At 38.9% G+C, this 57,671-nt stretch carries 44 protein-coding genes (2 of these 44 only partly in view); 26 read left to right on the top strand and 18 right to left on the bottom strand.

The annotated features are described in order from the left end of the window. The 9 genes from AAC026_RS06110 to AAC026_RS06070 form a co-directional block, all read left to right on the top strand. On the top strand, window positions 1-414 hold the 3' portion of the coding sequence (locus AAC026_RS06110) for a GNAT family N-acetyltransferase (RefSeq protein ID WP_339695908.1). It extends 27 nt beyond the left edge of the window; the window shows 414 of its 441 coding nt (coding positions 28-441); the start codon falls outside the window, past its left edge; the stop codon is at window positions 412-414. Continuing rightward, a complete protein-coding gene (locus AAC026_RS06105) occupies window positions 411-689 on the top strand; it encodes a hypothetical protein (protein WP_339607809.1) in 279 nt (92 codons plus the stop codon). Before AAC026_RS06110 ends, AAC026_RS06105 begins: the two co-directional genes overlap by 4 nt. Before the next feature lie 9 nt (window positions 690-698). Further along, the gene (locus AAC026_RS06100; RefSeq protein ID WP_339607810.1) at window positions 699-1,112 is read left to right on the top strand and encodes a Rid family hydrolase; all 414 of its coding nucleotides are present in this window, start codon (window positions 699-701) and stop codon (window positions 1,110-1,112) included. 94 nt (window positions 1,113-1,206) lie between these two features. Then, the gene (locus tag AAC026_RS06095) at window positions 1,207-3,579 is read left to right on the top strand and encodes a hypothetical protein (RefSeq protein ID WP_339695905.1); all 2,373 of its coding nucleotides are present in this window, start codon (window positions 1,207-1,209) and stop codon (window positions 3,577-3,579) included. Between the two features lie 173 nt (window positions 3,580-3,752). Next, window positions 3,753-4,304, top strand: coding sequence for a mechanosensitive ion channel family protein (locus AAC026_RS06090; protein ID WP_339695902.1), 552 nt, complete (start codon window positions 3,753-3,755; stop codon window positions 4,302-4,304). Between the two features lie 465 nt (window positions 4,305-4,769). Beyond that, complete coding sequence (locus AAC026_RS06085; RefSeq protein WP_339695900.1) at window positions 4,770-13,628, top strand: collagen-binding domain-containing protein; 8,859 nt, start codon at window positions 4,770-4,772, stop codon at window positions 13,626-13,628. Between the two features lie 127 nt (window positions 13,629-13,755). Next, complete coding sequence (locus AAC026_RS06080) at window positions 13,756-14,130, top strand: co-chaperone GroES family protein (RefSeq protein WP_339607993.1); 375 nt, start codon at window positions 13,756-13,758, stop codon at window positions 14,128-14,130. A gap of 239 nt (window positions 14,131-14,369) precedes the next feature. Continuing rightward, window positions 14,370-15,467 (top strand): acyl-CoA desaturase, encoded by a 1,098-nt coding sequence (locus AAC026_RS06075; protein ID WP_339695897.1) that lies wholly within the window; start codon window positions 14,370-14,372, stop codon window positions 15,465-15,467. Between the two features lie 8 nt (window positions 15,468-15,475). Further along, entirely contained in the window at window positions 15,476-16,450 is a 975-nt protein-coding gene (locus AAC026_RS06070; protein ID WP_339695894.1) for an alpha/beta fold hydrolase, read from the top strand. Window positions 16,451-16,461: 11 nt separating this feature from the next. Here the strand turns inward: AAC026_RS06070 and hemB are convergent, their stop codons facing one another. The 4 genes from hemB to AAC026_RS06050 are packed head-to-tail and all read right to left on the bottom strand — an operon-like array spanning window position 16,462 to window position 18,676. Continuing rightward, window positions 16,462-17,436 (bottom strand): porphobilinogen synthase, encoded by a 975-nt coding sequence (hemB, locus tag AAC026_RS06065; RefSeq protein WP_339607996.1) that lies wholly within the window; start codon window positions 17,434-17,436, stop codon window positions 16,462-16,464. Between the two features lie 51 nt (window positions 17,437-17,487). Next, window positions 17,488-17,826 (bottom strand): DUF4870 domain-containing protein, encoded by a 339-nt coding sequence (locus tag AAC026_RS06060; protein ID WP_339607997.1) that lies wholly within the window; start codon window positions 17,824-17,826, stop codon window positions 17,488-17,490. Continuing rightward, entirely contained in the window at window positions 17,823-18,038 is a 216-nt protein-coding gene (locus AAC026_RS06055) for a helix-turn-helix transcriptional regulator (protein WP_339607998.1), read from the bottom strand. The genes AAC026_RS06060 and AAC026_RS06055 overlap by 4 nt, the downstream gene beginning before the upstream one ends. Next, the gene (locus AAC026_RS06050; RefSeq protein ID WP_339695891.1) at window positions 18,038-18,676 is read right to left on the bottom strand and encodes a DUF2975 domain-containing protein; all 639 of its coding nucleotides are present in this window, start codon (window positions 18,674-18,676) and stop codon (window positions 18,038-18,040) included. Before AAC026_RS06050 ends, AAC026_RS06055 begins: the two co-directional genes overlap by 1 nt. 267 nt (window positions 18,677-18,943) lie before the next feature. Between AAC026_RS06050 and AAC026_RS06045 the strand changes: the two genes are divergently transcribed. Both AAC026_RS06045 and AAC026_RS06040 read left to right on the top strand, forming a co-directional pair. After that, a complete protein-coding gene (locus tag AAC026_RS06045; RefSeq protein WP_339695888.1) occupies window positions 18,944-21,889 on the top strand; it encodes a TonB-dependent receptor in 2,946 nt (981 codons plus the stop codon). Window positions 21,890-21,992: 103 nt separating this feature from the next. Then, on the top strand, window positions 21,993-24,713 hold the full coding sequence (locus AAC026_RS06040) for a TonB-dependent receptor (protein WP_339695885.1): 2,721 nt from the start codon (window positions 21,993-21,995) through the stop codon (window positions 24,711-24,713). Window positions 24,714-24,722: 9 nt separating this feature from the next. Here AAC026_RS06040 and AAC026_RS06035 read toward each other — a convergent pair whose 3' ends face one another. The 14 genes from AAC026_RS06035 to rocD form a co-directional block, all read right to left on the bottom strand. Further along, the gene (locus tag AAC026_RS06035; RefSeq protein ID WP_339695882.1) at window positions 24,723-24,908 is read right to left on the bottom strand and encodes a hypothetical protein; all 186 of its coding nucleotides are present in this window, start codon (window positions 24,906-24,908) and stop codon (window positions 24,723-24,725) included. Window positions 24,909-24,979: 71 nt separating this feature from the next. Beyond that, complete coding sequence (locus AAC026_RS06030) at window positions 24,980-25,738, bottom strand: hypothetical protein (protein ID WP_339695880.1); 759 nt, start codon at window positions 25,736-25,738, stop codon at window positions 24,980-24,982. Then, complete coding sequence (locus AAC026_RS06025; protein ID WP_339608644.1) at window positions 25,735-26,130, bottom strand: hypothetical protein; 396 nt, start codon at window positions 26,128-26,130, stop codon at window positions 25,735-25,737. Before AAC026_RS06025 ends, AAC026_RS06030 begins: the two co-directional genes overlap by 4 nt. 32 nt (window positions 26,131-26,162) lie before the next feature. Then, window positions 26,163-26,684 (bottom strand): hypothetical protein, encoded by a 522-nt coding sequence (locus tag AAC026_RS06020; RefSeq protein ID WP_339695877.1) that lies wholly within the window; start codon window positions 26,682-26,684, stop codon window positions 26,163-26,165. A gap of 308 nt (window positions 26,685-26,992) precedes the next feature. Then, window positions 26,993-27,928, bottom strand: coding sequence for a hypothetical protein (locus tag AAC026_RS06015; protein ID WP_339608646.1), 936 nt, complete (start codon window positions 27,926-27,928; stop codon window positions 26,993-26,995). Between the two features lie 59 nt (window positions 27,929-27,987). Next, window positions 27,988-28,854, bottom strand: a complete 867-nt coding sequence (locus AAC026_RS06010; RefSeq protein ID WP_339695874.1) for a hypothetical protein — start codon at window positions 28,852-28,854, stop codon at window positions 27,988-27,990. A gap of 131 nt (window positions 28,855-28,985) precedes the next feature. Further along, window positions 28,986-29,438: a hypothetical protein gene (locus tag AAC026_RS06005; RefSeq protein ID WP_339695871.1), complete on the bottom strand. Its 453-nt coding sequence runs from the start codon at window positions 29,436-29,438 to the stop codon at window positions 28,986-28,988. Window positions 29,439-29,537: 99 nt separating this feature from the next. Continuing rightward, a complete protein-coding gene (locus AAC026_RS06000) occupies window positions 29,538-32,420 on the bottom strand; it encodes a CHAT domain-containing protein (protein ID WP_339695868.1) in 2,883 nt (960 codons plus the stop codon). 23 nt (window positions 32,421-32,443) lie between these two features. Next, window positions 32,444-34,018: a hypothetical protein gene (locus AAC026_RS05995; protein ID WP_339695865.1), complete on the bottom strand. Its 1,575-nt coding sequence runs from the start codon at window positions 34,016-34,018 to the stop codon at window positions 32,444-32,446. A gap of 192 nt (window positions 34,019-34,210) precedes the next feature. Then, window positions 34,211-37,162, bottom strand: coding sequence for a hypothetical protein (locus AAC026_RS05990; RefSeq protein WP_339695862.1), 2,952 nt, complete (start codon window positions 37,160-37,162; stop codon window positions 34,211-34,213). 168 nt (window positions 37,163-37,330) lie between these two features. Further along, window positions 37,331-37,948, bottom strand: a complete 618-nt coding sequence (locus tag AAC026_RS05985; RefSeq protein WP_339608652.1) for a response regulator transcription factor — start codon at window positions 37,946-37,948, stop codon at window positions 37,331-37,333. Between the two features lie 88 nt (window positions 37,949-38,036). Next, a complete protein-coding gene (locus AAC026_RS05980) occupies window positions 38,037-39,983 on the bottom strand; it encodes a sensor histidine kinase (protein ID WP_339695859.1) in 1,947 nt (648 codons plus the stop codon). A gap of 73 nt (window positions 39,984-40,056) precedes the next feature. Continuing rightward, window positions 40,057-42,060, bottom strand: coding sequence for a sensor histidine kinase (locus tag AAC026_RS05975; RefSeq protein ID WP_339695856.1), 2,004 nt, complete (start codon window positions 42,058-42,060; stop codon window positions 40,057-40,059). 196 nt (window positions 42,061-42,256) lie between these two features. Further along, entirely contained in the window at window positions 42,257-43,492 is a 1,236-nt protein-coding gene (gene rocD, locus AAC026_RS05970) for an ornithine--oxo-acid transaminase (protein WP_339610117.1), read from the bottom strand. A gap of 77 nt (window positions 43,493-43,569) precedes the next feature. Here rocD and AAC026_RS05965 point away from each other — a divergent pair, with 77 nt between their 5' ends. The 15 genes from AAC026_RS05965 to AAC026_RS05895 form a co-directional block, all read left to right on the top strand. Next, entirely contained in the window at window positions 43,570-43,731 is a 162-nt protein-coding gene (locus AAC026_RS05965) for a DUF5522 domain-containing protein (RefSeq protein ID WP_165899502.1), read from the top strand. Then, a complete protein-coding gene (locus AAC026_RS05960) occupies window positions 43,728-44,264 on the top strand; it encodes a PH domain-containing protein (RefSeq protein ID WP_339695853.1) in 537 nt (178 codons plus the stop codon). The genes AAC026_RS05965 and AAC026_RS05960 overlap by 4 nt, the downstream gene beginning before the upstream one ends. After that, window positions 44,245-45,753: a PH domain-containing protein gene (locus AAC026_RS05955; protein ID WP_339695850.1), complete on the top strand. Its 1,509-nt coding sequence runs from the start codon at window positions 44,245-44,247 to the stop codon at window positions 45,751-45,753. The genes AAC026_RS05960 and AAC026_RS05955 overlap by 20 nt, the downstream gene beginning before the upstream one ends. A gap of 42 nt (window positions 45,754-45,795) precedes the next feature. Then, window positions 45,796-47,154 (top strand): DNA recombination protein RmuC, encoded by a 1,359-nt coding sequence (rmuC, locus tag AAC026_RS05950; RefSeq protein ID WP_339695848.1) that lies wholly within the window; start codon window positions 45,796-45,798, stop codon window positions 47,152-47,154. 221 nt (window positions 47,155-47,375) lie between these two features. Further along, window positions 47,376-47,615, top strand: coding sequence for a 50S ribosomal protein L28 (rpmB, locus tag AAC026_RS05945; protein ID WP_053224772.1), 240 nt, complete (start codon window positions 47,376-47,378; stop codon window positions 47,613-47,615). 28 nt (window positions 47,616-47,643) lie between these two features. Next, complete coding sequence (locus AAC026_RS05940) at window positions 47,644-49,116, top strand: aminopeptidase P N-terminal domain-containing protein (RefSeq protein ID WP_339695846.1); 1,473 nt, start codon at window positions 47,644-47,646, stop codon at window positions 49,114-49,116. Window positions 49,117-49,213: 97 nt separating this feature from the next. After that, on the top strand, window positions 49,214-50,359 hold the full coding sequence (locus AAC026_RS05935) for a sialidase family protein (RefSeq protein WP_339695843.1): 1,146 nt from the start codon (window positions 49,214-49,216) through the stop codon (window positions 50,357-50,359). Between the two features lie 153 nt (window positions 50,360-50,512). After that, window positions 50,513-50,695 (top strand): 50S ribosomal protein L33, encoded by a 183-nt coding sequence (gene rpmG, locus AAC026_RS05930; protein WP_053224769.1) that lies wholly within the window; start codon window positions 50,513-50,515, stop codon window positions 50,693-50,695. A 2-nt stretch (window positions 50,696-50,697) separates the two neighbouring features. Then, on the top strand, window positions 50,698-50,853 hold the full coding sequence (locus AAC026_RS05925; RefSeq protein WP_082338205.1) for a DUF4295 domain-containing protein: 156 nt from the start codon (window positions 50,698-50,700) through the stop codon (window positions 50,851-50,853). 73 nt (window positions 50,854-50,926) lie between these two features. Further along, entirely contained in the window at window positions 50,927-51,880 is a 954-nt protein-coding gene (ftsY, locus tag AAC026_RS05920; RefSeq protein ID WP_339608911.1) for a signal recognition particle-docking protein FtsY, read from the top strand. A gap of 121 nt (window positions 51,881-52,001) precedes the next feature. Further along, window positions 52,002-52,529, top strand: a complete 528-nt coding sequence (locus tag AAC026_RS05915; protein WP_339695840.1) for a hypothetical protein — start codon at window positions 52,002-52,004, stop codon at window positions 52,527-52,529. Between the two features lie 158 nt (window positions 52,530-52,687). Continuing rightward, entirely contained in the window at window positions 52,688-55,057 is a 2,370-nt protein-coding gene (locus AAC026_RS05910; protein ID WP_339695837.1) for a TonB-dependent receptor, read from the top strand. 147 nt (window positions 55,058-55,204) lie between these two features. Beyond that, on the top strand, window positions 55,205-56,083 hold the full coding sequence (locus AAC026_RS05905) for an ABC transporter substrate-binding protein (protein WP_339695835.1): 879 nt from the start codon (window positions 55,205-55,207) through the stop codon (window positions 56,081-56,083). Then, a complete protein-coding gene (locus tag AAC026_RS05900; RefSeq protein ID WP_339695833.1) occupies window positions 56,067-57,098 on the top strand; it encodes an iron ABC transporter permease in 1,032 nt (343 codons plus the stop codon). Before AAC026_RS05905 ends, AAC026_RS05900 begins: the two co-directional genes overlap by 17 nt. Before the next feature lie 2 nt (window positions 57,099-57,100). Then, window positions 57,101-57,671, top strand: the 5' portion of a protein-coding gene (locus AAC026_RS05895; protein ID WP_339695830.1) for a heme ABC transporter ATP-binding protein. The gene runs 212 nt beyond the window's last position; 571 of the gene's 783 nt are visible here — the first part of the coding sequence; its start codon is at window positions 57,101-57,103; the stop codon falls past the right edge of the window.

The following is a 57,671-nucleotide window of genomic DNA, read 5'->3' as shown; positions in this document are numbered from 1 at the left end:
CTTTTAGAGGCATTAAAAGTCTTGGGAAGTGTTCCTGAATTTGACCCTTTATTGGAGTCAGATTACTACGAAGGTAAAGTAAAGAATAAAGTCCATATCATACTTCTGGCCAAAGTTGATGACAAGGTTGTAGGCTGTAAAATTGGTTATAACAAACACAAAGACGGTTCTTTGTATAGTTGGTTAGGTGGTGTTTTGCCAGAATATAGAAGACATGGCGTAGCAAAGGCATTGGCAGATGAAATGGAGACTTGGGCACTGAATAACGGTTATGCCAAAATACGTTTCAAAACCTTGAACAGGCACAAAGCCATGTTGGCATTTTCACTTAAAAATGGATTCGATATTTTTAATGTAAAGCCAAAAGACGAACTTGAGAATTATCGAATCGAACTTGTAAAGCATTTGAAATGAGTACAGAAGCAGCCGCAGCGCAAGCCGCCATTCAGCAAGCCATAAAAGCATCTGGCGCTGTCGTTAAGATTGAAGCCAATGAATTTAGCCGTATGCTATCAAAAATGGATGACGGCTTGGTGATTGAACAAGAGGGCAAGCTGTTTTTCAAAGATTATTACAAGTATAGTACTTCATATAAAGGCTTCGTTTTCTATTGTAAATCGAATGAAAAGATTTCAGTGCCTTCGAGATTAGAAAAGATAAACGCAAAACAAATTTGGGTTCCGCAATAACAACATACCATGAGTGACAAACTAAATTCGAATAGAGCTCCAGAACCAGTAGGCTTATATCCTCATGCAAGAAAAGTAGGTAACCTGTTATTCCTTTCTGGAGTTGGTCCAAGAGAACGAAACACAAAAAAAATACCTGGTGTTGAATTGAATGAAGACGGCAGCATTCAATCATATAATATAGAAGAGCAGTGCCACTCCGTTTTTAAAAATGTAAAACTTATACTGGAGGATGCCGGCAGTAGCTGGGATCAACTCATAGATGTAACTGTCTTCCTTACCAATATGAAAGCCGACTTTGCGATATACAATAAAATATACGCTCAGTATTTTAGCGAAAACCAACCATGTCGTACTACAGTAGAAATTAACTCACTCCCCACTCCTATTGCTATTGAGTTAAAGTGTATAGCTACTATTTAAGGGTTAAAATCGTACGCAGGAATCCTTTCTTTCTACAAATCAAAAATTTGATAATCAATCATTTATAAGTAGATTTTGGAAACCATATTCCGACATGCGCAATTTTTTCAAACGTGTTTCCCAAATAGTTAAATCCTTTATTTCGAAAATCACCCCAGGCAAAGTAGCTTGGAGAGGTGCAAACAAAGCCATTGCTACCTCTGCTATTATTATTTGGGTGTTGGGTGCACTTTATATGTTTGTAATTGAGGCTGGAACTCCTCTTGGATTCATCCCTCTAGTGCTTGGGCTTATTCTCGCCTTTTTGTGTAGTGCAGGATTAATTCTTATTTTACTCATTCTAAAAAAGTTACCCAAGAGCTTCCTTTGGGTTCTCCCAGGTGCATTCTTTTTAACCACCCTTATTTTTGGAGATAGCTTAGCTATAAAATTTCCTTTGCTTGTAATCAGTTTTTCAGGATTGGCTGGTGCAGGTTTGTTTTCACTAACCAAAAAGAACAGAGCTAAACTTTCCATTCACCAAACCATAGTATCTGGCCTAGGTAGCCTCATTGGTTTAGCGGGATTGGTCTGGGGGCTCATTTGGCTATTCGACACTGGAAGCAAACCTGAAATAGAGCACATTAATGCAGCTCTGACCTCTTCCTATAATGCTCAAACAATTAATGCGGCCAATCCTGCCGAAAAAGGAGATTACCAAGTCGATTACCTTACCTACGGAAGTGGAAACGACAAACAACGGAAAGAATTTGCCGAGGAGGTAACCATAGTTACTGATTCAGTTGATGGCTCTCGTTTATTAGATAATTGGAAAGGTATAGCAGGGAAATTACGAACTCGCTTTTGGGGTTTCGATGAAGAAGCACTGCCCATCAACGGCCGAGTTTGGTACCCAAAAGGTGATGGCCCTTTTCCTTTGGCACTCATTGTACATGGTAATCATGGTATGGAGGATTTTTCAGATCCTGGTTATCAATACTTAGGCGAACTTTTGGCCAGCCAAGGAATGATCATGGTGAGCGTAGATGAAAACTTTATCAATAGCTCATGGAAAGACATGTTTGGAGATGGTTTAGATGAAGAAAATGATGCCCGTGGCTGGTTACTTTTGGAGCACCTTAAATATTGGAGAAAGTGGAACAATGAAACAGATAATGTATTTCAGAATAAGGTTGATCTGGAAAACATTGCGGTAATGGGACATTCGCGCGGAGGGGAAGCGGCTGCAGTTGCAGGCTTCTTCAATAAGTTGAAATTCTACCCTGACGATGCCAAGCAAAAATTCAACTTCGATTTTAACATAAAATCAGTTGTAGCCATTGCTCCAGTTGATGGTCAATACAAACCAGGAGAAATTCAAACACCACTAGAAAACGTAAATTACTTGGTACTACATGGCGCAAATGATGGTGACGTTCAGTCATTTGCTGGTTTAAGGCAATACGAACGAGTCAAGTTTACCGACTCACTTTATCATTTTAAATCCGCTGTCTATATATATGGAGCAAACCATGGACAATTTAACACCACTTGGGGCAATTCAGACTCCGGACAACCATATGGATCACTCCTTAATAAAAAGGCATTAATGCCAATGGAAGATCAATTGCAAATTGGTAAAGTATACATAAGTGCATTTTTACAAGCCACTTTACAGGGCAAAAAAGAATACGAAGCTTTATTCAAAGATTACAGAAACGCAGGAAACTGGCTTCCTCCTACTATTTACCTTAACCAATATGAATCTTCCGACTGGAAAGTCATTGCTGATTTTGAAGAAGACTTAGACCTTACTACCAATTCATCTGGGGGAAGCATAACTTCTGAAAATCTAACTGTATGGCGAGAACAACTGGTGGGTATGAAATGGGGTAACAAAGCAACTCAGGCAGTTTATGTAGGTTGGGACAGCCTAGCCTATGAAGGCCAAACTGCTTGGATTGAGTTTTCCGTTAACGACACTTTTGACTCTACTAGTCCGAGGGCACTTACTTTCGAGTTGGCAGAATCAAAAGAGAATTCTTATCCCGATAAAGACAGGGACAAAAAGAAAGAAAACGAAAGCAAAAATGAAAATGAAAATGAAGAGCTGAAAGAAAGCAATGAAAACAACTCTGACCAAAACGAAGAAGACACATCCAAAGAAGAAAAAGAAGACGAGAATGAAAAAGCTCCAGATCCTATAGACTTTAGTATTCAGCTCACCGATGTTGCTGGCAATACCGTACAGCTTACTTTAAGTGAGTACAGCTACTTGCAAAGACAGCTCACCGTTGAGGTTCTAAAAAACCCAAGCCTTCAATCCACGAAAACCTCTGAAGCCGTGTATAATACCTTCTTTATATACAATGAAATGCTCACTAGTAAATCACCAAACTTTGCACTTAGCAAATTATCTAAAGTGCGCTTTCATTTCGATAAAAGTTCTAAGGGAGTTATTATCATAGATAAAATAGGTCTCCATTAGTCATATCAAGGGATTAACTCATTTCCCAATCCAATATTCACCTCCCATAATGGGACAGCCAACAACGCTCAGATAAATACCTAGTTTATTTACGAGTATCTGGTAGGGTATACATACACATATGTGTATTTGGTATAAGAATTGAAAAACAACTTTCATCAAAGTACCAATTTATGAGAACCATAGCCAACAAAATGAAAGCACCATTCTTATCCTCTTTACTTAATCTTTCAGGAGGCATCTTCTTAAAGACGGTAAAGCCGTTTAAAAAGGGAGACTTCATTGAGATAAATGGAGAAATAGGTTCCGTATCGTCTTGTAGCTGGTCAAGTAGTGAAATCAAAACCATTGATGGCGAATTAGTTAAAGTTGAAAATTCTCAATTCATTTTAGGCACTTTAAATAATTTAAGTGACAAAAATATAATCAGGTTAGAATTGAACCTTAATGTTTGTTACTCTGAAAACATGGCCGATGTAAAACAAGCCATTTACAGTTTTCTGAAAGAACATTCTGGAATTTTAAAATCTCCTAAATCTAAAATTACCGTAGCAAAACTTCATGAAAACCATGTTGAATTGAAGATTGCTCCATGGTGTTTGTTAGATCATTTTTTAGAGTTAGACTATAAGTTGGAGACTGCATTATATCAACATCTACTTAAGAAAGGTTTCAACATGCCAAACCGAGAAGAATTGTTTAGTACAATTAGAGAGATTGCTTAATCAGTGAGTCCTTTTTATACTTCTTTCTAAACCTACTCACAAAAGCAAAAGAAACCAGTAGATAAACTCAAGATCAAATAGCTTAATAAGTAATAAAAAAAGCTTAAAAATATAGTACCGACAAACTTGTAAGAAGAGTCGTAAAAATTGAAATCCGGGATTAAGAAAAGTAGGCGGCAAGGGCTAGAATTACAACTAGAGGCGAGAAGGACAATTTGGAAGTAAAAAAGCAAACTTCTAGAATAAACCATCGTCAAGAATTCTGACACTCAAGCCGTTGGATGTATTTTAATAACAAAAAACAGTATGTGTTATGCGTTTTTTTATATATTTGTATTCCTTTCGCTTAATCTCTTTCACCTCAAAACTAGTTAGCCACCAATGTGTGTATTGACTCATGGCTACTACAATTATTAACTGAGGCGAAAAAACAGAAATTGCTTTTAACCAAAACGTGTGTATAAAATGTTAAAACCTGTACTCCACCCTGTCATCAGGAGTGCTTTTAATTTGAAGAGGGGACTACTAACACTTGTGTGTTGGTTTTCTTTGTTTTTTTCTGTCAACGCCCAAGTTACGCCTGTTCTTAACTTAAATTCGACTGGGAAAGCTTCACTTAATCTAGAAGCCCTTAACTTAAATAATTGTTTCACATCTACGCGCTTCGCCCCTACGGCAGCTGCTGGTGATGGCCATGCAATGTGGCTGAGCAACAATCCCTACCCTTTAAGTACAACAGATTTTGTTTTCAGTGCTGGGGCTTCATTTCTTGAAAATGCTGACGGAACTGCTACTTTAAAAGGGGTTCTAACCAATACCGGTAACCCTCTAGATAAGTGGGAAGTTAATCTATACTTATCTAGTAAGTCTAATTGGACACAATGGAGTAGCCTAGGAAGAACATACAAAGATGAAAGTGGCTTAATCGGCAATAATTATATTGACTGGAGCTATTATATTGAAGACCCTAACTTAACAAGTAAGATTGTTGGGCTACTTGGAAATATTGGGAAAACGGTAGAAATCACACACATGCCTGCCAATTACAACTTCGGTTTTCAAGTTGGTACAGCCGCTAACAATAAAAACTCGGGTTTTGGTTTATCAGGTTGGTTTAGCTACTCATTAGATGGCCAAAATTATCATCAAGGAGATTTCAATTTAGACCTAGCTCAAGTTGAAAGAGTAATCAATCACACTGCAAGTCAAACTCTTTTTGATTGTTCAAACCTGGGTATCAATACTATAACTGTAACTTCTACAGACCAATTTGGAGACACTTGTACTCAACAAATTGACATCAACATTAAAGATGTTACCCCGCCTGTTGTAGTTACAAAGAATGTAGTACGTACTTTGATAAATGGCAAAACGACTATTTCAGCAAATGATGTATTAGATTTTAACTGTAGCTCTGGAGGTATTTCTAGTCTTTATGGCCCCAATACGCTTAATGCTGATGGTAAAATAGAGAGTATTGTTGCTCCTAACCAAGGAGATGAAGCCTTCTTCTTCGCAAAGCCTTGCACATCAGACAACTGCTCTATAGCTTCTTATGTTATAGACAAAAAGACATTTGACTGTTCTAATATTGGAGAAAATATTGTTACTGCTACTGTAACAGACCAAAGCGGAAATGTAACTACTGCTACTGCCGTAGTATATATTCGTGACAACACCATTCCTGTTGCAAGAGCTAAAAACATAACAGTTGCTTTAAATGAAAATGGCATTGCAACTATTACTCCTCAAATGGTAAATAATGGATCTAGCGATGCTTGTGGGACAATAACTCTATCTCTAAACAGAACTACATTTGATTGCTCAAACTTGGGAAACAATCAAGTGACACTTATTGTAACCGACAATAGTGGAAACACAAAAACTACTACGGCCAATGTTAATGTAATTGACAACATGGCTCCTGTAGTAGTAACTAAAAACATTACTCTAAATCTTAATCAATACGGCCAAGCGTCTATTGCTGATGCTTTAGACCTACTTGTGCTTTGTGACGATGCCGTTGTCGAAATTGACAATGGTGGCGGAGGCGGGGGAGGCTGGGAGCCTGGAACAGGTGAAACTGGTTTCTCTATTCCTAGCCCTTATTATGAGGCTACTTGCACTAAAGACAACTGCTCTATCACCAATGTCACTGTTGACATCACTGATTTCGATTGTACTAACATTGGACAAAATACCGTAACTGTAACTGTAACAGATGCCAGTGGAAACTCTACTTCTGAAACGGCTATTGTAACCATCAATGACATCACACCTCCAACGGTAATTACCAAAAACATTGCTGTTAACTTGGATGCTAATGGGAATGCAACCATTACCCCTGCTCAGGTAGACAATGGCTCTTCTGACATTTGTGGAGTAACGCTTTCTCTTGATAAAACTTCTTTCGGATGTTCTGAAACTGGTACTCATACGGTGACTTTGACGGCTACCGATGCAAGTGGAAATACTTCTTCTTCTACTGCTACAGTAACGGTTGCTGACAATACGGCTCCAACTATTATTACTAAGAACATTACTGTTCCACTTGATGCTAATGGAAATGTGAACATTACTGCGGCTCAGGTAGACAATGGTTCTTTTGACAATTGCGGTATTACTTTATCAATTGATAAACTATCGTTCGACTGTAATCAGGTTGGACCTCAAACGGTTACTTTAACTGGTACTGATCCTAGTGGAAATACCGCTTCAGCTACTGCTACAGTAACCGTTGTAGATAATATTGCCCCAACCATCGTAACTCAAAACATTACTGTAACACTCGATGCTAATGGAAACGCTTCTGTTAATAGCAGTCAAGTAGATAATGGTACAACTGATAACTGTGGAGTTTCAACCATTGAACTTAGCAAAGCAAGTTTCGATTGCTCTAATCTTGGTGACAATACTGTAACAGTAACTGCTACTGACGCAAGTGGAAACGTTAGTACTAAATCAGTAATTATTACTGTAATCGATAACATTGCTCCTACAGTAATTACTAAGAATATTTCTGTAACACTTGACGCAAACGGTAATGCCACTATTACTGCCTCTCAAGTTGATAACGGTTCTTTTGACAACTGTAACATTAGTCTTTCTGTAGATAAATTAAGTTTCGATTGTGCTGATGCTGGAGATCAAACAGTAACATTGACTGGAACAGATGCTAGTGGAAACACTGCCTCTGCTACGGCTATTGTGACGGTCATTGATAACAATGCCCCTGAAATTGTTACCAATGACATTACGGTAACCCTAGACGCCAATGGAAATGCTTCTATTTCTACTGCCGATCTAATTGACAATGCAGTTGAGGTTTGTACAGTAGTTCCATATGCTGGCAACAGTAATCATTCTGTTGCACTTCAGAATTACTACCCTAACAACAATTCATTCATTGACTTTAAATTTGACACTAACGGTGGTCAATTAACTCAGTATTCTGACGGTACAGCTACTGTAACAGGTACTATTGTCAATGGCTCTGACGCAAATGACATTTGGATCGTTCAACTTAACCTTGATCAAAAAAGAAATTGGTCTGAATGGTCTGCTCTAGGTAGAAGCTGGAAAGGAAATGCCAATACTGTTGGAAACAACTATAAAGATTGGTCTTACTACCAAATGAGTACTTCCGTATCTTCAACCTTAACAGGTGCTGGCAACAATGCTGGTCAAGTGAAGACCATTACTCATATGCCTGGAAATTACAACTATGGTTTCCAAATTGGACAAGCAGCTAATGATAAAAATGGTAACTACGGAATGTCTGGTTGGTTCTTCTATACCAACGGACAAGGACAGTCTGTTCAAGGAGACTTCAACATGGACATCTCTTCTTGTACCGTTTCTACAGGAACTGGACCGTGTGATCCTGAGTCAATTGAAATCAGTAAAACTGATTTTGACTGTAATGACCTAGGACAAAATACAGTTACTTTAACTGTAACTGATAGTCATGGCAACACAACTACAGAAACCTCATTAGTTACAATCGTTGACAATATTGCTCCTACTGTAATTGCAAAAAACATTACTATAGCGCTTGATGCTAATGGAAACGCAAACATAACTACCGCTCAAGTAGACAATGGTTCTTTTGATAATTGTAACCTTACATTATCTGTTGACAAAACATCGTTCAACTGTAGTGATCTAGGTGCTCAAACTGTAACATTAACTGGAACTGATGCAAGTGGAAACACTGCCTCCGCTACGGCTACAGTAACCGTGATTGACAATACTGCTCCAGTAATCACCGTCAATAACAGTATTACTGTTGAAGTTGATGAAAACGGAAATGCCACAATTACTCAAAGCCAAGTTGTGACTTCTGTAGGAGACGATAATTGTGGTAATGTCACTATTACCATTTCTAAAACAAGCTTTGACTGCGCTGACCTAGGTACAAACACCATTACTGTAACAGCTACAGACGCTAGTGGAAATGTAACTACCGAAACTGTTACTGTTACAGTTGTAGACTCTTCTGCGCCTGTATTTACTAACCCAACTTCAGGTTCAGTAATCAGCCAAAACCCAACAGCACCAGCAATGGACTTCAATGTCTTCGTTAGAAATAACGTGTCATTCAAAAATAATGAGACAGAAGGCGCTGTTGCACTTGGAGGTGACCTATCAATTGATGGCAGTTATCAGGTTTCTACCAATAGCAAAGGTAGCTTCAAAGTAGGCAATGTGCCTGTAACACTTGTTATAGGTGGAAAAGTAAACTACAACAGTGGAAACTCTCTTCAGGTAAACCAAAACGGATATGTTAAAATTGGTAATGCCAACGGATCTAAAGTGTGGTACCAAGATCAAAATGGTGCTAACTCTCCTATTCGTATTACTAAGGATAACAATTACAATAGTAGCCCAAGACTTCACTTGCAAGCAAATGCTCAGCAACTTGGAGTGAGCGCTTCTAACAACCCGATTTTCCAATCTGGATTAATTGATTTCGATGCTGCATTTGCTCAAATGGAAGCGAGTGCGCTATCAATGAGCCAGTTGGTTAACAATGCTAACTTGACTAACCCTAACGGACAGCCAATAAGCAATACCAACTTGCCAAACCAAGTAAAAATCAATTTACAAGATGGTTTAAACGTACTGAACGTAACTGGGGCAGATCTTAACAAGGTATCTGTATTCACTTTCAACAGTCAACCAAGCCAAAGCAAAATATTGATTGTTAATGTTAACAACCCTGGCACTTTCAACTGGAATGTATATAACACTGGAGGAATAGGAGAACATGTTTCACCATATATCCTTTACAACTTCTATAATAGCACAACAGTTAAAATTCAAGGAAACGGTTCTATTATAGGTACTGTATTCGCTCCTTTTGCTTTCATTAACAAGACAAGCCATAACAACATATCTGGTCAGGTGATTGGTAAATCATTTACCCAACTGTCTGGTGAAAACCATATGTTTGGATTCAGCGGAACAATCACTAGCGGAACAACTACAGAAATTGAAGAAGGTAGTACAGTAGTTAGAAACGCAGATGATTGTACTTATGAAGTACAAGGCTCTGAGTTTACTCCTGCCGTAACTGATAACGGTTGTGCAGATGTTACTTTAACTTATGCTTTGACTGGTGCTACTACTGGTTCGGGAACTGACTTATCTGGTGTAAGCTTCAATGTAGGCCAAACAGTAATTACATGGACAGCTACAGACGGAAGCAATACAACTACCTTTAGTATTACTGTTGATGTAGAAGACAATACTGCTCCTACCGTAGTTGCTAAAAACATTACTGTTGCACTTGATGCCAACGGAAATGCTAACATTACTGCCGCACAAGTAGATAATGGCTCTTTTGATAACTGTAACCTCACTTTATCTATCGACAAAACTTCATTCGATTGTACTAAGGTTGGTACGCAAACAGTAACATTAACTGGAACTGATGCGAGCGGAAATACTGCTTCGGCTACTGCTGCAGTAACTGTGGTTGACAATACTGCTCCTACTGTAATCACCCAGAACATCTCTGTATCGCTTAATGCTAGTGGAAACGCAATCATTACCGCAGCTCAAATCAACAACGGTTCGACTGACAATTGTGGAATTGCAAGTGTTACAGTAAGTAAAACTAATTTTAACTGTTCAAACCTTGGCGATAACACAGTTACATTAACTGTAACTGATAACAATGGAAACACAAGCACTAAGACTGCTACCGTTACTATTGTTGACAACATCGCCCCTACTGTAATTACAAAGAACATTACTGTAGCACTCGATGCTAACGGAAATGCAAACATCACTACTGGTCAAGTAAACAATGGTTCTTTTGACAACTGTAACCTTACATTGTCTGTTGACAAAACATCATTCAACTGTAATGACCTCGGTACTCAAACTGTAACATTAACTGGCACTGATGCAAGTGGAAACACTGCCTCGGCTACTGCTACAGTAACTGTAATTGATAACACTGCCCCTTCGGTAATTACTCAGAACATTTCTGTATCACTTAATGCCAGCGGAAACGCAATCATCACTGCTACTCAGATCAACAATGGTTCTTCTGATAACTGTGGAATTGCAAGTATGACGTTAAGCAAAACAAGCTTCGATTGCTCTAACATTGGTGTGAACACTGTTACTTTAACAGTAACTGATAATAATGGAAACACTAGCACTAAAACTGCTACAGTGACTATTGTAGACAACATTGTTCCTACAGTAATTACTAAAAATGTTACTGTTGCGCTTAATGCCAACGGAAACGCAAACATTACTATTGGTCAAATAAACAATGGTTCGTTTGATAACTGTAGTCTTACATTGAGTGTTGACAAAACTTCATTCAACTGTAATGACCTCGGTACTCAAACTGTAACATTGACTGGCACTGATGCTAGCGGAAACACTGCCTCGGCTACTGCTACAGTAACTGTAATTGATAATATTGCACCGGTATTCACTAGTGCACCTACTAACAAGACTTATCAAGCAGAAAACGGAAACTGTACGTTGAATGCATACTGGACAATTCCAGTTGCCACTGATAACTGTGTAGTGAACCTAACCAGTACTCATAACTCTGGCGATGCATTCCCTGTAGGAACTACAACAGTAACCTACACTGCTACTGATGCTAGCGGAAACTCTGTTTCTACTAGCTTTAACGTAACCGTTCAGGCCAGCCCAATGAATGTGGTGCTTCAAGCTGAAAACTATACTACAGTCTCTGGCATATACAACACTACATGTAGTGGTGCTGAAGATGGAAAAGTAATGCTTGCTGTAACTGGAGGCTGTGGGCCTTACACTTACCTATGGAGCAATGGTTCTACAAGCAAAAACCTAACGAATGTTGAAGCAGGTTCATATAGTGTAACAGTAACTGATAATAATGGTACTCAAATACAAAAGAACATTACCCTTACTTCGCCATCCCCTATTGTTGTCGAAAAAGCAGTAACAACTGAAAAGACACTATCGGGTTATGGAGATTCAAACACTATTTACTTAGGCTTTGGTGAACAAACTGCGGTATTACAAGCGAATGCTTCTGGAGGAAGTGGTGATTATACTTATTCTTGGTCTCCAACCGAAGAGATTGCATGCTCTTTCGAAAACACAGTAACAGTAGCTCCTCAAGTTACTACTACTTATACAGTGATCGTAACTGATTCAAACGGTTGTTCAACTACTGAAACCTTTACTATTAATGTTGTTGATGTTCGTTGTGATGATTACAATGCCCCAGGAGGAAACACTGGTGGTGGAAATGACGATGATGACGATGACAACAATGGTGGTGGAGATAATGGTGAAACATTTGATTGTCAATGTGAAGGTAAAATGAAGAACTTCACTGTTATCTATAATGGCTTCTCTGGTGTTACCATTAAAGCCTTGAAAAAGGACAAGAGTACAGTAATCAAAACTTTCAATAATGTTCAAAATGGTGACAAAATTGAAGTAACTGGCTTTGACCATAAAGGAAGATTGGATAGTAAAACTTACCTACAAATCGGTAACGTCCAATACGAAATCCACACTTCTTGCTCTATTAACATTATGGGAGAGACTTATGGACCATTTACGGTAACAAAATATACTGATGGCGATGGAGCAACTTGTTCTGGAAACAGCAGCCCATCAACTGCCAACTTCTCTGGAGGCGTAACTCCTATTCTTAGTCATGCAGGTGGATCAACTTATGGTCAAGACTCTAAGGATGACAAAAAGGGTAAAAAGGATAAGAAAAATGATGATGACGATGATGACAACAGTGGAGATGATGATGATGACGACAGTCATGTACATTCAGATAACTGTGGTCATAACAACAATGGCAGCAACGATGATGATGACGATGATAATCATGGAGATGATGACGATGACGACAATCATGTACACTCAGATAACTGTGGCCATAACGACAGCGGTAGTAACGATGATGATGACGATGACAATCATGGAGATGATGATGATGACGACAACGGAGGTACACCAATAACAGACTGTCAGTGTGAAGGCAGAATGGAAAACTTCACGGTTGTTTATCAAGGAGAGTCTGGAAAAACTATTAAAGCGTACAATAAGAAAATGGACTACCTCATTGAAACATATTACAATGTTCAATATGGTGACACCCTTGTTGTACTAGGTTTTGATAAGCACGACAGATTAGAGTCTAAAACCATGATGATGGTTGACTGGACAAGCTATGAAGTACATACTTCATGTTCTATCAATATTCTAGGAGCTGAAATTGGGCCATTCAAAGTAGTAGCCTATACAGATGGGGAAGGCTTCTCTTGTTCTCTTCCAAAAGAAGGTGGAGACAATGGTGGCGGTGGTGACAATGGCGGTTGCGATGTTGAAACCATCAACTGGACTGGAAATGTAACTATTTGTTATAATGGCCAAACCTATTGTGTCACTCAAGAAGAGGCAAAAACTTACTTAGCACTTGGTGCTAGTCTTGGATCGTGTAACTTTAACATTACAACATCTTCAAAAGGTATAGCAGCAAAAGCAACGGGTGAGAGTTCAGACATAAAAACTGAAATCAAGTTCGAGGTAAGCACCTACCCTAACCCAGCATCTGATTTGGCTAACATCACCTTTAATGTTAACCAAGACGGTCCTGTAACAGTAGCTATCTTCGATACAAGAGGTCTTCAGGTTGGTAATACCTTATTTGAAGAGAATGCAGAAACCGACAGAAAATACACCGTTGTGTTTGATGCTTCGGCTGTGAAGGAAGGTATCTACATTATCCGCTTAAGAACCGCAGGATACATAGAGAGTAAAAAACTAATGATTAAGAAATAAGCTTTTTCATTCTATCATACTAAAGAGGATCAACCCAAAAGTTGATCCTCTTTTTTGTTCACCCCTACTACATCAGTATAATTAAAACTGCTGCTTTGAACCTATATTTGTAATTCAAAGTTAGACTATGGAATTGACAGCAGACAATAAGCTTAGAAACCTCATCATTATTGGAGATCGTGTTTTGATAAGACCGAAGAAACAAGCCGAAAAAACAGCAAGTGGTTTGTACCTTCCTCCAGGAATTCAAGAAAAAGAAAAAGTGCAAAGTGGGTATATCATTAAAGTTGGGCCCGGATACCCTATTCCTATGCCAATTGAGGATGATGAACCGTGGAAAGACAATGATGAGAAAATCAAATATGTCCCATTGCAAGTAGAAGAAGGAGACTTGGCCATTTTTCTTCAAAGAGGAGCCATTGAAATAATGTATGGAAACGAGAAACTTTATATTGTTCCGCAATCATCTATTCTAATGTTAGAAAGAGATGAAGCTCTTTGAGTCGCTGATATTTGCTCATTCAAAAATAAGCATGACCTCTACAATAAACGATACATACCTCTGTTCTTTAACCAATTAAAAAAATGAGTTTTGCCATTACTGAATCAGTCAGTTATCTTTGTACATAAAAAAACTCAATATTTAGTCAGAGTCGTTTAAAACAATAGACCGTTCTGAGTGAACATTGCGAAACACAACAGGTTCAATTCAAAACTCAAAAACTTGTTCAAAAATATCTTATGAAATATAAAGCAATAAAATTTTCTCGGAGCAATCAGGCTGAATTCATCAGTGACCTCCGAAAAAGGGTCAAAGAGTATTTTGAGACCAACGAGATTTCCGTTTATGGAAATACTACAATGGTTACGAAAACAATAATAATGTTCTTACTCTACTTTGCACCTTATACATTAATGCTCACAGGTGTAATTACCAATACATGGATTCTACTTTTAATGTGGGCCATTATGGGTTTGGGAATGTCGGGTATTGGTCTTTCAGTAATGCATGATGCAAACCATGGTGCCTATTCAAAAAACAAGCATGTGAATAAATACATGGGTTACGTAATGAACGTAATCGGGGCAAGTGCTTTTAACTGGAAGGTTCAACATAATGTACTTCACCACTCTTTCACCAATATTGAAGGTATGGACGAAGACATTGACCCGGGTAAGTTAATGAGGCTTTCTCCTCACGCTCCCCTACTTAAAGTTCACAAGCTCCAACATATTTATGGTTGGTTCTTGTACGGCTTAATGACCTTCTTATGGTTAACCACAAAGGACTTTAAACAACTATACCGATATAAGAAGTTAGGTCTTCTTAAGGCTCAAAAAAGAACTTACACTAGTGTTTTGATCGAAACGATCATTTCAAAAATTGTTTATTATGGATATGCGTTGGTATTGCCATTGATCTTTATCCCTGCTCCTACTTGGGTAGTTTTATTAGGCTTCTTTATCATGCATTTCATTACAGGCCTTTCATTGGGGTTAATATTCCAACCTGCGCACGTTATGCCAACTGCAGAATACCCAATGCCAGACGATACAGGGAATCTAGAAACCAACTGGGCGGTTCACCAACTTTTCACCACTACCAATTTTGCCCCTAAAAGCAAATTATTCTCTTGGTATGTAGGTGGGTTAAACTTCCAAATCGAGCACCACTTGTTCCCTAACATCTGCCATGTTCATTATAAAAAAATATCACAGATTGTAATGGAAACCACCAAAGAATACGGCTTGCCTTACAATTCTGAAAAAAGTTTTCTTGACGCAATTGTAGCGCATGGTAAAATGCTAAAGAGTTTAGGACGTAACCAACTGGCATAAAACGCAGAATGAAAAACAAACGACCTACTGAAATCTTTAAAATTTACTTATTGATTTCAGTAGGTTTTTTATTGCTCAATTTTGGCTGTCAATCACCCAAAACAAACCCCTCTACTTCTTTAAAAGCCAAAAGTGAATTAATCAAAAACACCGTATTGGCAGATGGCCACCCTATAGCGGTTTGGAGTAAATCTAATTCGAATGCTACAGAAGCCATTTTACTTGTTCATGGCCGAACTTGGAGCGCTCTCCCCGACTTCGATCTACAGGTGGAAGGTGAAGACCTTTCTTTAATGGATGGTTTGGTAGCAAAGGGCTATACCGTTTATGCAATAGATGGTAGAGGTTATGGCGCCACCCCGCGGGACAGTACGGGTTGGTTTACCCCAGACCGGGCAGCCAAAGACTTAGCTATTGTTTTAGAATGGATTTCGAAGCAGAAAGAATGGAAAAGCCTTCCTCATCTTTTCGGTTGGTCAATGGGGTCGACTATTTCTCAGTTAACTGCTCAGCGCAACCCTGAGCTTGTTTCTTCACTCACGCTGTTTGGTTATTGGAAAGATAGCGATCAAGTGTTTCCGAGTGAATCTGAGGCTACTGAACCAGCTATGACTCCAACAACAGCAGAAGCAGCCGCAAGCGATTTCATTGTTCCTGGATCAATCAGTCAAAAGGCAATAGACGGCTATGTTAAAGCTGCCCTTAAAGCAGATCCAATTAGAGTCGATATGAACAGGTATGATCAGTTCAACGAACTAGATCCAGCTAAAATAATGGTACCTACATTAATTCTTCAAGGTGAGTTTGATCCGATTGGTCCAACAGCAACTCAAGCCAAACTTTTTACCAGATTAGGTACAGCTCATAAGCAATGGATCGTAATTCCAGGGGGAGATCATGCTGCTTTTATGGAAAGACCGAGAGCCTACTTTATCAATAGCCTTGTAAACTTTTTGGTAAGTATTTCTGATATAGAAAAATAGGTTTAGAGATATTATTTGTCTTTTGTCAAAAGAGCAAATTCTTTCGCATGATAAGTTAAAATCACGTCTGCACCTGCCCTTTTAATACTTAGAAGAGTTTCAGCCATAACGCGATCGTAATCTAACCAACCCTTCATTCCAGCGGCTTTAAGCATAGCATATTCACCACTTACATTATAGGCTGCAATAGGTTGCGCATAATTATCTTTCAATAACTTAATAACATCTAAATAAGCCAAAGCTGGCTTTACCATCAAAAAGTCTGCACCCTCTTCTACATCCAAGTCTGCTTCAATCAAGGCTTCTCTCTGATTGGCGGGATTCATCTGATAGGTTTTCTTATCTCCGCTTTTTGGAGCCGAATCTAGGGCGTCTCTAAAAGGACCATAAAAGGCACTGGCATATTTTGCGGTGTACGACATAATGGAAACATTCTTAAACCCATTATCATCCAATACCTCACGAATGTAGGCTACACGGCCATCCATCATATCGGAAGGGCCAATGATATCGATGCCTGTTTCGGCCTGAGCCAAAGCCATCTTTCCCAAAACCTCAAGGGTTTCATCGTTTAGAATTTCGCCATTTTTAACCAAGCCATCATGCCCATCAGAATTGTATGGATCCAAGGCCACGTCCGTCATAATAGCAGCTTCTGGAAATTCAGACTTGATTCTTTTTAGAGCCTTCTGATAGAAAAAGTTTGGGTCGAAACTCTTAGTAGCTGCCTTATCTTTATAGTGCTCTGGCACCACCGGAAACACATCGAAAGCATTAATTCCAAGCTTTAAGCAGGCTTCTATTTCCTTCAATATTTTATCCAAACCCAAGCGGTAAATACCCGGCATTGAATCTACCTCGATTTTATCGTTGGCTCCTTCGAGCAAAAACAAAGGGAAAATAAAATCATCAGTTCTTACTTTGGTTTCTTCCACCATTCGCCTAACGGCTTCTGACTTTCTGTTTCTTCTCGGACGAATATTCATGCGCTCTAATAAATGGGAGTATTAAGGTAAAACTCAAAACAATTGAGGTTCTTACTTCACAAAGTTAATGGTTAACGGGTATTTATACAGTCCGCCTTTATCTGCTTCGATAGTAGCGAGAATTACACAAATCAAATTCACAATTGGAATGATGATCAAAAACGGAATTCCAATAAGAATGAAAATACCAATACCCGCTATGAAAGTATAGAGCAACATAGACAGTTGAAAATTTAACGAGGCCTTTGCATGCATAGCTATTACTTCAGATTCTTCCTTTTTTGAAAGCCAAATAAAAAGCGGCACTAAAAAACTCCCCAATGCAACAGTATACCCTAATAATGTTCCGATATGTGCTCCTAAAACCCACGGTCTTTCTTTATATGTCATAGTTCTTCATCATTTTTATATTCCAAAATATCAGCTGGTTGGCAATCCAGCACCTTGCAAATGGCTTCGAGCGTACTGAACCTAATCGCACGAGCTTTTCCTGTTTTTAATACAGAAAGATTGGCCAAAGTGATCCCAATTTGCTCTGCAAGCTCTTTGCTCTGCATTTTTCGCTTGGCCAACATTACATCTAAGTTTACAATAATGGCCACTAGATTGTTAATTCTTTATCTTCTTTCAATTTCAAACCATGATCAAAAGCTTGAGCTACAACCAGTACTATTAATCCAACAAAAATTGTATTGTTGAAAATATCAGGAGAAAAACTCACTTCGGTTGTTTTAGAGCTCAGCTTGTCAAGCTCAAAATACCTGCTCGCAATATAACTAATCCATAGATTCATCAATAGATGTACTCCACCGAGTCCTACTAGAATAAAGCCCATTAATCGAACCCTCGATACATTTTCCAAACTAAAAAAATCTTCTCCCAATGCAGACTTAACAAATTGAAGGAGTAGATGGATAAAGTAGACGGAAAAAGCCATGGCTACTACCAAAACAGCTAAGATTAAAGTACGAGGACCTTTACTAAAGGAAATAACATAATTATCTACTGAGGATTTCAGCTTAGCTTCCTTAACAGAACCTTCATAAGCTGCTTTGACTTTAAGAGCTCTCCTCTGCTCCATTTGCTCAAAATTTTCTCGACTTATCTTAACGGTAAAATACTTATCTGTATTCTCAAAAATTCCAAAGTAGAGCACCATTGCCATTCCAATTACAGTTGCGAAACGGGCAATTGTTAAAAAGACAATACAGAATTTAATCAGTAAATTATTGGTCTTCATATTATTAGATTTTTGTTAGTCTCTGAGTTCATTCAACAGAAAAACATCCCCCTTAGTTAACTATCTCTTTAAGCACCCGCTATGGCTCAAGTAACAGCTGCTCCAATCAAAATATTGGTCAGCCATAAAGATGCTTTAGAAACATTCATATTTTCCAGTTTTGCCAAAAGTAGAAATTAATTATCGATAAACAATAATTAGTTACCGCAATACAACGATAAAAAAGTAAAATAAACCTTTTCATAAATCCTATGTCAAATTGCCAATATGAAAAAACAAGTCATCCGAACCGCAATCATTTTTATGTTCTTAGCTTTTGCAAGCAGCGCCCAAGCGCAGTTTTGGGTAGTGAAAGGAACCGTTCTCGATAGTGCCGATCGAGTGCCCATGGTGGCCGCAACAATCAGCATTGTCAACAAAGCAGACGCTAGTCTCAAAGCCAAAATAAGTGACTTGAATGGAGAGTTTAGAATTACCGGAATAGCCGATGGTAACTACGCTTTTAAAATTTCATTTGTAGGCTATTTCGATTTCAAAAAAGACATCACCGTAGCAGGAGGCACTCTTGATCTCGGTACAATTTTAATGTCGGAAGATATTAAACAGCTGGACGAAGTTACGGTGGAAGGGCTTGTAGACAGAGTTGAACAAAATGGAGACACCACAATTATGAATGCTGCGGCATATAAGGTAAATCCGGACGCTAATGCACAAGATCTTTTAGAAAAAATGCCTGGAATTATGGTAGTCAACGGCCAAGTTCAGGCCCAAGGAGAAAATGTTACCAGAGTTTTGGTAGATGGACGAGAGTTTTTTGGCAATGACCCTAGTGCAGCTTTGCAAAACTTACCTGCTGAAATTATTGAGAAAATTCAGGTCTATGATCAAGGCAGTGACCAATCTCAGTTTACAGGTTTTGTAGATGGTGAAACCTCTAAGGTTTTAAACATCATAACCAAAGCCAGTATGAGCAATGGTCAATTCGGAAAAGTGTATGCTGGAGCTGGAAGTGACGAAACCTACAATATGGGAGGTAGCATTAATCTTTTCAGACCAAAAAGCAGAACTACCATACTTGCCCAAACCAACAATATTAATATCCAGAATTTTTCTACAAGCGATTTACTAGGCATTACTTCTGGCGGTGGCAGAGGCGGTAGAGGTGGAGCTGGTGGCGGTAGAGGTGGCGCTGGCGGTGGTAGAGGCGGAGCTGGTGGTGGCGGTGGTGGTTTCTCTAACGGAGGAAACACTAGCGACTTCCTTGTAGGCCAACAAGGCGGGATTTCTAAAACCACAGCTTTTGGTATCAACTACTCTTATCAGCCAAACAAAAAACTTGATTTCTCTGGAAGCTACTTTTACAACGAAAGCAGTAATGCTTCTGATCAGTCAATTTTCAGACAATTTACCCTCCCTCAAAACGAAGGTCAGACTTATGAGGAAAACACGATTTCGCCAAGCACCAATGTTAACCATAGGTTCAGCGCAAAAATTGATTACACAATCAACGATAAAAACTCATTCACAATTAGACCACAACTTACACTTCAAGACAATGTTGGCTCTTCCTTTTTAAATGGAAGAACAATGTTAAATGATGATGTATTGAATTCGACCAACACCGAAAATTCAAGTGACTTAACGGCTTACAATTTTTCTAACAACCTTCTTTATAGACATTCATTTGAAAAAAGAGGCAGAACGTTTTCCATCAACGTAAACACAGCGTTCAATAAAAGCACAGGAGAAAGTCTTCTATTATCAGAGAACATTTTCTACGACAGACAGGGAAACCCTGAAAATCAAGATTTAAGACAAAGCGCATCACTGACACAGCCAGGAGTAACCTTGAGGGCAAATGCAACCTACACTGAGCCAATTACCGATAAAAGCCAATTGATGGTAACTTATCAGTATGGGTATCAGTACAATGATTCTAAGAAAGAAACTTATGATTACAATGAGGGCACAGGTGAGTACTCAGATCTAAATGTTCCCTTGAGCAATATTTTTCAGAACGATTATATTACCCAAGGGGCTACTTTAGGCTATAATCTAAGGGGCGAAAAATCAAACCTTTCGGTAAGTGGTAATTATCAGCGGGCTACGCTAGACAATGACCAAACTTTCCCTACACAAGACAATGTAGACAGGGTGTTTAATAATTTTCTTCCAAGCGTAAACTATCGTTACAGTGTTGGGCGTACGGAAAACATAAACATTTCATACAGAACTAGCACGCAGGCACCATCGGTTACGCAATTGCAAAATGTAATTGACAATTCAAACCCACTGTTTATTAGTGCAGGTAATCCAAACTTGGATCAAAACTACCAGCACAACGCCACTGTTAGGTACACCAAAACCAATATCGAAAAATCTACTACATTTTTCGCGATGTTGAACACTACATACTCTGACAACTACATTGGCAATAACACCATTATTGCTTCAAGAGAGAATACAACCGTTGGTGATATTACTTTAGAACCAGGTGCACAATACTCTCAGCCTATGAATTTAGGCGGCTATTATAGTGTTAGAAGTTTTGTTTCACTTGGCTTGCCATTGGGTTGGGTAAAATCGAATCTAAACCTTACACTTTCGGGTAATTATAGTCGTACTCCAGAAATGATTAATGAAGAGATGAACCACTCCTCTTCTCCTAGCTTTGGGCTAGGTGCAGTGTTTAGCAGTAACATCAGTGAAAAAGTTGACTTTACGATATCGAGCAATTCTAATTTCAGTACAACAACTAATACGGTACAAAGTCAAACCAATACTGAATCATTTACACAGTCCACACGCTTAAGGTTGAACTGGATTTTTGGTCCAAGTTTCGTGTTCAGGTCTGAAGTAAACCATACTGCTAACCCAGGGCTAAGCGATGGCTTTAACCAAAGTTATTTAGTTTGGAACATGGAGTTTGGCAAAAAGCTAATAAAAGACAAAGCAGAGTTAAAGCTAACTGTGTTTGACCTTCTAAAACAAAACCAACGTGTTTCTAGAAGCATCAATGGATCTTACATTCAAGACACCAACTCGCAAATTCTTACCCAATACGTTATGCTCACTTTTACTTTCAATATTAGAAGCTTTGGCAGCGGAACGGCCCCTGCGCTTGATGACAGACAGCAACGAATGGAACAAATGAGACAGAGGTTTGGAGGGAATGGTGGTGTTGGCCGAGGAGGCAACGGAGATATGTACTAGGGCTTTCGCAAAAAAATTGTCACAGCTTAATTTCAGTTTTTTAACAAACTAAAATTTAAGTTTTCAAATAATAATAACTAGTTTCATGACAAGGTCACAATTCATGAAGCTAGTTATTATTTTTTTATACTCAATCTTGTGCTTTTCATATTGCTATTCACAAGAACCAACCATTTCAGGCGTAGTACTAGACAGCACAGAACGAAAGCCACTTTATTTGGCCAATGTCATATTACTTCAGCAAAGCGATAGTCTTTATAAGGCAATGACCACCTCTGAACAAGGTGAGTTTAAGTTTTCGAAACTGACAAAGGGTAAATACAAAATAGACATTACTTATGTGGGTTTTAAGCCCTATTCCCAAACCTTTGAGTTCAACAACAAATCCATTGACTTAGGAAAGATATTTTTGGTTGATGACCTTACAATGCTAGATTCAGTAAGTGTTGAAGGTGTTGCTCCTGCTGTGGTTTTAAAGCAAGACACAGTTGAGTTTAATTCCTCTGCCTTCAAAACTACCTCAGAAGCTAACCTTGAAGATTTACTAAAGAAAATGCCTGGCTTAGAGGTGAAAGATGGAAAGCTCACCTCGCAAGGCGAAGCCATTACAAAAATTATTGTGGATGGAAAACCCTTCTTTCAAAATAGCCCAGAATTTACGTTGAAGAATTTACCAGCCGACATGGTCAGTAAAATACAGGTAATAGATGAAAAAAGTAAGGAGGCTATTTTTACTGGCCATGATGATGGCAAAAGGGAAAAGGTACTCAATGTAGTTACCAAGCCAGAAAAAAGAAGAGGCTATTTCTCAACTTTAGGCCTTACTTATAGCCCTCCAGAACGATACCAAGCCAGCGGAAACATAAATTTTATTAGGGGAAAAGATCGGTTTTCTATCTCAGGTGGTTTCAATAACCTGAGCTCAGGAGGAGGCGAGCAATATGTGAATATAGGCGGGGGACAAACCATGGTAAGCGTTGGAGGCCTAGGTGCTAATGGAGGAGTATCGCAACAGAGTACATTTAGAACCTACTATTATTCAGAAATCATACCCAAGCTTACAGCCAATGCCTCCTACTCTTATAGAGGAGCCAATACAAAATCTATTAATGAAACCTCTCAACAATATATTCAGGCAGCAGATTCTGGCAGGGTTTATAACCAAAGATCAGAGCGCGAAAGCAATAGTGTTTCACATACTACATCACTTAGTTTAGAGTATAAACCCAACGAAAACAATCGATTTACACTAAGGCAAAATTTTTCATTGACTGAAGGAAAAAACATCTCGCATGTAACTGGAAATACCTTTATGAACAGTGAGGAGATTAATAGTACGGACAATAGAAATTTCTCTGAACGAGACGGAAACAATTGGGGAAGTAACTTTAGCTGGTGGCATAAATTTGCTAAGAAAGGACGAACACTTTCGCTCAATTCTGGCTTTAGCCAAAGCCAATCTACTAGTGTAGACTCCGTTCGGTCTGTTAATCGTTTTAATACTGGTAATGTAAGCAATCAAGATTTTGACCAGTTCAGTAAACCGCAGGGCAGTTCTAGCAACTTCTCTACTCAAATTTCTTATACCGAACCGATAGGAGAAAAGCAGAGCTTAAAGTTTTATTATAAAAGAGATCTTCAGAAAACTGATGATGAGAGGCTGCTACTCAATTATAATAACAACGAATCGGGCTATACAGACATAGACACTCTTAGGTCGAGTCAATATGACAATAAGCTAACAAAAGATGAATTCAGTTCGGGAGTTCAGTTTAAAGTTGGAGAAATCAACATCTCGGCTGGCGCAAAATACCAGCTTCAGAGAATCCAAAATAACCAGACCTTTCCTAACTCAACTTCTTTCAACAGGAAATTCCAAGGCTTTATACCCAACGTAAGTTTCTCTTACCGGAGTAAGGAAGGCAAACAATTGAGATTAAATTACTCCAGAAGCATGGGGGTGCCTCAAGCAAATCAGTTGCAAGATGTACTAGACAACCGAAACCCTTTATTTCTTAGAAGGGGAAATCCAGGCCTTTCTGAAAGTTATTCCAACAGGCTATCATTGACATACTCCTTATTTAATAAAGAAACCAAATCATATATCTCTTTAAGTATATCTGGAGGAACTACAGAAAATACGGTGGTTAACAATACCATAATAGGAAATGGATCGAATAGTCCTGAGGGCATTGAATTACCTGTTGGAGCAAGGTTAAGTATGCCTGTAAACATGGATGGCCGAAAAAACTTGAGCGGCAATGTTAATATTTCCAAGCCTATCGAAAAATGGAAAATCAATGTTCAGCTAAATGGGTCGGCTAGCTTTAGCCGAAGCCCTCAATTTCTAAACGGAGTTATTCAAATTGCTGAAAATGCTAACTACGGTGTTGGCTTTGGAGCAAATAGTAATTTTAGTGAAAAGCTTGATATCGCATTAAGTGTAAGGCCCAGTTTTTCTAATGTAAAAAACCCTAGCAATGAGGCTGGTAATAGGCGTTACTCTCAAATAGGATCTGTTATGCGTGCTTCCTATAAATCAGAAAGTGGGGTGTTCATCACTACTTCTCTCGGCCATCAGCAAAATGGTAAAGTCGGCAACATTGACGGCACTAGCCAACTGATTTGGAGTATGTCTTTTGGTAAGTCATTCTTCAAAAAGAAAATGGACTTTAGTATTACCGCAAGTGATATTTTACGCCAAAGCTCTGTAATCAATCGAAATGTAACTTCAGAGTACATTCAAAATTCAGAAACGAATGTATTACGCCAAATATTCAGATTCAGGCTAGGTTATAAGTTGAATAAGTTTGGAGGGAAATAATAAAAATAACTAACGAGGAGTAGTCTCTTCATCATCCGAATCCAAAACAAAATTATGGTTTCGGGGCTTTCCTTTTACCAATTCCATAACATGGGACTCCTTAATGGTTTTATGATTGGAGTAGCGGCCTATAAGGCCATAAATAACTGCCGCAATTGCTAATAGCACGAAACAAAGGTTGATTGCTTTTCTCATAGTAAAATTAAGGTTGGCAACTTTCGAGGTTCGTTTACAACAACTTTGCCAGTTATTGTATTGAATCTAATTTAAGCAATTCCGTTGTAATATGAAGACAGTTTCAGAGCCTCTTCAATCTTCCCTTCTGGCACAGGGATTATGTAATTACGAGTAGACTTTCTATTCCCAAGCCCAGATTCAACGGCAAACTCAACGACTTTCATATTAAACCTATCTTGAATTGAAAAGTGTTTAAGCCGATGACCAAACTCATCTACCAAAATCAGTTTACTATTAAATATGATTGAGGATTTACCAAAATAAACATCGCTCATTTCAATCTGAGAACATCTTTTAAACTCAGATCTTGCCTTTACAATGGCACCTTGCTTGCCAACAAAAAAGAAAGCACCAGCAATCAATAATGTATAGATCACCGTTTCTGCTAAATCAAACTTACCCCAAAAGACAAAGCCAGAAGCCAGCCCCATTAAACCAGCAGCAGCCCAACCATAGCCTAGCGATTCTTTAACCTCAAACTGATATTTGGCATGTACAAAGTGAGCCCATTGTTTACTATCTATTTCCCATTTGGTAAGAAAGGCTTCATTGCCGCTCATTACCTCCTCTACCCTATTTTTAGTATAGGCCTTACTTTGCTTAATAATTGCAACCACCCCAAAGCCAACCGCCACCAAGCCAGACAGAAAAAGAATGACATACTCTAAGCTGAACCCCTTGGTGGAAGTAACAATAAGCATGATAATACAAACGCTAAGGCCAGCAATTATCAATAGCGTAAGTCCTGCGATGAGAAATGTAAATCTGCTTTTTACTTCACTTTTCATTTTAGGCTATACACCCTGAGCGTTTCGAAAGTGTTGTTGCAAGCCTCTAACTCCACTGGAGCATTGTCAAACACTTGCATTGAAATGAGCATAGATAAGGCTTTAAAGCTTATATCTTTTGTACTGTCTTCTGTGGCTCCTTCTATTACAACCATTCTGAACAGATAGGTAGAATCTCTTTTTGTTAATTGAACCGATTTTTCATTACCATCTGCAAACTCCGACTCGACTAAATACTCTCCGAGCTTTTGAGCCTCTGCTTCGGTTACAAGATCTGTATAGTAAACATCCGTTCCGTTAAACTCTAGCTTTTCTCCATAACTAGATGAGCTAAAAACGAAATATGCGATTACCGCAATTATAAAGAAGAGTCCTGTTAATACCTTTTTCATAGTTTATATTTTAAGATTTTACAAAGTTGATTTTAGGGTAACATGTGGCTAGGAATATGTTTAGCTGAAAAATTCATTGGCCGATTTTTCTTGTAGTAAGGCACAAGCCTAAAAATCAAAACGGCTAAAAAACTAACGGCAATAATCCATGCTCCAAAAAAGGCCAAAATGAGAAGCAACAGGCCAAAAAAGATAGCTGAGGCAATAACCTCTAACCAATAGGTAGACTCAGATTTACCCGACTTAAAGTTTGCGAGTCCGTAGGCATCTAAATTTTGTAATAGAGTACTTACAAACTGCCTATATTCACCTGACTGGTATTCAAAATTCGCGGGGCCAAGATACCTTCTATTGGAGAGAATGATTTTACCCAACCTTGACTCTATTTCACATTGGTAAACATTGCCATAGCTCTTTGTTGGTTTAAAGCTCAAATGAACATCGTGAATGTCCTTTAAATCCCATTGAGTTTGTCCGTTAGAAATACTGCCAACATCTAAAGTGTAAACCTGCTCTTTATCAAAGGCGCTAACTCTATTTATATAAGTTTCCATAGCTTAAGTATTTGAGCTGAAAAACAATCTATTACATGATAAAACTAGATCGAAAAACACCGTACATACATCCCCTCAGATAGGCAAATCTCTTTCCGTACTAGCACGGATAAAAAAAGAAGCCCCGCTCCCGAGGCTTCCAAATCGACCACTATTTAAGGCACCCAACTCGAGCCAAAAATATTTTCTTTTTTTTTAAGAACCCTAGCAAGCCAACACTAAAAACCTCACTCAGTGCGGCTTTGCCAGGATCTCAATCAATAATCAACTACTACTTGGCCCCCATCTGGAACCTCAATCAATATATTTTACATATTAGCCTTAATCTGGGCTGCTATGGCTTTTTGCGCATTCAGAACTATTTGCCTTAACTCTTCAATATACTTGGCTTCATCTGCATGAATTGAGTACTCGCCTTTTGATGACAATCCCCAAAAAGAACCATCTCTTGAATCAGTTTCTACTAATCCTTTGCTCCAATCGTTATTGCCTTCAATTGACTTTTCGAAAGTAATTGAACCCCATTGACCCTTTGGATTGGTTATTAAAACATTTGGTAGAATTGACAGGCCTGCTGTAGTGGTTAGGCTATTTTTATTCACATTTTTCTTACTATCAAAAGATGCGAATCGAATCATATAACTGACACTTATAAGGTTTACATTGGTTTTTTTCGCAGCGTTAAAGTAAAAATTACCCCCTACAATAGATGTTGTCATATAGATTGGCATATCATTAGGCCTAAAGATGTTCTGCTCTTTAATGTCTGGTGCGTTATCCAAAACACTCGTCTTATCAAAAATAACTTTACCGTCAGTTCTGCCTACCCAAGTATTCTTTCTATCAGCTTTTCCGCTTTCATTCCCATAATCAAGTACAGATTGTCCATCGCTTATTGTTAAACCAATACCTTTTAGCTCTTGTATAAACTGGGCATGGAGTTCTTCAATCAATTTCTGAAGTGCCTCGGCACTTACGCCAGCAAGCGCAGCTTCGGCAAAAACAGAACCTACTCCTTGTTTTTGCATCATGCCTGCTTGTGATTTCCCTTTCATCAATGAGGCCTGGCTTATGTAATAATCATTAATAAAAGTCGGCTCAGAGAGTAAAGTTTTTGCGGTACCTCCAGAAATTTTCGTCTTCATTTTATACTGCTTGGCAAAATCTACTTTCGACCAGTCGGTTTGTGCATTTAAGCCAATGGTGGCCAATGCAAGCATTAATAATAGGGTTAACTTTTTCATGGTGATGAATTTAAATTGTGTTTACTTCTTATGATTTTTTCATGTGATGTGATTTTCTTCTAGAACTTCATAATGACATAGCCCACTGATAATGTAATTACCGCACCTTCATAAGGCCGTGTACCCATTTCTCCGATGGCGAACATATTGCCAAAAAAGCCCTTCTTTCTCCCAAAATTATTCTCGGCTGTATAAGGGCTATTGTACCATTTCACGCCCACTCTCCAGCCAATTGCATCTGAATCATCATATGCTGGATCTTCTATTTCAGTAGGCAACAGCAGCACATCTGCATAAAATTTGAATATGTTTCCGAGTGCAAAACTTTCATTTGTTGCCTCGCTTTTAAACTGAAAGAATGTGCCTTTTGAAAGGCCAATTCCTACATAGCCTCCAGTATGTGTAATTGAGGTTATGGAAGAGAAAACTCCAGCGTCATCGGGTTCATAGCTGCTATTTCGGTAATAGCCTCCTCCCCTTACAAAGACCTCTGTTCTTACATTTCCAGGCATCGTCAGTGTACTTGATCTGGTGGTTACCGTACCTCCACCTAAGGAGCGTGACTGACTAAAACTCATCAATACTTTGAGCTCATCTTTTAATTTGGTTTTGGAAAAGAGTGTCTTACTTGCGCCAGCTTCTGCTGAAATGGCTAATCCTCCTGATGATTCTAATTTTAGTAGCGGAGTTCTTAAACTTCCTTCTAAGCCAAGAGAAGGCAATAATGGATAGTAGGTATTTGCTCCAATGGCCCAAGCATAAGCGCCACTTACATTAGACAAGCCAGCATCAACCGTTAGATATTCCAAGGCAAGATGTCCTTTGATAAGTTTAGAAGGATCATCGTCCAAGACTTGATACCCTTGACCAAAAACCGATTGGCTGAAGAGACAGGTTAGAATACTGATAGCAAATACCTTTGTCATAATCTTGTAGTTTTACTTCTCAAAATTGCTTGAATTGAAAGCCTAAGAACATACAGTTCAAGTGGTGTTTTTCACTCCGTACCAACACGGAGTTTTCGTGAAACCATATCAATTGTTCACCTCAAAAGGCCTTACTGCACTCTAAACTGACCGTAGTAACCAGGCCCGCTCGCCAAAATCAAATTGATTTCTTCAAGACCTCCACTCTGATTGGCTGCTACCTGAAATGCAATATCCCCTATGCAGTCCGCCTTGAATGTCGGAGCTGTAAATGGAGACCTGTTTACAGGATTAATTATTGAAAAACAGTCTTCTCCGTCTATGGATACTGTTAGCTTCTCGGCTGCAATGATGAAGGTTGCCGTAGTACCTTCTGGATAGGGTGAATTACTTTCGGCATAAGTGATTACCATATTGTAAGTGCCATGTAAGGAATTTGGTACTGTAGTGGCTGTTTCATCGGTACCTGGTGTTGCTTCACAGGCTTGACCTCCACAATCATCTTTGGTTGGAGGGTCCTCATTTCCACATGAAGTAATGATTAGGAAAGCAAATACGAGTAATGCGAATTGTTTTTTCATCATCTTAAGCTTTTAAGTACTTATCAAAGTTGGCTTAATTGCAACCTTGAGAACATACAGCCCAAGTGGTGTTTTTAAGTAAGTGCTAGCACGTACAAATCATCAATTACCGTAATGGATAAAAGGCGACCAGAAACCAGTGCCCTTAAAAGTTTCACCAAATTCGCCTTTAATAAACCTACGCTTCATATCATCAATGGCATCTGCATAAGTCATATTGGTTTTTCCTACGAGCTCATACATACCCGCCATAAAATACATGGTTGAAGCATCATTTACTGCCCAAAGAGAAACCGCTGCACCATTGGCTCCTGCCAAAATCAAAGATTGCGTTAAGCCCATTACTCCTTCTCCTCCGTAAATTTTACCCAAGCCAGTTTCGCAGGCCGAAAGCACTACTAAATCAGCATTTAGTTTAAGTGAAGAAATCTCTGGGGCAGTGAGGTACCCGTCTTCACCGTCCTTTTCATCTTTTAAAATACTCATGGCCACTCCTGAAAGTTGAGGAATATCAGGAAGTGCAAAGCCATGAGTTGCTAAATGAACTACCTTATAATTTGCTAATTTTCCTTCTGCGGAAAGTTGCTTTAAAAAAGCTTCATCCATCTGCAAGCCTGTGTACACATCGGTGCCCGGCACGGTGGCTGCCATCGTTTCTACTTCACGGAGCGTTCCTGGGAGGTAGTTCATTTTACCAAAACCCAAAGCGGCATACACTTCACGCTGCGACAAACCTTGCATTGCATTTTCTTCTGCTAGAAAATTCATTTTCTGCAGTCTTTCTGAACTTCTGATTGGATCTGCCTTGGTCGACATTTCATCGTAAAGCGCCCCTCCCATGGCAAGCATTGGTTTACGATCTGCTGAATATTTTCGTGAATTGATTACTCCTCCAACACTGGCCGATTGCATATAGCGAACCCCTACATCTTCAATAAGGTATCTGCCTTGATTCGTGATCAAGGCTTCGAAAGGAATGAAATTGAGCAAGCCATCTGGCGATATAATCAACTTCTTTTTTCCTGCAATAAGATTGGCCACAGGCTCGATCAGAAACTTATAATAGGTATTCAAGAATTTGGTTTTGATTTCGGCATACTCAGGCTTGTCATCTTGGAGAAGTTCGCGAGTAAGTTCGCCCAGTGTTTCAAAATCTTCTTGATTGAACATATTGGCTATGTCATTTTCCATCAAAATACGATCGCCTACTACCCTTGCATTTAGAGGTAATTTAAAGCCAATGCGCTGCATATCTTCGTTGCGGGCCTTATCAAAATAACGCTGCTTCAGTTCTGTAAACTCTTTGAAGAATTCTTTAAGAATTGCATACGTTTTATCTTTTGTCACCACATTGATGGCCACAGCGCCTGGTTCCGTCAAGCTATAAAACAAGGCTACCTCGTCAGACTTTAAACTGGCTTGAAATTTCTCTAATGTAGTTTTAGTTGCTTTCTTATTTAAGGTCATTCGCTCAGTTAAAACTCTTGCTCTTTGTTGATCTATCGAATTAAAAAGCCCCGTTCCGTTTCCTGTTCGGGCATAGCAATAGGTAAGAAATTGATAGGCACTCAACTGAGATTGCAGATAGGTAATTCGGTTTTGCCCATCTAACTGAGCTCTAAACTCTTCTGAAATACTAATGGCTTTCTCAAAATAAGGAATGGCCCTCGCATATTCTTCAGTAAAGAAAAACATAGTGCCCACGTTGTTGAGGTTGACAATAGCATCTTGTTCTCTGTTCTGACTTAGAAGGCTGTTGATTAAAGTTTGATAGGTTTGAACAGCTTTATCTCTTTGGCCTGACTGCCAGTAGGTAATGGCCAGATTTCCCTGAATGGTTTCCGCCAAGTATCCAAAATTGTTGTTTATGGCAACGGTATTGGCTTGTTCTAAATATTGTTTAGCCTTAGTTCTATCTGCGGGATCGGTAGACACTAAATACGAGGACCCCAATGTATTATAGCCTTGCGCTTGAAAGTAAGGGTTCTTCATATTATTACCCAACTGTAAAAGTTGATTGCCCACGGCTATGTTTTCTTGATTTAAGCCTTGACCACTCAGCATTGATGATTTTTTCAAAAGCAATTGTCCGGTTAAATCAAGGCTCAGCAGCCTTTTAGAGTAGGGTAACGCTTGGTCGACCACTTGTTGTCCTAATTGAAAATTACCTATGTAATTCAAGTAATCTGAATAGTAATAAGCGGAAATGGCTTTCACATAATCACCAATTTCGTTATTAGAAATGGTGTTTTTATAGGCATTTCCAATGAGTTGTGCTCCTGCTTCAATGGCTCCATTATAAAACAAAGAGGCTCCCACTTCGGCCTGCCATTTATAAGCGGTGTTTGTGCCCTTTGGGGTCAGTTTGTTCAGCGCATCTAGTACTCCATTGAATACATTCAAAGCCTCTGGACCTTTGGCCTCTAAGGCCAAGTTTTGTGCCTTAGTGTTTGCCTCAAGCGCGTCCATAAATACCTTGTTGCTTACCTTAACTGTTGGTAACCAAGCCTTCAGGCTTTGAAAATCACTAGCCTTTTTATCAAATTGAATAAAAGTATCCCAAGCATCATTAAAGTCTTCAATGTCTGAATCCAGTTGTTTGTATTGAAGGGCAAGTTTTATTAAAGCTTTGGCTTCATCTACTTTGCCTTCAAACACCTTGAGATTGGCCCTCATAAACACTGGGTAAATGGATGTTTCTCCTAAATCTTCGGTAGCTTTTAGGTAGGTGCCCGCTTGAATCAAATCGCCTTTAAGCATATAGTTAAAGGCAAACATGGCATACACGTTTTCAAAATAACCGTTGATGTTCATCACCTCTTGGAGCAACTTCAGTGATTCTTGTGTTTGATTTTTCTTTACAAGATCATAAGCCTTTAGGTAAATTTCGTTCAGGTCTTCTTGTGCTCTTACAGTATGTGGTAAAGAGAGAAGACTGGTAGTCAACAGTATTGATATTAGAAGTGTGAAAACCCTGTTTTTCATAGTTTCTGTTTTAGAGTGTTTCACTAATTACTTGTGCGAGTTATATTCCCTGAAGCGTTAACTATCAGCTTATATGAGTCAAGTGAACTCCCGTTGGTCTGATAGGCCCTGATTACAGTGGTGTTCCCTTCTGTTCTTATGTTGAATTCAATTTGGGCAGTTATGGCCCCTCTACTTTTCTGTGTAACTCCAATATTCTCTGTCCGCTTATGCGTTCCGTCTGTTCCAAAAACCGAAACTTTAAACCAAGAAACATCAGACCCACTTACTATTCCTCTCCACATAGAAAGCAAGATTAAATCGCCTTCTTGTGTTTGCCCTATTTCGCCAATGGCACTCAAGTTTCCATTCAAAATTCCACCAATATCTGATGCTCCGTCCAAGCCGTTTACAGACCTACCTTGCAGTGTATTGTAATCAAGCGCCCAAGGCAACCTAAGCAGGTTGTAACTATTTAATAAATTGCTATTGTATAGTGGGCGTTGAGGAACTGTAGGTTTTGGAGTTGAGGTTACGGTACTCACTTTTGACGGATATAAGTTAAGGTCATCTGTAATTTCGTTACTTCTTAGGTCTACCAAGAGCATGTTGGCATCCGTTTGCTTTTTGGAAGGAATTGCCGCCAAGTTTATTTCAGAGATCAATTCAAACTGATATTGCTCTCCTTTCATTCTGTTATTCACGGAAGAGAAAGACCATGAGGCGTCTTCTACAAACTTATCGCTCTCTTTTTTCAACCTAGACACTACTCTGTTCTCAACATCAATGGAGTAAAGGTTACCCCCAAAGAACTTATACCCCATTTTAGGTTTATTTTGATCTCCGAGTAGAATGAGTTCATTATTCTCGGCATCAAAATAATAATCGTCCCACTCTGGGTCGAGTGGTTTTAATCTGCTGATCACTGCTTTCGACCCATCTATTGTGGAAAGTCTGGCTCTACTAAACCCAATATTTGGTAATTGGGGCTCTATACCGATCTTTTTTGCATTCAGTAAATCATACACCTCGAAGCCACCTTCATACTTCCATAAAAAATGGTAATCGGGGCTGAACTTATGAGCGCTTGCTAAATACTTTTCCAAGTCAACTTTCTCACTCATAATTTGCATGGTTTCCCTAGAGCTCGGGTCATAGATATAGAGGCCAGATTGAGACTTTGTTGCAGGATACTTTTTTTCGATTTTCGCCTTGGTAGCCAACACCCTACCATCGTCATAAACACCAATGATAAAATGCTCATTGCTTAAACTATTTACCTTACCTGACTCAATATTTACTAAGCTACTTTTAGAGATAATATCAATACCACTCCGACCAATGCTACTGAATGCCATGTACGACATGGCTCCTGAAAAGCCTCCATAAGTACTATTTTCAGCCAAAAAGTTTGACGTTCGGTTATGAGCATCATACAACAGAATGTTTTGGTACTGACCGTTATGTGCACTTACTGGGCCATCGGCTAAAATTAAGTACCGTCCATCTGTACTTGTCTTAATGGAGCTTATACCGCCATAAAATGAAATACTTTGCGCTTTTGTTTGTGAAACAGCAAGGGCAATAAATAGAAAGAAGATGATGTATCGATTTTTCATAAGTAGTAATCTTATGAAGTAAAGCTAAGGCAGATGAGAGCGTTAGAACATGACTTAGAACCCTTGTTTTGACATCCGTACTGGTACGTAGTCCCAGACGCTGTTCAAGTAAAATGAATAGGAGGCTTAGCTTAAGAGGCTTAGAAAGTATTCTGTAAGAAGAATTTCAAACACTTTAAAACTGCCTAATTGTTAATCCCCTCCATTATTTTTTTCACTATTGATCTTCTTCAAAAGCTCATTTAATTCTGACGGAGGAATGGTTTCTGGGAGTAAAAGATCTAGCACTTGGGCCTTTTCAAATCCTTTGAATCTATAGGCTTTCTGTGTACTACCATTATTTACATAGATGAGATCTCCTTGATAGACGTTTGACGTAACCGTAGTGCTCTTGTCAATTATACCTTCTATAATTAGAGAGAACTTGCCGTCTTTCAACTTGATTAATACAGCCTTTTCACTGTCTACTGGAAGTTTGTTAAGAGCACCAAAGTAGAAGCCTTCTTTTTGAGGGTATTCGCCAAAGAAGGTAGAACCACTAAATTGATCATAGACCAATTCACTCCACATTTCTGATTCTGCTCGGTTGTTAACATACACGCGTTTCACATCTACTTGAGACTTCCCATTGATGAAAAAGGCTACGCTCTTCTCTCCCCACTTTAGTATTTTGTTGTCGGCAGGTCCCATTACAATTCTGCTAGTACCTTCAATGTTATCTTGTGTAAAGTAGTTTTTAAGTTCGTAGGTTATTCTTCTTGTGGTATCACGCGCGTAAGCATCGGGAGAGCCCAAATTGCCAAAGAACTGCAAGTAACTAAGAATGGGCATTCCATTTTCATCCCATAAACTATAAGAAGTTCCTGTTCTCTTAAAGGTATTTGGCATGGCTTTTACTGCCTCCTTCTTTTCTTTAGGTTTTGAAGGGTCTACTTTCAATTTGGTAGCTAGGCTGGTAATTTCATTATCAGGAACAAATTCAGCGGGAAGAAATTCGCCAAGCTTTATGCCTTTAAAGCCCTTGAAACGATAAGCCTTCACTACATTCAGCGCATTGGTGTAGAAATGAATAACATCATCTCCATCCATTAGACTGTAATCATAATTACTCATTCCCTCACCCTTTTCAAAAATGACCCATTGCCCTTTTTCAAGCTTCATAATAAAGGTTTGAGCAGGGTTCCAAGGTAAAGCCTTCATTGGACCAACCGTGGATGTCCCTTTTAAATCGTAATTCATACCATAGCTGGCGCTAGAAATTGAGTCGTAAACTACAGCACCGTATTTCACCTGATCTGCATATAGTTTACGAGAACCTAGATTACTTTTAGTTAATCGCGTGCCTCTTACAAAGTAGGTGATGTTCTTATTCTCATTATATAAATAGTAGATTGACTCTTCTCCCTTAGACAAAGCCGTTACTGGTTGATTCAAAAACTCTTGATCGTCTGGTTTATCGTAAAAACCATCCATTCTTAAATACTCACCTGTTAACGAAAAGTAGGTTACGAGTTGACTATCTGGCGTTCGAGTAGTGGGCTCTGCAATCGCGGTAACTATGGTGCCATCAGAGGTTTTTAATCTATATTGGTTATTTACAAGGTTATCGTGAGTAAAACTATTAAAGTTAATAGAAGGGTAGCGCTCCTTCAATTGCTTTATTGGCTCGGTTAAGTGTTCGGCAACATGTATATCTCCAGGTTTGCCTTCATCATATTTAGACCTAAAATCGGGTAATATATACCATCCATCTTTCTGTGTACTGGTGCTCATTAACCTACTCCCGTCAGGGGCCTCAAGCTGCTTTCTCACTCCTATACCGTTTCCTTTTGAAATAAAAGCATAAGTGTTATCGGTTGATTTGCTCCAAAAATCATTATTGTCCAATAGTTCAACCTTTTGAAGCCCAAATTTTTCTTCGGGCGCTTTAATGGCCAAGAATGATTTACCTAGGCTACTTAAATAGTTGACACTATTGCTACCTACATTGTATTTGCTTTTGCCCGAGGTTACAATGAGTCCTTTCTGAAAAATAGTTAGATAAGTAGGCCCTCCAGCCCAAAATATGTCATCAGGGTTATGAGATACAATTACTCCTTCATGCCAAGTAGTTTGGTTTGAAGTTTTGTTATAGCCTTTTAGAACAACAGTAGCATTGATAGAGGCCACATAGGTAATATGATCATCTGTTCCGGATATCAGATTGGGGTTAGTGGATGGCACTATTTTACCATTAACTGCCACACTAACTTTGGCATATTGTCTAAAATACTGAACTCTATCATCTTCAGGTGCCATTTCTGTTCTGCCAGTGGCTTGCCCATCTACATAACTGATTTTTCTCAAAACTAAGCTCGACCTACCAAATTGCTCATCTAGCACTTCGCTCTTCACCCAACTTCCTTTTGCATCGTTTTCAAAATAATGCTTGACAATAGATTGCTGATTGTTGCCTAAGTTCTTTGTAGTTTCTTGAACTTTCAGTTTTGTTGTTCTGCTGGTTAAAGTGGTAATGGAAAATGTTCCATTTGTAGTTGCTCTGGTTTCGGCAGTTATGTCATTTGCTCCGCCATCCTTATACTCAAATGTGGAAATAACTTTGACTACTTCTTCTCCTTGAAGTTTTTGGGAAGTTTTAGTAATTCTATTTTGAGCATCTCTTTCATTGTATACTATTCCTTTAACCTCACCATTCTCCAGTACCTCAGTCTCTATAAGTTGATCTTTATCGTTATAACTGTAGTTTTTAACGGTAGTAATTAGGCCTTGTACTTGTGTAGTAGCTGTCAGCAGGCCTTTTTTATAGTCGTACTTGGTGGTTCGTAAGGTTAACCCAGTAGCAGCATTTGCAATTTTTTCTACTTCTAAAATTCCTTTCTTATCCAATTCATATGTGTATTCATACTTGTTACCTGTTAAGAGCTCATTTCGACTAATGCTTATCAAATTGCCTTTGTCGTCATATTTCTCAACTTCAATTATAGATTTCTGAAGCCCCTTTTCCGCCACAAATTCATAGTATGTATTTTCAATACTGGTGGCCTTATCTTTCACCCCTTTAGATTCTAGAGTGACGGTTTCTAAGATTTGAGCTTTTGCGGAAAAGACAAAAACCATTAATAAGAGATAGATGATGTTTTTCATGAGTACAGCATTTAGTGGTCTATCAAGGTTACTGAAATCAAACCTTTGGATTAATGTAAAATTAGAGCCACAATACGCTGAAGGGAATACGCCAGTCATGGTGTATTGCAATCCGTGCTAGCACGGATGAAATTCGTAAAGCGAATTAAAAAGTAAAAAGAAGAGGCTTTAAATCAAGTTATTCGCGTAAGCAAACTTGATAAGTCCTACTAGGGAGTTGGTTTTTGTTTTGCGGAAAATGTTCTTTCTGTGGGTTTCAACGGTTCGTTCACTGATAAAAAGTTCTTCGGCAATTTGCTTGTTGGAGTATTCTTGAGAAATCAGTTTTAGAATTTCGCGTTCGCGAGAAGTCAAAAGTTTACCTTCATCGGGTTCGTAAAGGCTTTTCACCAACATGGCATTAATGTCGGTAGACATGTACATCTTCCCTCCTCTTACCGCATAAATGGCCTCAATCAATTCTTCTTTGGTATCCTTTTTAAGCACATAGCCATTCACTCCCTCTTTGAGAATTTCTTTTACCAAATGTGCTTCATCGTGCATGCTCAAAATGATGAATTTCATATCAGGAAAAAGACGCTTTGATTTCTGTACTAGACTTAAGCCATCGTCATCACCAAGGTTATAATCGGTAATTACTAGATCAGGTTTATGTTTGTCGATAGAGCGAATTGCTTCTGGAACAGAGCCCACGGCATCTACTACCGATAACATTTCATCTTCTTCAATGAGCTTTTTTAAACCATCCAATAATATGGAGTGATCATCAACAAGGAGGATTTTCATTGTGTCTAACATTTGTTCCTTGCCTACAAAATTGAACAACCATTTCATCAGGGCAAGGTATTCTTACTAATCTATTAAAAATATCCGATTAAGCCGTGATTTCACTTTCAGTACTGGTGGGTATCTGCTTAATTGAAGCGTCAGGTAAATTCACAGTCATCATGGTGCCTCGTCTGCCTTGGGTGGTATCTAAATCAAACTCTCCTTTGATCAAATTCAAACGGGTTTGAATGTTTTTCCAACCATTGCCTTTGCCACTGTAAAACAGTTCGGCATCAAACCCTTTTCCATCATCTTCTACCGTTAAGGTCAGTTCTGCCTCATCTCTGGTAAGTTGGATGGTGATGTGAGATGCCTCTGCATACTTCATTACATTGTTTACCCACTCTTGGCAAATTCTGAAAAGCGAAATCTCAACGATTTCGGGAAGACGTTCTTTATTGCTGAAAACTATCACTTCGCAAACCACCTTTTTACTTTGAGTAATGCGATCTCCAAATTCTTTTAAGGCAGTAGTTATCCCCTTTTTCACCAAGGTTTGGGGCATTAAATCGAAACAAATAGACCGAAGTTCGGCATACATATCGTTGATTACTGATTCTCCGTTTTTGAAAACTTCTAGTCTCTTTTCTGGGTGCTGAGCATCCTTGTCTGTTAACCCTGAAAGGTTAAGTTTTAGTACTGAAATCAGTTGACCAAAACCATCGTGTAAGTCTCTAGCAAAACGGTTTCGCTCCTTTTCTTGTGAATTGATTACAGCATTTAATTCAGCTTCGCGAAGCTTGAGCTGGGCTTCTTGTTTTATTAATTGTTCTTTTTTCTTTGACCGATTCTTAACTAAAACAACTAGGGCAATTAATAATAAAGCAATTAAAGCTAGCCCAATAATCAAGGCTTGATTTCGTTCTAAACGAGCTTCTTGAGCACTTAAAGCCGACTGTTGCAGTGCAATTTGTTGCTCTTTTTCTTTGGTCCTGAATTCAGTTTCCAAGCTTGCAATAAGCTGTTGTTTTTCAAGACTCATGAAGTTGGATTCAAGAGTGTCGTTCAGCAACGACATTTCAAAAGCCAGTTTATAGTTTCCCAGCTTAGCATATAAAAGTTTTAATTTTTGTGAAGCTAGGTTGGGTATTTCTGTTCCTCCTTCCTTTTTGGAAATCATCAAGGCCTTTTCATAAAATTCAATAGCCTCTTGAGTGATTCCCAGGGTATCCTTTAAAGTTCCATAATTGAAATAGGTATCCCCTACCCTCATCGCTATCCCTGCCTTTTGATAATTAGCAAGTGCTCTTTTATAGTATGCTTCAGATTCAGCAAAATGCCCCTGCGCTTGTTGGGAATTGGCCATAATTAGATTTGCATTTCCAAGCACACCAACATTGTTTTTTAAGGTAAGGAAGTAGACAGCTTTCTCATAATAATAAGCCACGCTGTCGTAATTTTTCAAATACTGGTGGACAGCCGCTAAATTGGAAAGCTCAAGGCCAAGATTAATCGTATCCTTCTTAAGTGCATAAATTTTATATGACTTAAGGAAATATTTAGCAGTACTCTCATAATCTCCTGTGGAAGAATATATCTGTGCCATTGTATTATAAACCCTATTAAGGAACTTCTCATTAGATATGGACTCAAATATTTCCATGGCCAATACATTATTAACCATAGCCTGGTCATAAAGCCCCTTTTCAAGATTCACCTGTGCTAATGATATGTAGGTTGCTCCTATTTTTAAGCTATCGCCCAATTCCTGAAAGGCGGCCAAAGCCTTCAAAAAATACTCCATGGACAAATCACTTTTCAGTTTTATTTGATAGTAATTTCCAATCATTACCAATCCTTGTGCCTTTTGCCATTTACTGTCTATTTCCTGAGACCATCTAACAGCATTCTCCGCATATATCAAACTACTGTCAGGTTTGGAGTATCGGATTACTTCAGACCTAAGTAATTCCCTCGCTATTCGTAATGAGTCTTGTGCTACCAAATGGTTGGCAGAAATAATAATCAGTAAAACACACAATAGCTTCTTCATCAAAAAGAGATTATTGACAGAAAAAGTGATCTGACCAACCACACACGATAATAAAACTATTGAAAAAAAATGACTAAACGACTATGCTTCTTTCTGCTCTGACCGAAACTTCTTTCATATCTGTTTCTAGCAAGTTAACTGTCATCATAGTGCCTCGTCTGCCTTGGGTGGTATCTAAATCAAACTCTCCTTTGATCAAATTCAAACGGGTTTGAATGTTTTTCCAACCATTGCCTTTGCCACTGTAAAACAGTTCGGCATCAAACCCTTTTCCATCATCTTCTACCGTTAAGGTCAGTTCTGCCTCATCTCTGGTAAGTTGGATGGTGATGTGAGATGCCTCTGCATACTTCATTACATTGTTTACCCACTCTTGGCAAATTCTGAAAAGCGAAATCTCAACGATTTCGGGAAGACGTTCTTTATTGCTGAAAACTATCACTTCGCAAACCACCTTTTTACTTTGAGTAATGCGATCTCCAAATTCTTTTAAGGCAGTAGTTATCCCCTTTTTCACCAAGGTTTGGGGCATTAAATCGAAACAAATAGACCGAAGTTCGGCATACATATCGTTGATTACTGATTCTCCGTTTTTGAAAACTTCTAGTCTCTTTTCTGGGTGCTGAGCGTCCTTATCTGTTAATCCTGAAAGGTTAAGTTTTAGTACTGAAATCAGTTGACCAAAACCATCGTGCAAGTCTCTAGCAAAACGGTTTCGCTCTTTTTCTTGTGAATTGATTACAGCATTTAACTCAGCTTCGCGAAGCTTGAGCTGGGCTTCTTGTTTGATTAATTGTTCTTTTTTCTTAGCCCTATTTCTATTCAAAATTATTACGGCCAAAAATAGAATGGCAATCAAAACTAGACCAACCATTAGTAAGCGATTTCTCTCAAGTTTTAATTCTTGCTCACCCAACTGAGCTTCTTGTAAAGCAATTTGCTGCTCTTTCTTTTCGGTTTCGTATTGGGTTTGAAGTTCACTCAACTGCTTAGATTTTTCAGCGTTCAACAGACTATCACTGATCTCAATTGAATTAAATAAATTACTATAAGCTTCTTTGTACTTACCACGTTTGTTTTCAACATCTCCTAAATTTCTCAAGGCATCCTTTTTCAAAGCTTGATTATCTATTTCGTTTGCAATTGACATACTCTTTTGAGCATAAAAATATGCCGAATCATAATTCACCATCTGATTAAACAATACGCTTAAATCTAAATAAAGCCCTGCTTCATCATAAGGGTTATTTATTAGTCCTTCTCTATAAATGCTTGTCGATTTCCGTAGATAGCTCAAAGCCATTCCATACTCCTTTTGTTCACTATACACTTTGGCTAAATCCATATTTGACAGCGCCAAATTCTTATAGTCAGGAATCTCCTTTGCAAAACTTTGGCTTTTGTTCAGGTAGTAAATAGCAGAATCTAGCTGTTCGAGCTTAATAAAAACATTCCCAATATTCAATAAAACTCGATGCCTCGTTTCTCCAAAAGATTTCCCTGAGAACATCTGTCTCAGGTTCCATGATTTTTTATAGTATTCGAGAGCACTTGAATACTCTTCTGTGAGATAATATACATTGCCAATATTGGTGTAGGTTGAACTTATACCAATGGTATCTTTTGCTACTTCAAAAATTCGCAGGGCCTGAAAAGCCATATCCAAAGACTTTGTATAGTCTGGAATATTCTGATTAATGAGAGCTAGATTAATCAGTATCACTGCTCTATTTCGTTCATTACCTATTTCAGCATAGTACTTTTCAGAAATATCAAGATAATGAATAGCAGAATCGTATTTACTAAGTCCCCAAAAAACTATACCTAAATTACTTGCAGCATATGCTTCTACCCTTCTGTTGTTTATACTTCTAGATATTTCAACAGCATTTCTGGCTAATTCGACTGCTTCGTTAGAGTCTGTAAACTTAATTAGCCAAGCAACATCTGCCATAGCCTCGGCTCGAATCGAATCGTGCGCTGTACTTTTGATAATCGAACGCAGACTATCTACTTCTTGGGCGTTCAATGATGCCACTGTTAGGAGAGTAATACAAGCTACAGCAAAGAATCTCATTCAGGTTAAATTACAGGTGTGAGCGACTTTTTAGCATCAATTAATAATACACAAGCTAATGATTCTAAAATAACTTTTTATGTTAATCTGGTTTTAGACTTTGCGATACCATCTATATAGAGCATAAAAAAACCGACTTAAGATACTCCAATTAAATAGAGTTCAAAAGTCGGTTTCAAAATGATTCTAGGAGTGCCTAAGCAGCAAATTCCTTAACTGTCTTTTCAATTATATCACAGCATTCATGCAGTTGCTCTTCCGTCATTACCAAAGGAGGTGCAAAGCGAATGATATTACCATGAGTTGGCTTGGCCAGTAATCCATTTTCTTTTAAGGCCATGCAAATATCCCAAGCGGTAGAACTGTCTTCGGTATCGTTAATCACAATCGCATTTAAAAGTCCTTTGCCTCTTACTAAAGTAATCAGGTCGGAGGTTTTGATAAACGCACTCATTCTTTCTCTGAAGATATCCCCCAAACGCTGGGCATTTTCAGCAAGTTTTTCATCTTTAATTACCTCTAAAGCGGCTATAGCTACTTTGGCTGCCAATGGGTTTCCTCCAAAAGTACTACCATGCTGTCCTGGCTGAATTACTTCCATAATAGGATCGTTGGCCAATACGGCCGACACAGGATACACACCACCAGAAACGGCTTTGCCTAAAATCAATACATCTGGTTTAACATTTTCATGATCACAAGCTAAAAGCTTACCTGTTCTGGCGATACCTGTTTGCACTTCATCGGCAATAAAGAGCACGTTATTTTCTTTACACAAACGATTGGCTTCAGTTAAGTAACCGCTATCTGGAACATATACGCCTGCTTCGCCTTGAATAGGCTCCACTAAAAATCCAGCCACATGCTCTTCTGCCAAGGCCGCTTTCAAAGCATCAATGTCGTTATATGGTATTTTAATAAAACCTTTAGTGTATGGACCAAAGTTCTTCTTTGCTACAGGGTCATTAGAAAATGAAATAATCGTAGTGGTTCTCCCATGAAAATTATCTTCACAAACAATAATTTTCGCTTCGTTTTCAGGAATGCCCTTTCGCTCATAAGCCCATTTTCTACAAAGCTTTATGGCAGTTTCAACCGCCTCAGCTCCTGTATTCATTGGTAAGATTTTATCGAATCCGAAATACTCGGTCATATATTTTTCATACATCCCTAATACATCGTTGTAGAACGCCCTTGAAGTCAAGGTCAACGTTTCGGCTTGATCTTTTAAGGCTTGAACAATTCGCGGATGACAATGCCCTTGATTTACAGCACTATAGGCCGAAAGAAAATCGAAATACTTTTTTCCTTCTACATCCCAAACATAAACGCCTTCGCCTTTGGCCAGAACTACCGGTAGCGGATGATAGTTATGAGCACCGTATTTGTTTTCAAGATTAATTGCTTGTTTGCTATTTTGAACTGTTTCCATCTCTTTTAAATTTTATCTTTGCTACCCAAAATCAGGGGGTACGCCAAAGGTAAACAAACTAATTTAGCCCAAAAAAGATGTCGAAAGATTCTAAATCAAAACCAACATTTGTCACAGAAAAAGAAGATTATTACCTTGACGAACTGGGCAGAATGGTTTTTACTGCAAAATACCATCTTAAAAGAGGCTATTGTTGTAAAAACGGTTGTAGACACTGCCCATACGGCTATAAAAAATGACAAACCACTTCGAGAATCTCTCTGTTAATCCTAATGAACTTCCTGGTTTAGAGGAAATAGACTTCAAGCCCATTGACCCTAATTACCTTAAAGTAAGCCTTATTTCATCAACACTATTTTTCATTTTACTTATTGGGGGGGCTATTGCTGTTCTTGAGCTTGGAGATATTGAAGAAAAATTGAACGGCTACATCATATCGATGAGTTCTATTGTCGTTTTGGCGGCCATAAATATTACAATTACCATTCTTGGTTTTAAAAAGAAGCAATACGCTCTTCGCCAGCGCGATATTATTTATACAAAAGGCTTAATATGGTCTATGCGCACCACAGTGCCATTTAATAGAATACAACATGCAGAATTGAAGCAAGGCCCTATTGAACGTATATACAAAATCAATAGCCTAAAGCTGTTTACAGCAGGCGGCCAAAGTAGCGACTTGGTTATTCCAGGTTTACCAGATAAAGAAGCATTGTCCATGAAAGATTTTGTACTCAAGAAAACCGAAGAGGATGGTACAGAACGATCATGATTTTTCCATTCCAACCCGTCAACCTTCGGTAGCCATTGGTATCATTCTTATCAAGTTTGTAAGAATGACGGTAAGGGCTATTTGGCCACTTTTATTAAGTTTTTTTATAGGCAGAAGGGCCGGATCTACTTTTGAAGACGTAGTTGGTTATCTAGTATTAGGCTTTGCAGCCTTTAACCTTATCGGTTCTATCCTTACTTATTTTCGATTTTATTATTACATAAAAGACAATGCCATTGTTTTGGATAAAGGGGTTTTGAAAAAGACTAGAACGAACATTCCTTTTGAGCGGATTCAAACCATCAACTTTAGCCAAAATTTACTCCACCGTTTATTCAATGTGGTAAGTGTAGAAATTGATTCTGCAGGTGCCAACAAGTCGGAAATCAGTATTGATGCCCTGAGCAAGGAAGAAGCAATTGCTTTGAGGGAATACATCATGGCTGAAAAGGAGCAGATAATTAATGAAATAGGTACGGAAGAAGAAAAAGAGATAAGCGCAGACAAAAGTCCTTCGGAGTTGCTGCTTCACTTAACCCCTTTTGATCTTCTTAAGGTAGGCGTAAGCCAAAACCACCTGCGCTCAATGGGAATTATCTTTGCCTTCGTATTTACCACTATTAATGAGCTCACTAACGACATTGGTGATTTTTTATCAGATCAGTTTACGCAATTCGAAAGTTATGCGGTACACAACACGTTATTTGCCTTTCTATTTTCCGCTGTTCTGGTAATCATTATTTCTTTCCTTTTCTCCTTAGGAAATTCTGTTTTGAAATACTACGACTTAAAACTTTGGATGGGCAAGAACGGATTAAAGTTGGTAAGGGGGTTATTAAATAGAGAAGAGGTAACCATTAACAAAAACAAAGTACAGATGGTATCTTGGTCTACCAATCCAATCCGTAAGTTCTTCAAAATGTACACTTTGCAAATTGCTCAGGCATCCAGTACAGAAGTGAATGCTCAAAAATCTAAAATCAACGTTCCTGGGAGCTATAAGAAACAAATATCAAGAGTTATCAATATGGTATTTCCTTCAGAGTATTTAGGAACCGAAGTCAAGCATTCAATTAGCTCAGCTGTAAAACAGAGGATTGTTTTATTTTATGGAATCCTCCCTTCTTTAGTGAGCTTAAGTTTATGGTTTTTAATAGAAGAGGCTGCTTTCTATTTCTTGCTTATCCTTCCCCTTTCTGTCTTTCTGGGACGAGCCTACTACAAAAAACGTAGCTATGAAATCAACGAAGAACTGATAAGAAGCAACAGTGGAATTGTAGGTACAGAAAACGTACTGACTCAAATTCATAAAATTCAGGCGGTGAAAGTAAAACAAAGCTGGTATCAGCGAAGAAAGCAATTAGCTACCATAGAACTTTACACTGCGGCTGGCGAAATGAGTATTCCTTTCATTACGCTTAATGAAGCGTTACAATTAGAGAATTTCATCCTCTATCGTATTGAAACTGATAAAAGAGAGTGGATGTAAGCCACGGCTTTTCCCTCCTCATTTCCAAGAACGAAAAACACCATGATCGAAATCCTATTAATAATTCTAGTCGCACTGTCAATGGTGAATATTGTGATAACCCTCACAAAAAAGCCTAAACTAGATATTAAGCCTCAGTTAAAACAGATTGAAGATTTAATGATAAAATTCGATTCAACGCTTGACAGAACCGAGAAGTCACTCAAAGATGAGTTTCATAGAAACAGAACCGAAACCAACGAACTTTCAAAAAGCAACAGAGAAGAGTTAACCAACAGCCTCAAATCTTTCGAAGGAAAATTCACAGAAAACATCAGAGCATTGAATGAATTACTTCGTCAAAAATTTAGTGACTTCTCTGTTCAACAAAACGAGATCAACAAACAAACCACTGAAAATGTAAAAGAAGTAAAGCAATCTGTAGAAGGACAATTAAAATCAATCCGTGAAGACAATACCAAACAGCTTGATGAAATACGAAAGACAGTAGATGAAAAACTTCAAAAAACCCTAAATGAGCGATTAAGCCAATCTTTTGAAACCGTTGGCAAGCAATTGCAGGCTGTTCAGGAAGGTTTAGGTGAAATGAGAACTTTGGCTACCGATGTGGGCGGGTTGAAAAAAGTATTAAGCAATGTAAAAATGCGGGGTGGAATTGGTGAAATACAGCTATCTCTCCTATTGGAACAAATTCTAGCCCCAGATCAATACGAAGCAAATGTAAAAACAAAAGCCAGCAGTGCTGATTTGGTTGAGTTTGCTATTAAACTGCCCGGTAAAGACGATTCGGGTAAGAATGTTTGGCTTCCTATTGATGCCAAATTCCCAAAAGACACCTATGAGCAATTACAAGAAGCCTATGATGAAGGCGACCAAAATAAGATTTTAATTGCCCAAAAGAACCTTGATAACACCATTAAGAAAATGGCCAAGGACATTAGTGAAAAATACATTGACCCTCCAAATACTACCGATTTTGGAATTATGTTTCTTCCATTTGAAGGAATCTACGCTGAAGTAGTTCGCAAAGCCGCTTTGCTTGAAGACTTACAAAGGAACTACAAAATCATAGTTACAGGCCCTACTACTCTAGCGGCCATTCTCAACAGTTTACAAATGGGCTTTAAAACCCTAGCAATTCAAAAACGCAGCAGTGAGGTTTGGCAGGTTTTAGGTGCTGTGAAAAAAGAGTTTGAAAACTTTAGCGGAATAATGGAGAAAGCCCAGAAAAACATTCAAACAGGCCTAAACCAACTTGACGATGTAATGGGTAAAAGAACACGTGCCATTCAAAGAAAACTAAAAGGAGTAGAAGCCCTGAGCGAGGCCGAAACAAAAAGTATTTTGCCTGAATTGGCCGATAACTCCCTCATTATAGATGATGAGGATAATGATGAATAAAGAAATTGATGTTCAGAATAAACGATTAAGCAATTGATCACTTTACTGCCATAAACAATAACATTTCTGAAAAATAGCTCATTAAGGCTCTTTTAAGGGTTTGTACTGGCCATAGCCGCTTCCGAATTTCATATGAATATTTTTCACCTCAGGTTGGTGTCTTTACAAAAAATTACGATATTTGCATTCCGTTTTCAAAAGCGACTAAATTATATTTACCCATGGCAAGAGTTTGTGACATCACCGGAAAGAGAGCACGTACAGGAAACAACGTTTCTCACGCTAATAATAAAACAAAGAGAAAATTCTACCCGAATCTTCAGAAAAAGAGATTCTATCTTCCTGAAGAAGACAAATGGGTTACTTTAAAAGTATCTACATCAGCTTTAAGAACCATTAATAAAAATGGCATTACCGCTGTACTAAAAAAAGCAAGAGAAAACGGTAACGTTTTAGTATAATAGCGTTCTAAAACGTTATTATACTACTATGAAGTTTTCAATTAAGACTTTAGCAATCCTGATGACGTTTATGTTCTCAGGATTTTTCTTTTTACAGGCTCAAGAGAATGTAAGAAAAGACTACTTAAGTGCTGATTTCCACAAAGGAAGAAGAGATGCATTGCGAGCAAAACTACCCGACAACTCTGTAGCGGTCTTCTTTGCCAGCCCCATACGCAATCGTTCAAATGATGTAGACTTCATCTATCATCAAGACCCTGACTTATACTACCTCACAGGTTACAATGAGCCTCATGCTGTTTTATTGGTTTTCAAAAACATGCAAACCGACAAAACTGGTAATGAGTACAATGAAATCTTTTTTGTACAAACTAGAAACGCTCAAGCTGAACAATGGACAGGCCGCAGACTAGGTTCTGCTGGAGCACAAGAAAAACTGGGAATTCTCAACTCTTTTAATAACACAGATTTCAAAGCCTACGATGTAGATTTTGAGAAATTTGATAAAATACTTTTTTACGAGTTTAAGAACGATGTAAGAGACAATGCCCGTGATGAGAGTGATCTCTATAGCCTTATTCAGCAGTTTAAAAGCAAAGTAGGTTATGGCATAGAAGCCAATAGCCTTGGGGCTGAACCTAAAAAAAACAACTTAGACCTGCGAGGACTCAACACCATTATGGGTGAGTTACGCGGTATTAAAACCAAAGATGAGTTAGACCTTTTGCGCAAGGCCGTATTTATTTCGGCAGTAGGCCAAGCGGAGGTAATGAAAGCTATGCATCCTGGTATGACGGAAGCCGAAGTACAAGGCATTCATGAGTTTGTATTCAAGAAATATGGGTCAGAATATGAAGGCTATCCTTCAATTGTTGGTGCTGGAAATAACGGTTGTATTCTTCACTACATAGAAAACACCGAAATAGATATTCAAAGTGACCAAATGATTTTAATGGATTTGGGAGCTGAATATCATGGCTATACTGCTGACGTTACCCGAACCATTCCAATTGACGGTAAGTTCTCGAAAGAAGAAAAAGCCATTTATGATTTGGTGTACGAAGCACAAGAGCAAGCCATTCAAATGGCCAAACCTGGCGTTTCAATGGCTGAGATGGGAGATTTGGCAAAGGATATTATTAATAAAGGGCTAGCAAAGCTAGGCATCATCGAAAACGAAACTACCCGACACCCTTATTATCCACATGGACTTTCTCACCATATTGGTCTGGATGTTCACGACAAAGGCCCAAGAGGCCCACTACAAGAAAACATGGTGATTACGGTAGAGCCAGGCATCTATATTCCTAAAGGCAGTAAATGCGACCCAAAATGGTGGGGTATTGCGGTTAGAATTGAAGACGACATTCTTATTACCAAAGATGGCTCAGAATTACTTTCTGGCTATGCACCAAGAAAATCAGAAGACATTGAAGCTTTAATGAAACAAAGCAGCCCATTGGCGCAATTCACCTTACCAGCCCTCAAAGGAAACAAGTAAAAGCACTTTTTTTAGTAATAAAGGCCGGCTTTGCTGGCCTTTATTGTTTATATTATTGTCTCGTCCTGAAATAAGTTGACATAAACTCGACTTATTTATGAAAGGATTAAAATCAAGTAGCCCAGTAAAGAAAAAGCGCACTCAGCGTGATTACAATATGAAGTTTAAACTCCTTGCTTTCCTATTTTTAGTTCCTCTCTCTATGCAGGCACAAAATAATGGACTCGAATTCATTAATATTTTCAGTTCTGATATGAATGAAGCTGTGTCATGTTATAGAATCCCTGCTCTGATCACTGCAAAAAACGGAGACCTCATTGCGGCCATTGATGAACGTATCCCCTCTTGTGGCGATCTGAAATGGAGTAATGACATCAACATTGTGATAAGAAGAAGTAAGGACAATGGAAAAACTTGGTCTAAAATAGAATCTATTGTCGATTACCCTTTGGGAAAATCAGCCTCTGATCCTTCCTTTATTTTAGACCAGATTACCGGAGATATAATCATGTTTTTCAATTATATGGACCTCAATTCAGAAAAGGATGTGTACTATCTGAAAATGACAAAAAGCAGCGATAATGGAGCGTCATGGTCCTCACCTGTCGACATTACCTCACAAATAACAAAATCAGAATGGAAGAATGATTTTAAGTTTATTACCTCAGGAAGGGGAATTCAAACCCGTAACGGAACATTGCTTCACACACTTGTCAACCTAGCCAATGGCCTTCATGTATTCGGAAGTGATGACCATGGTGAGAACTGGTATTTAATTGACAGCCCAATTCATCCCGCAGATGAATCTAAAATTGTGGAACTCAATGATGGTTCATGGATGATCAATAGTCGAGTCAATAACCTTGGCACTAGATTCGTTCATATTTCCAATGACAAAGGCAAAACATGGGCATCCAAAGCAGAAGCAGAATTGATAGACCCATCATGCAATGCCAGCATCATTCAATACCCTGTTGCAAGCAATGGAATCGACAGAAATATATTGCTGTTTGCGAACCTCAATAATTCGAGCTCCAGAGAAAACCTTTCGATACGCGCCAGCTATGATGATGGGAAAACTTGGACAGCACCAAAAACAGTTTATGCTGGAAAATCAGCTTATTCTTCGCTTTCAATATTAAAGGACGGAAGTGTTGGCTTGTTCTTTGAAAAAGATAACTATAAAGAAAATGTTTTCGTTCGAATTAGCCTAGACTGGATCACCGATGGGAGATATAAGTAAAGGAAATCCGTTTTATTAAATCCCGCACTGTAGAAGGTGTTAAATTCACAAACCAAATTAGTAACCATTAGCTTAAAATATTTCGGCACCTTGGGTTTTATTATAAAAAACAGTTAGCTATATTTGCAGTCCGAATTTTAGAAGCATAAAGAAATGGCTAAGAAAGGCAATAGAGTTCAAGTGATTATGGAATGCACTGAGCATAAGACGAGTGGCATGCACGGTACGTCTAGATACATCACTACTAAGAACAGAAAGAACACAACTGAGAGATTGGAGTTGAAGAAATACAACCCAATTTTGAAGAAATACACTATTCACAAAGAAATTAAGTAATAATGGCTAAGAAAGTAGTTGCAACCCTGAAAGTCCAAGGTGGTGTAAAATACGCCAAGGTAATTAAAGCGGTAAAATCTCCAAAGACAGGTGCATATACCTTCAAAGAAGAGATTGTTACTGAAGATATGGTAAAAACGGTGCTTGCTGACAAGTAAGAAATTGCACTTTTAATAAATATACGAAAGTCCCTCCTGAGGGACTTTTTTATTGCTAATTTAACGTACGATTATGGGCTTGTTTGGAATCTTCTCTAAAGAAAAAAAAGAATCGCTCGACAAAGGGCTTGAAAAGACCAAAGATGGTTTCTTTTCCAAGCTAGGTCGTGTCGTAGCCGGTAAATCAAAAGTTGATGACGAAATACTCGATGAGTTAGAAGAAATTCTAATTACATCTGATGTTGGTGTTGAAACCACCATCAAAATTATTCAACGCATTGAGGAGCGTGTTGCTAAAGACAAATACCTCAACACTACTGAGCTCGACAGAATACTTCGAGAAGAGATTGCAGAGCTCCTTTCTGAAAACAACTCTGAAGACCTTACAGATTTCACTATCCCCGCAGGCCATAAACCACACGTTATTCTTGTTGTAGGGGTAAATGGAGTAGGAAAAACTACCACCATTGGTAAACTAGCCGCACAATTTAAAAGCAAAGGTAAATCAGTAGTTTTAGGAGCTGCCGATACGTTTAGGGCTGCTGCTGTAGATCAGCTCAAGCTTTGGGGGCAACGCATTGATGTACCTGTAATTGCTCATGGCATGAACACCGATCCCTCTGCTGTAGCTTTTGATGCAGTAAAAAAAGGGGTTGAAATGGGTGCCGATTTGATCATTGTTGACACAGCTGGTAGACTACACACCAAAGTGAATTTAATGAATGAGCTTACCAAGATCAAACGGGTAATGCAAAAATTCATTCCAGAAGCGCCACATGAAATCCTATTGGTACTAGATGGCTCTACTGGTCAAAATGCTTTTATTCAAGCCAAAGAGTTTACGAAAGCCACTGAAGTTTCAGCCTTAGCCATAACTAAACTTGATGGTACGGCAAAAGGTGGAGTAGTAATTGGAATCTCTGACCAATTCAAAATCCCTGTAAAATACATTGGTGTAGGTGAACAAGTAGGCGATCTTCAGGTATTTAACAAAGCTGAGTTCGTAGATTCGCTTTTCAAGAAGTAAGCTAGTTATTGTTTCTTAACACCTCAAAACACCGTCCTTCACTCTTTATTACTTAAAGTGTGTTTTTGTTTGACTGTTAACTGATTTAGGCTGATACTGCATAGTATTAAGCACCTATAATTTGTTAAAACGCCTTACCTTAGTATTTCTTTTACCCCTCTACGGACTTGCCACCTTAGGCAACCTTGCTCCCTACTATGCCCTCTTCCACCGTGCATCCTTTCAATTGAGGGTACGCCAAGGGAATTATCAGAACGGTACGACACTGAACCTAACAGAACAAGAGTATAATCTCTTGGATTGGACTGAAAAAGGGAGGGAATTTAAAATGGATGGAGAAATGTATGATGTTTCTTCTATCAAAAAAACCAACACTGGCTATACCATCATTTGCAAACACGATGAAGTCGACAGTTGGCTATCAAAGATAATTCCGTCTTCAAAACAAACCCAAAAACAAAAAGCACCGTCAAAAAAAAGGCGGATAGCTCGGTCAATAGATAAGTACTTCCCCGCGGAGTTTTCATTCACCAGAGCGGCACTTCAAGTAGCTTTGCCTATTAGTCCTTTCGAAAAAAACTTAAGTATTCCTCTGATCTATTCCGAGGTCGAATCTCCTCCTCCAGAGACACACCATTTCTTTATATAAGGTAAGATTCATTCTTATCCACTCTATTATAAATGCATGTAGAGTGATTCATACCATTCCAATTTTATACACAAAGCTGTGCTGAAATATTGGTCAACATAATTCTATGGACTCTATTTCAGTATGGTCAATTGTGCTCAAACTTTAATAAAAAAGAAATGAAAAAGATATACTATACTTTTTTAGGGCTTCTTATTGGCTTCTCTATAATGGCTCAGTCGGGTCGAATAGTAGGAAGAGTCATTGATGCTTCAGATAATCAGCCACTTACTGGTGCAAATATTAGAATTACTGGTAGCAGTGGAACTTCAACGGATAGCAACGGAGCGTTTTCAATTCCGTGCAATGGTTCAACAGAAATTACTGTAACCTATGTAGGCTATAGAAGCTACACCGGCAGAATTGAAAATTGTGATCAAGACTTTACGATTAAGCTCACACCTACCAATCAATTGCTTGATGAAGTAGAAATTACCACTACTTCAAACCCCAACCGCTCACTATTGTATCTTCCAACCGCCATCACCAAGTTAGGCGGACTTGAGATGCAAAGAGGTACTGGATTGTTTATGGACGATGCCATCAATGCTAACGTACCAGGAGTTTACATGACAAGAAGAGCAGTATCTTCTGGTCAACAATTTAACATTCGTGGATACGGAAGTGGTGTTGGTTTCCGTGGCGCCAATAATAACTTCGATGGTCAAGGTTATAAAGTTTACCTCAATGGAATTCCTGTAACCGATGCGGAAGGTATTACGGTGATGGACGACATCGACTTTGGTTCTATCGGAAATGTAGAAGTAATCAAAGGCCCAGCGGGCTCACTTTATGGTTTGGCCATTGCTGGAGCAGTAAACCTTGAAACCAAGAAGGCTGAAAGTGGTCAGAATTCCATTAGCCAAAGTGCTTTGATAGGAAATTACGGATTGAGCCGTTTCACTACCCAAGTGCAGTTAGGTGCAGATCGATCTTCAGTTTTAGTTAATTACGGCCGTCAGCATTCTGATGGATTCATGCCACATAACGAGTCGGACAAGAACTTCTTCAACTTTATTGGTGATTTCACGCCTAACGAAAAGCAGAAGATTTCAACCTACTTGGCCTATACCAACAGTTACGATCAACGTGCAGGAGAACTTACCATCAGTCAATTTGAAACTGGAGACTTTTCAGGAAATGCCCGATACATCAAAAATGACGCGCACTCTGAAGTTGTTGGTTTTAGAGCGGGCTTAAGCCACACCTACAAATTCTCGAATCAAGTAAAAAATACTACTGCCATTTTTGGTTCTGGAATCACGAATAACGCAAGTTCTGCTGGTGGCTGGACGGACAAAAGCCCTTTCAATTATGGCTTCAGGTCTACATTGAACATGAATTTTGATTTGAACGGAGCCACTTTAAGTGGTATTGCTGGCGTTGAGGCACAACGTCAGCAAGCGCTTAGCCTTGGTTATGGAATGGTGACCAATCAAGACGATCCCAATGGTTACAATGTCATTGGTGCGATGAGAAGTAATCAGGCGACTACAACCAGCACAGGTTCTTATTTTACCGAATGGACGCTTTCACTTCCTAGTGATATTTCATTTACTGCGGGCTTAGGCTTTAGCGCAATGGACATTGATTTAATGAACCGAACTTATGACGCAGCCAACGATAAAGCAGGTGAGAGATATCAGGTGACTTATAAAAACATGGCGTCTCCTCATTTCGCTCTCAACAAAGTGTTCAACAGTCAGCTTTCCGCTTATGCTTCATATAGCAAAGGCTACAAGGCGCCTGTAAGTGGAAATATTGTAGTTTCCGCTACTGGCCAATTGAATACTGGTTTGAAACCTGAAGAAGGCGATCAGTTCGAAATTGGAACAAAAGGTTCTTTACTCGACAGCCGATTCAATTACCAATTGGCGCTGTTCAGCACAGAATTTAAAAACAAAATGACTTCTGTGGCAGTGCCTTTAGATGCCAATACTACTGCCTATACCTACATCACTAATGGCGGTGGTCAAATCAACAAAGGTTTGGAAATAGCTGCCAATTATGAGCTTTATAAGTCTAGTACTGGCTTCTTTAGCAAAGTGGGTTCGTTTGCCAACCTTACTTATTCTGACTTCACTTACAAAAACTTCAGCTACCAATCACTAAGTGGTGGTGTACCAACGACTGCGGAATATGATGGGAACGATGTAGCTGGTGTTTCGCCAATAGTGGCCAATGTAGGTATTGATGCCTATGCACAAAATGGCTTGTATGGAAATTTGAATTTCCAATACAGAGACGGTATGCCTATCACATCTGATGGCGCTAACCAATCTGCAGGTTATAGATTATGGAACACCAAAGTGGGCTACCACAGTAAGCTTTCAAGTCACTTTGATATGGATCTATACTTTGGTGTAAACAACATTTTAGGTGAGAAATATTACTACATGATATTCGTCAACCAGTTAAATGACGCCTACATACCTGCCCCTAAAAAGGCCAATTACTTTGGCGGAATTCAACTGAAATACATCTTTTAATCATTGAAAGAGGCTGAAGTTTAGTCATGCCGAACTTGTTTCGGCATCCCATAATTAAAACTGCAGAAGTTTAAATGACGGGCCCTGAAACACTCCGACACTTCGGAGCAGGGTGACCTTCAGCCTCTTTCTTCAACCTTAAATACGATGAAAAAACTATATACATTATTGCTCACGACCTTGGTGCTTACCAGCTGCGGTAGGTTTTCAAACAAAGATGAAAAGCAATCCAATTCGGAAAGAATTGTATGCCTTTCAAAACAATACAACGAAATCATTTTCGAATTAAATGCACAACAAAATCTAGTTGCTGTAGACCTATCGAGCACTTATCCGCCCGAAATTAAGGCGCTACCTACTGTGGGTTATCACAGGGCTTTAAGCACGGAAGGCATTCTTTCCATGGAACCAACCATGATTATTCATGACAATAATGTTGGACCAGAACAAGTGATGCAACAAATGGAAAAGCTCAAAATCCCGATGATGGTATTTAAAACCAAAGGAGATGATATTCCAGGAGCCAAAGCATTGGTCACAGAAATGGGGCAATACTTCGGCAGGGAAAAAGAAGCAGATTCGCTCAATGCCAAACTCGACAAGGATTTACTTACAGCCGAAAATGCCCTAGCGCAATACACTACAAAACCCAAAGTGGTGGTGATTCATTACGGTAGAGCTACAAATGTGTACCTCACCATGACGGAAAACAGTACTACGGCCAATTTGATTGAAATGGCGGGCGGCACAATTCCCATTGATGGAGACCGTGGCATGATGCAGCTTTCAGCAGAAGTGATCGCCAAGTCAAACCCTGATGTTATTCTACTCACCGACTTTGGTTACGACCGACTAGGTACCGAAGAACAATTAAAATCTCTTCCTGGAGTAAGTACAACGAATGCCGCCAAGAACAATCGCATTTATAGGGTGGAAGAACACGACATGGTGTACTTCGGTCCACGCACAGGCGAAGTAATTCTCAAACTTCAAGAACTAATTCATAGAAATGAGCAAGTTCAATAATCAATACAAGGCTTGGTTCCCCATTCTTGCAGTTGTACTTCTGGTTACCTTTTTCTTTTCTATGAAATTGGGTGCCATCAATATTTCTTGGGCTGAAATTCAGGCTTCATTCACGAAACTGATTAGTGGAGAAGCCATGAACCTCAACGAAAGAATCTTCATGCAAATCAGGCTTCCTCGGGCGTTAATGGGAGTTTTCGTAGGCGCCAGTCTGGCTATCGCTGGAGTATTGATGCAGGCCTTGTTCCGAAATCCAATTGTGGAGCCCGGATTAATAGGCACTTCCAGCGGAGCAGCTTTCGGAGCTTCATTGTACTTCGTTTTAGGTTCTGTAATTAAAGTTCATGCTGGCGAATGGACTTTACCGATTGCGGCCTGTATTGGAGGAACACTTTCCACGGTAGCCGTTTTCCTTTTGTCGCAAAACCGATCTACAGGCAAAAGCTCTGTAGTGGCATTATTGCTCACAGGCATTGCGATTAACGCACTGTTTTTGAGCGGTGTGGGCTTCCTCTCCTACTTGGCCCGCGACCCGCAAGCCCGATCCATTATTTTCTGGAACCTCGGGACACTTTCAGGTGCCAACTGGGTTTCCGTTTCTATAGTAGGTACAATTATGGTCGTTTGCCTATTCTTTGCCCTGAGGTATGCAAAGCAACTGAACGCCTTAATGATGGGAGAAGACGAAGCCATTTTCCTTGGGGTCAATTTGAAGAAATTACAGATTGGGGTAATTGCCTTAAATGTACTTTTGGTAGCTGTAGCCACTTCGTTTACCGGGGTAATTGGCTTTGTAGGTTTGGTGGTGCCTCACCTCCTTCGTTTAATGAAAGGCTCCGATAACCGTTTTCTCTTATTGGGAAGTGCCTTCATGGGTGGAATTCTCTTGAGCTTGGCCGATTTAGCCTCTCGCTTATTATTAGCTCCAGCAGAATTGCCCATTGGGATCGTCACTTCATTGGTAGGCGTACCCGTGTTTATCATTCTACTAAGAAAAAAACAATACTATTTCTGATTATGCTCGAAGCCAAAGAAATCACATTCAAAATTGGAGAGAAAGTACTGCTCGACAATGTATCAGTTCAGTTTGAAGCTGGAAAGCTTAATCTAATCATTGGGCCAAATGGAGCTGGAAAATCCACCTTGATGAAGGTAATCAGTCGGCAATTGACGGATTACCAAGGAACAGTTAGCTACAACCAAGCAGACAGTAAAAAGCTTAGCGATAAAAAGCTGGCGCAAATGAGAGCGGTACTTTCTCAAAACATCGACTTGGCCTTCCCTTTGAAAGTGTGGGAAGTGGTGATGATGGGACGATATCCTCATTTCACCGATGCTCCGCGACAGATAGATAGAGATGCCTGCGAAGCTGCCTTGGAGTTTTTTGATGTAATGTACATGGCCGAACGAGATTACCTTACACTAAGCGGTGGCGAACGTCAGCGGGTACATTTCGCTCGGGTACTTACGCAAATCTGGAACCCTATTCACAACCAAGGTCGATATTTGCTACTAGACGAACCCCTCACCTTTCTAGACATTCATTATCAGTTTCAGTTTATGCACAAACTAAGAGAGTTATTGAAGG

Origin of the sequence: uncultured Roseivirga sp. (assembly GCF_963973945.1) — a bacterium.
Lineage (GTDB): Bacteria > Bacteroidota > Bacteroidia > Cytophagales > Cyclobacteriaceae > Roseivirga.
Note: the sequence above shows the minus strand (reverse complement) of the source record. Positions and strands in the feature narration are given on the sequence as shown.

Excerpts from the sequence above, each read along its gene's own strand:
- AAC026_RS06105 (WP_339607809.1), top strand. The coding sequence starts at position 411 with ATGAGTACAGAAGCAGCCGCAGCGCAAGCCGCCATTCAGCAAGCCATA.
- AAC026_RS06100 (WP_339607810.1), top strand. The coding sequence starts at position 699 with ATGAGTGACAAACTAAATTCGAATAGAGCTCCAGAACCAGTAGGCTTA.
- AAC026_RS06095 (WP_339695905.1), top strand. The coding sequence starts at position 1,207 with ATGCGCAATTTTTTCAAACGTGTTTCCCAAATAGTTAAATCCTTTATT.
- AAC026_RS06090 (WP_339695902.1), top strand. The coding sequence starts at position 3,753 with ATGAGAACCATAGCCAACAAAATGAAAGCACCATTCTTATCCTCTTTA.
- AAC026_RS06085 (WP_339695900.1), top strand. The coding sequence starts at position 4,770 with ATGTTAAAACCTGTACTCCACCCTGTCATCAGGAGTGCTTTTAATTTG.
- AAC026_RS06080 (WP_339607993.1), top strand. The coding sequence starts at position 13,756 with ATGGAATTGACAGCAGACAATAAGCTTAGAAACCTCATCATTATTGGA.
- AAC026_RS06075 (WP_339695897.1), top strand. The coding sequence starts at position 14,370 with ATGAAATATAAAGCAATAAAATTTTCTCGGAGCAATCAGGCTGAATTC.
- AAC026_RS06070 (WP_339695894.1), top strand. The coding sequence starts at position 15,476 with ATGAAAAACAAACGACCTACTGAAATCTTTAAAATTTACTTATTGATT.
- hemB (WP_339607996.1), bottom strand. The coding sequence starts at position 17,436 with ATGAATATTCGTCCGAGAAGAAACAGAAAGTCAGAAGCCGTTAGGCGA.
- AAC026_RS06060 (WP_339607997.1), bottom strand. The coding sequence starts at position 17,826 with ATGACATATAAAGAAAGACCGTGGGTTTTAGGAGCACATATCGGAACA.
- AAC026_RS06050 (WP_339695891.1), bottom strand. The coding sequence starts at position 18,676 with ATGAAGACCAATAATTTACTGATTAAATTCTGTATTGTCTTTTTAACA.
- AAC026_RS06045 (WP_339695888.1), top strand. The coding sequence starts at position 18,944 with ATGAAAAAACAAGTCATCCGAACCGCAATCATTTTTATGTTCTTAGCT.
- AAC026_RS06040 (WP_339695885.1), top strand. The coding sequence starts at position 21,993 with ATGAAGCTAGTTATTATTTTTTTATACTCAATCTTGTGCTTTTCATAT.
- AAC026_RS06035 (WP_339695882.1), bottom strand. The coding sequence starts at position 24,908 with ATGAGAAAAGCAATCAACCTTTGTTTCGTGCTATTAGCAATTGCGGCA.
- AAC026_RS06030 (WP_339695880.1), bottom strand. The coding sequence starts at position 25,738 with ATGAAAAGTGAAGTAAAAAGCAGATTTACATTTCTCATCGCAGGACTT.
- AAC026_RS06025 (WP_339608644.1), bottom strand. The coding sequence starts at position 26,130 with ATGAAAAAGGTATTAACAGGACTCTTCTTTATAATTGCGGTAATCGCA.
- AAC026_RS06020 (WP_339695877.1), bottom strand. The coding sequence starts at position 26,684 with ATGGAAACTTATATAAATAGAGTTAGCGCCTTTGATAAAGAGCAGGTT.
- AAC026_RS06015 (WP_339608646.1), bottom strand. The coding sequence starts at position 27,928 with ATGAAAAAGTTAACCCTATTATTAATGCTTGCATTGGCCACCATTGGC.
- AAC026_RS06010 (WP_339695874.1), bottom strand. The coding sequence starts at position 28,854 with ATGACAAAGGTATTTGCTATCAGTATTCTAACCTGTCTCTTCAGCCAA.
- AAC026_RS06005 (WP_339695871.1), bottom strand. The coding sequence starts at position 29,438 with ATGATGAAAAAACAATTCGCATTACTCGTATTTGCTTTCCTAATCATT.
- AAC026_RS06000 (WP_339695868.1), bottom strand. The coding sequence starts at position 32,420 with ATGAAAAACAGGGTTTTCACACTTCTAATATCAATACTGTTGACTACC.
- AAC026_RS05995 (WP_339695865.1), bottom strand. The coding sequence starts at position 34,018 with ATGAAAAATCGATACATCATCTTCTTTCTATTTATTGCCCTTGCTGTT.
- AAC026_RS05990 (WP_339695862.1), bottom strand. The coding sequence starts at position 37,162 with ATGAAAAACATCATCTATCTCTTATTAATGGTTTTTGTCTTTTCCGCA.
- AAC026_RS05985 (WP_339608652.1), bottom strand. The coding sequence starts at position 37,948 with ATGAAAATCCTCCTTGTTGATGATCACTCCATATTATTGGATGGTTTA.
- AAC026_RS05980 (WP_339695859.1), bottom strand. The coding sequence starts at position 39,983 with ATGAAGAAGCTATTGTGTGTTTTACTGATTATTATTTCTGCCAACCAT.
- AAC026_RS05975 (WP_339695856.1), bottom strand. The coding sequence starts at position 42,060 with ATGAGATTCTTTGCTGTAGCTTGTATTACTCTCCTAACAGTGGCATCA.
- rocD (WP_339610117.1), bottom strand. The coding sequence starts at position 43,492 with ATGGAAACAGTTCAAAATAGCAAACAAGCAATTAATCTTGAAAACAAA.
- AAC026_RS05965 (WP_165899502.1), top strand. The coding sequence starts at position 43,570 with ATGTCGAAAGATTCTAAATCAAAACCAACATTTGTCACAGAAAAAGAA.
- AAC026_RS05960 (WP_339695853.1), top strand. The coding sequence starts at position 43,728 with ATGACAAACCACTTCGAGAATCTCTCTGTTAATCCTAATGAACTTCCT.
- AAC026_RS05955 (WP_339695850.1), top strand. The coding sequence starts at position 44,245 with ATGGTACAGAACGATCATGATTTTTCCATTCCAACCCGTCAACCTTCG.
- rmuC (WP_339695848.1), top strand. The coding sequence starts at position 45,796 with ATGATCGAAATCCTATTAATAATTCTAGTCGCACTGTCAATGGTGAAT.
- rpmB (WP_053224772.1), top strand. The coding sequence starts at position 47,376 with ATGGCAAGAGTTTGTGACATCACCGGAAAGAGAGCACGTACAGGAAAC.
- AAC026_RS05940 (WP_339695846.1), top strand. The coding sequence starts at position 47,644 with ATGAAGTTTTCAATTAAGACTTTAGCAATCCTGATGACGTTTATGTTC.
- AAC026_RS05935 (WP_339695843.1), top strand. The coding sequence starts at position 49,214 with ATGAAAGGATTAAAATCAAGTAGCCCAGTAAAGAAAAAGCGCACTCAG.
- rpmG (WP_053224769.1), top strand. The coding sequence starts at position 50,513 with ATGGCTAAGAAAGGCAATAGAGTTCAAGTGATTATGGAATGCACTGAG.
- AAC026_RS05925 (WP_082338205.1), top strand. The coding sequence starts at position 50,698 with ATGGCTAAGAAAGTAGTTGCAACCCTGAAAGTCCAAGGTGGTGTAAAA.
- ftsY (WP_339608911.1), top strand. The coding sequence starts at position 50,927 with ATGGGCTTGTTTGGAATCTTCTCTAAAGAAAAAAAAGAATCGCTCGAC.
- AAC026_RS05910 (WP_339695837.1), top strand. The coding sequence starts at position 52,688 with ATGAAAAAGATATACTATACTTTTTTAGGGCTTCTTATTGGCTTCTCT.
- AAC026_RS05905 (WP_339695835.1), top strand. The coding sequence starts at position 55,205 with ATGAAAAAACTATATACATTATTGCTCACGACCTTGGTGCTTACCAGC.
- AAC026_RS05900 (WP_339695833.1), top strand. The coding sequence starts at position 56,067 with ATGAGCAAGTTCAATAATCAATACAAGGCTTGGTTCCCCATTCTTGCA.